This is a genomic window from Nocardiopsis nanhaiensis, assembly GCF_054778635.1.
The window spans coordinates 1-56,028 of record NZ_BAAGZJ010000048.1 but is presented as its reverse complement, the minus strand read 5'-3'; the positions used below and the strand labels follow the sequence as shown (position 1 = coordinate 56,028).

At 70.7% G+C, this 56,028-nt stretch carries 50 protein-coding genes and 1 pseudogene; 28 read left to right on the top strand and 23 right to left on the bottom strand.

The window, feature by feature from the left end; translation table 11 throughout:
• Nucleotides 1–325 precede the first annotated feature (325 nt).
• The 5 genes from ACYVD1_RS21650 to ACYVD1_RS21630 form a co-directional block, all read right to left on the bottom strand.
• The gene (locus ACYVD1_RS21650) at nt 326–643 is read right to left on the bottom strand and encodes an L-rhamnose mutarotase (RefSeq protein ID WP_460775833.1); all 318 of its coding nucleotides are present in this window, start codon (nt 641–643) and stop codon (nt 326–328) included.
• Between the two features lie 94 nt (nt 644–737).
• Complete coding sequence (rhaS, locus tag ACYVD1_RS21645) at nt 738–1,805, bottom strand: rhamnose ABC transporter substrate-binding protein (RefSeq protein ID WP_460775830.1); 1,068 nt, start codon at nt 1,803–1,805, stop codon at nt 738–740.
• Complete coding sequence (locus ACYVD1_RS21640) at nt 1,802–2,887, bottom strand: ABC transporter permease (protein WP_460775826.1); 1,086 nt, start codon at nt 2,885–2,887, stop codon at nt 1,802–1,804. The genes rhaS and ACYVD1_RS21640 overlap by 4 nt, the downstream gene beginning before the upstream one ends.
• Entirely contained in the window at nt 2,871–3,908 is a 1,038-nt protein-coding gene (locus ACYVD1_RS21635; protein WP_460775823.1) for an ABC transporter permease, read from the bottom strand. Before ACYVD1_RS21635 ends, ACYVD1_RS21640 begins: the two co-directional genes overlap by 17 nt.
• Before the next feature lie 37 nt (nt 3,909–3,945).
• Entirely contained in the window at nt 3,946–5,469 is a 1,524-nt protein-coding gene (locus ACYVD1_RS21630; RefSeq protein ID WP_460775820.1) for a sugar ABC transporter ATP-binding protein, read from the bottom strand.
• A 343-nt stretch (nt 5,470–5,812) separates the two neighbouring features.
• Between ACYVD1_RS21630 and ACYVD1_RS21625 the strand changes: the two genes are divergently transcribed.
• Nucleotides 5,813–6,865 carry a LacI family DNA-binding transcriptional regulator gene (locus tag ACYVD1_RS21625; RefSeq protein ID WP_460775818.1) on the top strand — a complete coding sequence of 351 codons (1,053 nt, stop codon included), beginning with the start codon at nt 5,813–5,815 and terminating at the stop codon, nt 6,863–6,865.
• Nucleotides 6,866–6,899: 34 nt separating this feature from the next.
• Here the strand turns inward: ACYVD1_RS21625 and ACYVD1_RS21620 are convergent, their stop codons facing one another.
• From ACYVD1_RS21620 to ACYVD1_RS21605, 4 genes are read right to left on the bottom strand one after another with little or no spacing between them, the layout of a single operon-like run.
• Entirely contained in the window at nt 6,900–8,399 is a 1,500-nt protein-coding gene (locus ACYVD1_RS21620; RefSeq protein ID WP_460775815.1) for a rhamnulokinase, read from the bottom strand.
• Nucleotides 8,396–10,447, bottom strand: coding sequence for a bifunctional aldolase/short-chain dehydrogenase (locus tag ACYVD1_RS21615; protein WP_460775812.1), 2,052 nt, complete (start codon nt 10,445–10,447; stop codon nt 8,396–8,398). The genes ACYVD1_RS21620 and ACYVD1_RS21615 overlap by 4 nt, the downstream gene beginning before the upstream one ends.
• Nucleotides 10,448–10,503: 56 nt before the next feature.
• The gene (gene rhaI, locus ACYVD1_RS21610) at nt 10,504–11,682 is read right to left on the bottom strand and encodes an L-rhamnose isomerase (protein ID WP_460775809.1); all 1,179 of its coding nucleotides are present in this window, start codon (nt 11,680–11,682) and stop codon (nt 10,504–10,506) included.
• A gap of 51 nt (nt 11,683–11,733) precedes the next feature.
• Nucleotides 11,734–12,336 carry a GNAT family N-acetyltransferase gene (locus tag ACYVD1_RS21605; protein ID WP_460775806.1) on the bottom strand — a complete coding sequence of 201 codons (603 nt, stop codon included), beginning with the start codon at nt 12,334–12,336 and terminating at the stop codon, nt 11,734–11,736.
• Nucleotides 12,337–12,557: 221 nt separating this feature from the next.
• Between ACYVD1_RS21605 and ACYVD1_RS21600 the strand changes: the two genes are divergently transcribed.
• The 3 genes from ACYVD1_RS21600 to ACYVD1_RS21590 are packed head-to-tail and all read left to right on the top strand — an operon-like array spanning nt 12,558 to nt 16,678.
• Nucleotides 12,558–16,010 carry a DNA polymerase III subunit alpha gene (locus ACYVD1_RS21600; RefSeq protein WP_460775804.1) on the top strand — a complete coding sequence of 1,151 codons (3,453 nt, stop codon included), beginning with the start codon at nt 12,558–12,560 and terminating at the stop codon, nt 16,008–16,010.
• Between the two features lie 57 nt (nt 16,011–16,067).
• Nucleotides 16,068–16,283 (top strand): type II toxin-antitoxin system HicA family toxin, encoded by a 216-nt coding sequence (locus ACYVD1_RS21595; protein WP_460775803.1) that lies wholly within the window; start codon nt 16,068–16,070, stop codon nt 16,281–16,283.
• Nucleotides 16,271–16,678: a helix-turn-helix domain-containing protein gene (locus ACYVD1_RS21590; RefSeq protein WP_460775802.1), complete on the top strand. Its 408-nt coding sequence runs from the start codon at nt 16,271–16,273 to the stop codon at nt 16,676–16,678. Before ACYVD1_RS21595 ends, ACYVD1_RS21590 begins: the two co-directional genes overlap by 13 nt.
• Nucleotides 16,679–16,804: 126 nt before the next feature.
• Here ACYVD1_RS21590 and ACYVD1_RS21585 read toward each other — a convergent pair whose 3' ends face one another.
• A complete protein-coding gene (locus ACYVD1_RS21585; protein ID WP_460775799.1) occupies nt 16,805–17,224 on the bottom strand; it encodes a CBS domain-containing protein in 420 nt (139 codons plus the stop codon).
• A gap of 245 nt (nt 17,225–17,469) precedes the next feature.
• On the opposite strand from ACYVD1_RS21585, the gene ACYVD1_RS21580 reads away from it, so the two are divergent.
• Together ACYVD1_RS21580 and ACYVD1_RS21575 are read left to right on the top strand one after the other, a co-directional pair.
• On the top strand, nt 17,470–17,907 hold the full coding sequence (locus tag ACYVD1_RS21580; protein WP_460775797.1) for a hypothetical protein: 438 nt from the start codon (nt 17,470–17,472) through the stop codon (nt 17,905–17,907).
• 212 nt (nt 17,908–18,119) lie between these two features.
• Nucleotides 18,120–19,151: an SDR family oxidoreductase gene (locus tag ACYVD1_RS21575; protein ID WP_460775794.1), complete on the top strand. Its 1,032-nt coding sequence runs from the start codon at nt 18,120–18,122 to the stop codon at nt 19,149–19,151.
• Nucleotides 19,152–19,281: 130 nt separating this feature from the next.
• Here the strand turns inward: ACYVD1_RS21575 and ACYVD1_RS21570 are convergent, their stop codons facing one another.
• From ACYVD1_RS21570 to ACYVD1_RS21555, 4 genes are all read right to left on the bottom strand, one after another.
• Nucleotides 19,282–19,734: a thioesterase family protein gene (locus tag ACYVD1_RS21570; protein WP_460775792.1), complete on the bottom strand. Its 453-nt coding sequence runs from the start codon at nt 19,732–19,734 to the stop codon at nt 19,282–19,284.
• Nucleotides 19,731–20,729, bottom strand: a complete 999-nt coding sequence (locus ACYVD1_RS21565; protein ID WP_460748781.1) for a 3-hydroxyacyl-CoA dehydrogenase NAD-binding domain-containing protein — start codon at nt 20,727–20,729, stop codon at nt 19,731–19,733. The genes ACYVD1_RS21570 and ACYVD1_RS21565 overlap by 4 nt, the downstream gene beginning before the upstream one ends.
• 77 nt (nt 20,730–20,806) lie before the next feature.
• Nucleotides 20,807–21,712, bottom strand: coding sequence for a beta-keto acid cleavage family enzyme (locus ACYVD1_RS21560; RefSeq protein ID WP_460775788.1), 906 nt, complete (start codon nt 21,710–21,712; stop codon nt 20,807–20,809).
• Between the two features lie 131 nt (nt 21,713–21,843).
• Nucleotides 21,844–22,725, bottom strand: a complete 882-nt coding sequence (locus tag ACYVD1_RS21555) for a TetR family transcriptional regulator C-terminal domain-containing protein (protein WP_460775785.1) — start codon at nt 22,723–22,725, stop codon at nt 21,844–21,846.
• A 211-nt stretch (nt 22,726–22,936) separates the two neighbouring features.
• On the opposite strand from ACYVD1_RS21555, the gene ACYVD1_RS21550 reads away from it, so the two are divergent.
• The 7 genes from ACYVD1_RS21550 to ACYVD1_RS21520 all read left to right on the top strand — a co-directional run bounded on the left by ACYVD1_RS21550 (nt 22,937) and on the right by ACYVD1_RS21520 (nt 32,362).
• Nucleotides 22,937–24,655 (top strand): BCCT family transporter, encoded by a 1,719-nt coding sequence (locus ACYVD1_RS21550; RefSeq protein ID WP_460775783.1) that lies wholly within the window; start codon nt 22,937–22,939, stop codon nt 24,653–24,655.
• Nucleotides 24,656–24,668: 13 nt separating this feature from the next.
• Nucleotides 24,669–24,779, top strand: a complete 111-nt coding sequence (locus ACYVD1_RS21545) for an NAD(P)-binding protein (RefSeq protein WP_460775779.1) — start codon at nt 24,669–24,671, stop codon at nt 24,777–24,779.
• Nucleotides 24,780–24,908: 129 nt separating this feature from the next.
• A complete protein-coding gene (locus ACYVD1_RS21540) occupies nt 24,909–25,655 on the top strand; it encodes an alpha/beta fold hydrolase (RefSeq protein WP_460775775.1) in 747 nt (248 codons plus the stop codon).
• Nucleotides 25,652–27,049: a hypothetical protein gene (locus ACYVD1_RS21535; RefSeq protein WP_460775772.1), complete on the top strand. Its 1,398-nt coding sequence runs from the start codon at nt 25,652–25,654 to the stop codon at nt 27,047–27,049. Before ACYVD1_RS21540 ends, ACYVD1_RS21535 begins: the two co-directional genes overlap by 4 nt.
• A gap of 22 nt (nt 27,050–27,071) precedes the next feature.
• Nucleotides 27,072–27,416 carry a DUF3140 domain-containing protein gene (locus tag ACYVD1_RS21530; protein ID WP_460775770.1) on the top strand — a complete coding sequence of 115 codons (345 nt, stop codon included), beginning with the start codon at nt 27,072–27,074 and terminating at the stop codon, nt 27,414–27,416.
• Nucleotides 27,417–28,002: 586 nt separating this feature from the next.
• The gene (locus tag ACYVD1_RS21525) at nt 28,003–31,377 is read left to right on the top strand and encodes a pyruvate carboxylase (RefSeq protein ID WP_460775768.1); all 3,375 of its coding nucleotides are present in this window, start codon (nt 28,003–28,005) and stop codon (nt 31,375–31,377) included.
• A gap of 181 nt (nt 31,378–31,558) precedes the next feature.
• On the top strand, nt 31,559–32,362 hold the full coding sequence (locus tag ACYVD1_RS21520) for an SAM-dependent methyltransferase (RefSeq protein ID WP_460775764.1): 804 nt from the start codon (nt 31,559–31,561) through the stop codon (nt 32,360–32,362).
• A gap of 73 nt (nt 32,363–32,435) precedes the next feature.
• On the opposite strand, the gene ACYVD1_RS21515 is transcribed toward ACYVD1_RS21520, so the two are convergent.
• The 6 genes from ACYVD1_RS21515 to ACYVD1_RS21490 form a co-directional block, all read right to left on the bottom strand.
• The gene (locus tag ACYVD1_RS21515; RefSeq protein ID WP_460775760.1) at nt 32,436–33,830 is read right to left on the bottom strand and encodes an amidohydrolase family protein; all 1,395 of its coding nucleotides are present in this window, start codon (nt 33,828–33,830) and stop codon (nt 32,436–32,438) included.
• Between the two features lie 103 nt (nt 33,831–33,933).
• Nucleotides 33,934–34,578: a GntR family transcriptional regulator gene (locus tag ACYVD1_RS21510; protein WP_460775756.1), complete on the bottom strand. Its 645-nt coding sequence runs from the start codon at nt 34,576–34,578 to the stop codon at nt 33,934–33,936.
• A 70-nt stretch (nt 34,579–34,648) separates the two neighbouring features.
• Nucleotides 34,649–35,680 (bottom strand): isopenicillin N synthase family dioxygenase, encoded by a 1,032-nt coding sequence (locus ACYVD1_RS21505; protein ID WP_460775752.1) that lies wholly within the window; start codon nt 35,678–35,680, stop codon nt 34,649–34,651.
• Nucleotides 35,681–35,754: 74 nt separating this feature from the next.
• Nucleotides 35,755–36,984 carry a nitrate ABC transporter substrate-binding protein gene (locus ACYVD1_RS21500; RefSeq protein ID WP_460775749.1) on the bottom strand — a complete coding sequence of 410 codons (1,230 nt, stop codon included), beginning with the start codon at nt 36,982–36,984 and terminating at the stop codon, nt 35,755–35,757.
• A 98-nt stretch (nt 36,985–37,082) separates the two neighbouring features.
• Nucleotides 37,083–37,979, bottom strand: a complete 897-nt coding sequence (locus ACYVD1_RS21495; protein ID WP_460775746.1) for an ABC transporter permease — start codon at nt 37,977–37,979, stop codon at nt 37,083–37,085.
• Complete coding sequence (locus ACYVD1_RS21490; RefSeq protein WP_460775743.1) at nt 37,979–38,758, bottom strand: ABC transporter ATP-binding protein; 780 nt, start codon at nt 38,756–38,758, stop codon at nt 37,979–37,981. The genes ACYVD1_RS21495 and ACYVD1_RS21490 overlap by 1 nt, the downstream gene beginning before the upstream one ends.
• 301 nt (nt 38,759–39,059) lie before the next feature.
• Between ACYVD1_RS21490 and ACYVD1_RS21485 the strand changes: the two genes are divergently transcribed.
• From ACYVD1_RS21485 to ACYVD1_RS21450, 8 genes and pseudogenes are all read left to right on the top strand, one after another.
• Entirely contained in the window at nt 39,060–39,773 is a 714-nt protein-coding gene (locus ACYVD1_RS21485) for a PIG-L deacetylase family protein (RefSeq protein ID WP_460775740.1), read from the top strand.
• Nucleotides 39,774–39,841: 68 nt separating this feature from the next.
• On the top strand, nt 39,842–40,693 hold the full coding sequence (locus tag ACYVD1_RS21480) for an NAD-dependent protein deacetylase (protein WP_460775737.1): 852 nt from the start codon (nt 39,842–39,844) through the stop codon (nt 40,691–40,693).
• A gap of 316 nt (nt 40,694–41,009) precedes the next feature.
• Entirely contained in the window at nt 41,010–42,230 is a 1,221-nt protein-coding gene (locus ACYVD1_RS21475) for an FAD-dependent monooxygenase (protein ID WP_460775734.1), read from the top strand.
• 219 nt (nt 42,231–42,449) lie between these two features.
• Nucleotides 42,450–43,565 (top strand): CobW family GTP-binding protein, encoded by a 1,116-nt coding sequence (locus ACYVD1_RS21470; RefSeq protein WP_460775731.1) that lies wholly within the window; start codon nt 42,450–42,452, stop codon nt 43,563–43,565.
• Nucleotides 43,566–43,617: 52 nt separating this feature from the next.
• Nucleotides 43,618–43,869 carry a 30S ribosomal protein S18 gene (rpsR, locus tag ACYVD1_RS21465; protein WP_460775728.1) on the top strand — a complete coding sequence of 84 codons (252 nt, stop codon included), beginning with the start codon at nt 43,618–43,620 and terminating at the stop codon, nt 43,867–43,869.
• 57 nt (nt 43,870–43,926) lie between these two features.
• Nucleotides 43,927–44,163 (top strand): 50S ribosomal protein L28, encoded by a 237-nt coding sequence (gene rpmB, locus ACYVD1_RS21460; protein WP_460775726.1) that lies wholly within the window; start codon nt 43,927–43,929, stop codon nt 44,161–44,163.
• Complete coding sequence (locus ACYVD1_RS21455; protein WP_460775835.1) at nt 44,163–44,384, top strand: hypothetical protein; 222 nt, start codon at nt 44,163–44,165, stop codon at nt 44,382–44,384. Before rpmB ends, ACYVD1_RS21455 begins: the two co-directional genes overlap by 1 nt.
• Nucleotides 44,357–44,467, top strand: a pseudogene (locus tag ACYVD1_RS21450) (30S ribosomal protein S14); the annotation flags it as partial. The gene ACYVD1_RS21455 and the pseudogene ACYVD1_RS21450, both read left to right, overlap by 28 nt.
• Before the next feature lie 63 nt (nt 44,468–44,530).
• On the opposite strand, the gene ACYVD1_RS21445 reads toward ACYVD1_RS21450, so the two are convergent.
• Nucleotides 44,531–45,088, bottom strand: coding sequence for a hypothetical protein (locus ACYVD1_RS21445; RefSeq protein WP_460775723.1), 558 nt, complete (start codon nt 45,086–45,088; stop codon nt 44,531–44,533).
• A gap of 96 nt (nt 45,089–45,184) precedes the next feature.
• Nucleotides 45,185–46,201 carry a LacI family DNA-binding transcriptional regulator gene (locus tag ACYVD1_RS21440; protein ID WP_460775721.1) on the bottom strand — a complete coding sequence of 339 codons (1,017 nt, stop codon included), beginning with the start codon at nt 46,199–46,201 and terminating at the stop codon, nt 45,185–45,187.
• Nucleotides 46,202–46,421: 220 nt separating this feature from the next.
• On the opposite strand from ACYVD1_RS21440, the gene ACYVD1_RS21435 reads away from it, so the two are divergent.
• The 6 genes from ACYVD1_RS21435 to ACYVD1_RS21410 all read left to right on the top strand — a co-directional run bounded on the left by ACYVD1_RS21435 (nt 46,422) and on the right by ACYVD1_RS21410 (nt 53,960).
• The gene (locus ACYVD1_RS21435) at nt 46,422–47,714 is read left to right on the top strand and encodes an ABC transporter substrate-binding protein (protein WP_460775718.1); all 1,293 of its coding nucleotides are present in this window, start codon (nt 46,422–46,424) and stop codon (nt 47,712–47,714) included.
• Entirely contained in the window at nt 47,711–48,598 is an 888-nt protein-coding gene (locus ACYVD1_RS21430; RefSeq protein ID WP_460775716.1) for a carbohydrate ABC transporter permease, read from the top strand. Before ACYVD1_RS21435 ends, ACYVD1_RS21430 begins: the two co-directional genes overlap by 4 nt.
• A 1-nt stretch (nt 48,599) precedes the next feature.
• A complete protein-coding gene (locus ACYVD1_RS21425; protein ID WP_460748845.1) occupies nt 48,600–49,532 on the top strand; it encodes a carbohydrate ABC transporter permease in 933 nt (310 codons plus the stop codon).
• Nucleotides 49,533–49,697: 165 nt separating this feature from the next.
• Nucleotides 49,698–51,341 (top strand): glycoside hydrolase family 43 protein, encoded by a 1,644-nt coding sequence (locus tag ACYVD1_RS21420; protein WP_460775714.1) that lies wholly within the window; start codon nt 49,698–49,700, stop codon nt 51,339–51,341.
• Nucleotides 51,342–51,499: 158 nt separating this feature from the next.
• Nucleotides 51,500–52,285 (top strand): cyclase family protein, encoded by a 786-nt coding sequence (locus ACYVD1_RS21415; RefSeq protein WP_460775711.1) that lies wholly within the window; start codon nt 51,500–51,502, stop codon nt 52,283–52,285.
• Nucleotides 52,278–53,960 (top strand): thiamine pyrophosphate-binding protein, encoded by a 1,683-nt coding sequence (locus ACYVD1_RS21410; protein ID WP_460775707.1) that lies wholly within the window; start codon nt 52,278–52,280, stop codon nt 53,958–53,960. The genes ACYVD1_RS21415 and ACYVD1_RS21410 overlap by 8 nt, the downstream gene beginning before the upstream one ends.
• Nucleotides 53,961–54,012: 52 nt before the next feature.
• Here ACYVD1_RS21410 and ACYVD1_RS21405 read toward each other — a convergent pair whose 3' ends face one another.
• Nucleotides 54,013–54,729, bottom strand: a complete 717-nt coding sequence (locus ACYVD1_RS21405; RefSeq protein ID WP_460775703.1) for a LysE/ArgO family amino acid transporter — start codon at nt 54,727–54,729, stop codon at nt 54,013–54,015.
• A gap of 94 nt (nt 54,730–54,823) precedes the next feature.
• On the opposite strand from ACYVD1_RS21405, the gene ACYVD1_RS21400 reads away from it, so the two are divergent.
• Nucleotides 54,824–55,750 (top strand): LysR family transcriptional regulator ArgP, encoded by a 927-nt coding sequence (locus tag ACYVD1_RS21400; protein ID WP_460775701.1) that lies wholly within the window; start codon nt 54,824–54,826, stop codon nt 55,748–55,750.
• The last annotated feature ends 278 nt before the right edge of the window (nt 55,751–56,028 follow it).

The following is a 56,028-nucleotide window of genomic DNA, read 5'->3' as shown; positions in this document are numbered from 1 at the left end:
ACCACGCGTCCCCCTTTCCCGATAGCCGCCAACCCGCCGTCGTAGCGGAGCGGGTCAAGGTGGAGCGCCGTTGACGCGCGAAGCGCTCGACGGCGACGACCTTGAGGCGCGCAGCGGAGACGGCCACCATCGGGCGGCGGGAAAGGAGGGAACCCCAGCCCGGAAGGCAACCCCCACCAGAGCAGGCACCCCCCCAAACCACCAGCGCAGGAATCCTCACACCTCACCCGGCAACCCCTGAACCACCCGGCAACCCCCAACCATCCGGGACCACCCCGCACAGGACCCCACAGCACAGGCGTCAATCCAACCAAAGCACGATCCGTCAAGGCAGGTGGAAGACCTCGGTCAGCGGCACCATTCCCTCATCGGGGCGGCCGGGCAGGTTCTCGAAGAACGGGGCCATCTCCGCCTGCCATCGCGCGTTGATCTCGGTCTGGGCCATGGCGGCACGGGCGGCCTCGAAGTCCTCCGTCTCCAGGTAGCCCACGACCATGCCCCGGTCGTCGCAGAACAGCGAGTAGTTGTGCCAGCCGGTGGCGGCCAGGGCCTCCCTCATCTCCGGCCAGACCTCGGCATGGCGCTCCTTGTATTCCTCGAGACGGTCTTGGCGCACCTTGAGCACGAAACACACGCGTTGCACGGGGTGCCTTTCTGATGGATGTGCCGGAGGCGGAGGGCCCGCCTCCGGCACGGGTGGGAACTTGCAGGTGGGAACTGGTCGGAAACCGCAGGGGTCAGAAGTCGAAGTCGTCGACGTTGTCGGCGTCGAAGACCTGCGGCGGGCCCAGGACGATCTCACCGTCGGTCTCGAACGTGAACTCGCCGAGCTCCCCCGCCGTGAAAGTCTCCCCCTCGGCCCCGGTGATCTGCCCGGCCTGGAGTGCGGCACCGGTGTACCCGGCAAGGTAGCCGAGCTCGTGCGGGTCCCACAGCGCGAACTCGTCGACCGTGCCGTCGTGCACGAACTCGCGCATCTGACCGGGTTCGCCCAGGCCGGTGACGGCCAGCTCGCCCTGGTACTCCGAGTCGCTGATGTAGCGGGCCGCCGCGGCCAGGCCCACGGTGGTCGGCGACACGACACCGTCCAGGTCCGGGTGGGCCTGCACCAGGCCCTGCATCTCCTGGAAGGACTCCAGGTCGTCGTCGTTTCCGTAGACGGTGTCGACCAACTCCAGGTCGGCGTACTCGTCCTCCTCGAGGATCTGCTCCATCTCCTCGATCCACGCGTTCTGGTTGGTGGCGTTCGGGGTGGCGGACAGGATGGCGAAGGTGCCCTCACCACCGAGGTCCGCACTGACCATGTCGATCAGGGTCTGGCCGATGAGCTCGTTGGAGGACTGGTTGACGAACACGTCCGTGCAGTTGGCGTCGGAGTCGTAGCTGACGACGGCGGCACCGTTGTCCCTGGCCTCGTCGAGCGCGGGGCACACCGCGTCCGGGTCGTTGGCCGCGATCACGATGACGTCGCTGCCGTCCTGACTGGCGGCATTGATGTACTCCACCTGGGAGTCGGCCGTGGGCTCGGTACCGCCCCGCTCGGTGGCCTCCCCGGCGATCTCCTCGACGGCTTCGACACCGCCCCCGTTGACCAACTCGAAGAAGGGGTTGTTGAGCTGCTTGGGCAGGAAGTCGACCTGCAGGCCCTCGGGGATCTCGGCGTCCGGGTCGGCGGTACCGGAGGGCCCGGAGCCCTCGTCGTCTTGGGCGTCGTCGATGGTGGTGCCGCCGCAGGCGGTGGCGAGCAGGACCGCGGACGCGGACGCCGCGAACAGCAGGGATGTTCGGCGCAGGGAATCGGTCATGGCTTCTCTCCGGTGGTGGCGGCGGCCGGACTCGTCCGGCCGGTTCGGGTGGGTTCGGGATTTCCGGCATCCGGTTTTCGACGGGCGCGGAACCGGGCCGCCAGGTTGGGTGCGACCACGGAGGCGATGAGGATCAGGCCCGTGACCACCTGCAGGACCTCACTGGAGATCCCTAGGAGCTGGAGCGCGTTGCGAATGGAGCCGAGCAGGAGCACCCCGGCCATCACCCCCAGGACGCTCCCCACGCCCCCGAAGATGGACACTCCGCCCAACAGGACCGCGGCCACGACCTGCAGTTCGAGGCCGAATGCGGTGTCGGCCCTGGAGGTCCCGTACTGCAGCGTCCAGAACACCCCGGCCCCGGCGGAGACGAGGCCGCTGGTGACGAACAACCAGAACTTGGTCCACTTGACCGAGACACCGGCGAAGCGGGCCGCCTCGGGGTTGTTGCCGATGTCGAACAGGGAGCGGCCCAGCGCGGAGGCGTGCAGCAGGACCGCGAACAGCAGGGCCAGGACGGCAATGAGCACCGCGATCCACGGCAGCCCCGAGATGCCCAGGAAGGTGGACCGGACACCGCTGACCCAGTCCTGCGGGTAGCTGGCCACGGCCCGGTCACCGAGCAGGACGTAGGCCAACCCCCGGTAGAGGGCCATGGTGCCGATGGTCACGGCCAGGGACGGCAGGCCGCACAGGGTGACCAGGACACCGTTGAGCGCCCCCAGGAGCAGCCCGACACCGAGGCAGACCCACAGGGCGGTCTCGATGGGTACCCCTGCCTCCCACAGCACGCCCATGGTGGCGCTGCTCAGGGCCAGGGTGCTGGCCACCGACAGGTCGATCTCCCCGGTGATGACGATGAGGGTCATGGGCAGGGCCATCAGGGCGATGGCGGCCACGCTCAGCAGCAGGAAACCGATATTGCGTTCGGTGGTGAAGCTGTCGACGAACAGGCTGGCGCAGAGCAGGCTGACCAGCAGCGCTCCGAGTACCGGTGACTCGCGCAGCGACAGCACCGAGTGCAGGCGGGCTCCGAACCCCGGCCTGGCGGGTGCGACGGTGTGTTCAGGCGCCACGGGCACCCTCTCCTCGAAGCTTGCGGGCGGTGCGCAGGGCCAGCATGCGGTCCAGGCCGATGGCGGCCAGGATCAAGGCCCCCACCACGGCCTGGTGCCAGAACTGGTTGATCTGCCAGATGGGCAGGGCGGCTGTGATGGTGGTCATCAGTACCGCGCCGATGGCGGCTCCGTAGACGGTGCCGACCCCGCCCGCGATGGCCACCCCTCCGACCACGGCGGCCGCGACCACCTGGAGTTCCATGCCGAACCCGACGGTGGAGTCGACCGTGCCGTAGCGGGCGGCGAACAGCACCCCTGCCAGCCCGGCCAGGGAGCCGTTGACGGCGAAGGCGACCAGGACGCGCCGCCCGGCGGGGATGCCGGACAGGCGGGCGGCTTCGGCGTTGGATCCGATCGCGTACAGTTCGCGGCCCGAGCGGTAGTGGGACAGGTACAGGCCGATCGCGACCACGGCGACGATGGCCACCGCCGCCGGGAGCGGAACCCCCAGGACGCTGATCCGGCCCAGCGCGAGGAAGGTGCCGGGCATGTCGTGGGCGTTGACCTGGCCGCCGTCGGCCCACCAGTGGTTGAGCCCCCGGTAGGCGTAGAGCGTTCCGAGGGTGACCACCAGCGAAGGCACCTGGACACTCGTGACCAGGACCCCGTTGAGCAGACCGCACACCGCTCCGATGGCGATGCCGCAGACCACGACCACCGGGGCGGGCAGCCCGGGGAAGGTGACGAAGAGGATCCCGGTACCGAAGGCGGCGAGGCCCATCACCGAGCCCACTGAGAGGTCGACGTTCTTGGTGATGAGCACCAGCGCCTGACCGACCGCGAGGACGGACAGCACCGTCGCCCCGAGGAAGAGGTCGCGCACGCCCTGCGCGGACAGGAAGCCGGGGTTGTACAGCCAGGTGGCGAAGATGAGGACCACGACCGCGAGCAGGACGCCGAGTTCGCGTACCTGTCGCGTGCGGCGGGCGGGCCGCCCGCTCGGGGGGCCCTTGTGGGGCGTGCTCTCCGGGCCGGGCTGGTTCACGGGTTCTTCCGACTGGGGGTAGGTGGAAAGGCGCGCATCAGGCCACCTCGCCCGGGTGCTGTCCGGTGGCCGCGTACATCACCGACTCCTCGTCGGCCTCGTCCCGGTCGAGTTCGGCCGTGACCCGGCCCTCGTGCATGACCAGGACCCGGTCGGCCATACCGAGGACCTCCGGGAGTTCGCTGGAGACCATGACGATGGCCAAGCCCTCCCCCGCCAGGCGGGAGAGCAGCCGGTGCACCTCGGCCTTGGTGCCGACGTCGATGCCGCGGGTGGGTTCGTCGATGAAGAGCACTTTGGGCTCCGTGGCGAGCCACTTGGCTAGGACGACCTTCTGCTGGTTGCCGCCGGAGAGTGTGGAGACCGGGTCGGCGAGGTCGCCGTACCTGAGGTGCAGGCGCGCTCCCCAGTCACCGGCGGCATCGCGTTCGGCACCCGGGCGCAGCAACCCGAGGCGGCTCAGGGGCACGCGCCGGGTGGCGGTGGCGTTGCGTTCGATGGAGGCCTCCATGACCAGCCCCTGGAGACGCCGGTCCTCGGGGACGAGCGCGGCCCCCGCCGCCATGGCGGCCTTCGGGCGGCCGTTGGGCAGGGTCCGGCCCAGTACACGGACCGTTCCGGAGTCGGGAAGGTCCACGCCGAAGGCGGCCCGGATGACCTCGCTGCGGCCAGCGCCCACGAGCCCGGCCAGGGCGACGATCTCACCGGCGCGCACGTGGAAGGACACGTCGGTGAAGACGCCCTCGCGGGTCAGGCCCTCGATCTCCAGGACGGTGTCGCCGACCGGGGCGTCCTCCTTCGGATACAGGGTCGTGACGTCGCGGCCGACCATCCGGCGGACCACGGTGTCCACGTCCAACTCGGCCGTGGGGTCGCAGGAGACGAACGCGCCGTCGCGTACGACGGTGACCCGGTCGGAGAGCGCGAAGACCTCGTCGAAGCGGTGGGAGATGAACAGCAGCGCGGCGCCGTCGTCGCGCAGGGAGCGGGCAACCCCGAAAAGGCGTTCGGCCTCCACCCCGGAGAGTGCGGCGGTGGGTTCGTCCATGACCAGGACCCGGGCCCGGCGGGTGAGGGCCTTGGCGATCTCGACCAGCTGTTGGTCGGCGATGGACAGGCCCCGCGCCGGGCGGTCGGGGTCGATCTCCACGCCCAGGCGGGTGAAGGCCTCTTGGGTCCGGCGGCGCATCAGGCCCCGGTCGATGGTGCGCAGCCGGGTCCGCGGCTGGCGGCCGACGAAGATGTTTTCCGCCACCGACAGGTCCGGGAAGAGCGTGGGCTCCTGGTAGATGACCGCCACGCCCGCGCGCTGGGCGTCGACGGGGGCGCCGAACACGGCCGGGTCCCCGTCGACCAGGACTTCCCCGGCATCCGGCCGGTGGACCCCGGCGATGGTCTTGACCAGGGTGGACTTACCCGCCCCGTTCTCCCCGACCAGGGCGTGGATCTCACCGGCGCGCAGTTCGAGGGAGAGCCCGCGCAGGGCGCGTACGCTCCCGAAGACCTTGCTGACATCGGCCAGGGCGAGGGGTGGAGGAACCGGCGACGGCTGTTCGGGCACGTGCGCCCTCCTTGGTGCTGGGTCGGTGTTTCTTGGCAGACAGCCTCAAAACGTTTTAATATGGTGGGGATGTTAGGCGCGCCACATCCGCACGTCAAGAGGCCGGAAGAGAATTCGCGGACACCGGTCCGCGCTTCGAGCCCGGGCACGTCAGCCGCCCCAGGACGGCCACGCGACGCACCGAACCACCGCACTGAGCGTTGTTGACACGTTTCAATCCTGGTGTGAGCATGAGGCACCGTCCACCGGAACGCGGATCCGCCCCAGCGCACAGCGCCGCTGACACCCGCACCGACCCGACCGACACAGAGCACCCGACCCACACTGAGCACCGGAGACCTCGTTGCCGACAGCCGAAACCTCCCCAGCGCGACGCCCCGCGGGGATCACCGAGGTCGCCAAGCACGCTGGGGTCTCCCCCGGGACCGTGTCGAACGTGCTCAACCGTCCGGAGCGGGTCGCCGAGGCGACCAGGGCCAAGGTCGAAGCCGCCATCGCCGAGCTCGACTACGTGCGCAACTCCTCCGGGAGCAACCTGCGCTCCGGCCGCAGCCAGGCCGTGGGGCTCCTGGTCCTGGACGTGACCAACCCCTTCTTCACCGAGGTGGCCCGCGGCGTGGAGGACGAGGCCGCCGAACTGGGCCTGGCGGTCATCCTGCTCAACTCCGCGGAGACGGCGGAGCGGCAGCACCGCAACCTCCGGCTGCTCGCCGAGCAGCGGGCCGCGGGCGCGGTGGTGATGCCGGTCGACGACGACCTGTCGGACCTGCTGTGGCTCAGCAAGCAGGGGGTCGCTTGGGTCGCCCTGGACCGCGGCGACGTCTCGGAGGAGGTGGGGTGCAGTGTCAGCGTGGACAACCACGCGGGAGGCCTGGCCGCCGGGCGCCACCTCATCGGTCTCGGCCACGAACGGGTCACCTTCGTGACCGGCCCCTTCGCCATCGAACAGGTCCGCCGACGCCACGAAGGCCTGCGCGACGCCTTCGTCGAGGCCGACATGGACCCGGACGCGTCGATCAGCGTCGTCGACCTGCCCCAGCTCAATCCCGACCAGGGCGAGCGCGCGGTGGACGCGGCCCTCGCGGGCGGCCCCCGCCAGCGGCCGAAGGCGGTCTTCTGCGCCAACGACCAGCTCGCCCTGGGGTTCATGAAAGGGCTGGGCCAGCGCGGGTTCCGCGTCCCCGACGACATCTCGGTGGTCGGCTACGACAACGTGGACGTCGCCGACCTGGTCCATCCCGGTCTGACGACCGTCGCCCAGCCCAAGTACGAACTGGGCCGGTCGGCGATGCGCCTGCTCCGTTCGCAGCTGGACGACCCGGACCACGCGCACGAGCGGCTGTTGTTCACCCCCGAGCTCGTCCTGCGCGGCTCCACCGCCGTCCACCGCCCCTGAGGCGGCACCCCAGGGGCGGTTTGAAACGTTTCACTTAGCCCGTCAGCCGACGCTGGGCCCGGTACCAGGGCTCTTCGGGCCCGGCTGGCTCGTACCTCCGGAGCTCGGTGGACTCGGCGACGACCCCGCGCAGCCGGGCCAGGTCACCTTCCACGGCTCCGACCGCCCTGGCCTGGACCAGTAGGTTGCCGACGGCGGCGCCCTCGGCCGGACCGGCGACCACGGGGAGACCCACCGCGTCCGCGGTGAGCTGGCACAGCAGGGTGTTGTGCACGCCCCCGCCCACCACGTGGACCACCTCCACGGAGGTCCCGCTCAGCTCCGCCGCCTCGTGGACCGCGCGCCGGTAGGCCAGTGCGAGGGAGTCCAGGACGCACCGCACGACCTCCGCCTCAGTTCCGGGTTCGGGCTGACCGGTCCCGGCCGCGAAGGCCCGGATCCGGGCGGGCATGTCGCCTGGGGGCAGGAAACGCGGGTCGTCCACGTCCACCACGGTCGTGCGCGCCGGGAGTGCAGCGGCCTGTTCCAACAGGGAGGCCAGATCGGCGTCCCGTCCGCGCTCCCGCCACACGCGCAGGGACTCCTGGAGGAGCCACAGGCCCGTGACGTTGCGCAGGTAGCGGACGGTGCCGTCCACCCCGAGCTCGTTGGTGAAGTTGGCGGCCCGTCCCGCCTCGGTGAGCACCGGGCCCTCCAGCTCGACCCCGACCAGCGACCAAGTCCCCGAGGACACGTAGGCGAAGTTCGGAGTGCGGGCGGGGACCGCCACCACCGCGGACGCGGTGTCGTGCGAGCCCACCGCCACCAGCGGCGCCCCGGCCGCGGCGCCGACGTCCCCGCGCAGCCGCCCCACCACGTGCCCGGGTTCGACGAGTTCGGGCAGCAGGCCCCGCGCGGGGACCCCGAAACCCTCTGACAGCAGGTCCAAACAGCGGTCGGCCCACTGCCGGAGGCGCACGTCCACCAGGCCGGTGGTGGAGGCGTTGGTCAGCTCGGCGACCCGCTCACCCGTCAGCCAGTGCCCGAGCAGGTCGGGGATGAGCAACAGGTCCCGAGCCGCGGCCAGTTGGGCGCTTCCCGAGGCGGCGGCGAGCTGGAAGAGGGTGTTGAAGGGTTGGACCTGGAGGCCGTTCGCGGCGTAGAGGTCGGCCGCTGGGCAGTGGGCGAAGACCTGTTCGGGGACACCGTCGGTGCGGCGGTCCCGGTAGTGCACCGGGTTGCCCGCCAGGGCACCGTCGGCGTCGAGCAAGCCGTGGTCCACCGCCCAGGAGTCGATGCCGATCGAGGCCAGGCCTTGGCTCTCGGCGGCCCGCCGCAGTCCGGAGGTGACCCCGGCGAAGAGCGCCAGAACGTCCCAGTGCAGGACCTCGCGTTCCCCCGCCGGGACGGTGACCGGTGTGTTGGGGAACCGGGCCACATCCTCGGTCCGCAGCCGGGTTCCGTCGAAGGACCCGGCGATCACCCTCCCGCTGGAGGCACCCAGGTCGACCGCCGCGTGCACGGGCACCGCCCCCGCTTCTCTCCGGGCGCTCATCGCAGGAAGGCCGCGGCCACGCCGCTGTCGACGGGAACGTGGAGCCCGGTGGTGTGCGACAGCTCCCCTGCGGTGAGCGCGAACACCGCGTTGGCCACGTGTTCGGGCAACACCTCCTTGCCGAGGATGGTCCGCTTGGCGTAGAAGGCGCCCAACTCCTCCTCTTCCACCCCGTAGACCTTGGCGCGCTGGGCGCCCCAGCCGCCCGCGAAGATCCCCGAGCCGCGCACCACCCCGTCGGGGTTGACGCCGTTGACCCGGATGCCCTCGCCGCCCAGCTCGGCGGCGAGCAACCGCACCTGGTGGGCCTGGTCGGCCTTGACCGCCGAGTAGGCGATGTTGTTGGGCCCGGCGAACACGGCGTTCTTCGAGGCGACGTAGACGATGTCGCCGCCCAGCCCCTGGGCGGTCATCAGCCGGGCGGCCTCCCGGGAGACCAGGAAGGACCCCTTCGCCATGACGTCGTGCTGCAGGTCCCAGTCGTGCTCGGTGGTCTCCAGCAGCGGCTTGGAGATGGACAGCCCGGCGTTGTTGACCACCAGGTCTATGCCGCCGAAGGCCAGGGCCGCCTCAGCGAAGGCCCGCTCCACGGCGTCGGCGTCGCTGACGTCGCAGGCCAGGCCGATCGCCGTGTCGGCGCTGCCCAGCTCCGCCGCGACCTTGGCGGCCTGTTCGCCGTCCAGGTCGGCCACCACCACGCAGGCCCCCTCGGCGGCCAGGTGGGCGGCGATCGCCCGGCCGATCCCGCTGGCGGCGCCGGTCACCAGGGCGACCCGCGTGGCCAGCGGCTTCGGTGCGGGCAGCCGCTTCAGCTTGGCTTCCTCCAGGGCCCAGTACTCGATGCGGAACTTCTCCGACTCCTCGATGGGCCGGTAGGTGGAGACCGTCTCGGCGCCGCGCATCACGTTGATCGCGTTGACGTAGAACTCCCCCGCCACGCGCGCGGTCTTGGCGTCCTTGCCGAAGGAGAACATGCCCACGCCCGGGACCAGGACGATCGCCGGGTCGGCGCCGCGAATGGCGGGGCTGTCGGGGCTGGCGTGGCGCTCGTAGTAGTCGCGGTACTCGGCGCGGTACTCCCGGTGCAGCTCGCCCAGCCGGGTGACCGCCTCGTCCACGGATGCGGTGGCGGGCAGGTCCAGCACCAGGGGGCGGACCTTGGTGCGCAGGAAGTGGTCCGGGCAGGAGGTGCCCAGGGCGGCCAGGCGGGGGTGCTCGGCGCCGGAGAGGAAGTCGAGGACGGGTCCGGTGTCGGTGAAGTGGCCGACCTGGGGGCGGTCGGTGGAGGCGAGGCCGCGGATCACCGGGGCCAGGGCCGCGGCGCGCGCACGGCGCTCGGCCTCGGGCAGGGCCCCGTAGCCTTCCAGGGCGGGGCCGAAGGGGTGCGCGCTGCCCTGCCCGTTCCGGCCGCGCTCGGCGATGAAGGCCTCCGCGGTGCGGATGATCTCCAGCGAGTTGGCCTGGCACTGTTCGCTGGTGTCTGCCCAGGCGGTGATGCCGTGGCCGCCCAGGACCGCGCCGATGGCGTTCGGGTTCTCCTCGGCGATGGCGGCGATGTCCAGGCCGAGCTGGAAACCGGGGCGGCGCCAAGGCACCCACACCACGCGGTCGCCGAAGCACTCCCGGGTGAGGCGCTCGCCGTCGGCCGCCGTGGCCAGGGCGATCCCGGAGTCGGGGTGCAGGTGGTCCACGTGGGCGGAGCGGACCAGGCCGTGCATGGCGGTGTCGATGGAGGGTGCGGCGCCGCCCTTGCCGAAGAGGCAGTGGTCGAAGGCGGCGACCATCTCGTCCTCGCGCTCCTCGCCCGGGTAGACGTCGACCAAGGCGCGCAGCCGGTCCAGCCGCAGGACCGAGAGTCCTTCTTCGGTGAGGGTGCCCAGGTCCCCGCCGGAGCCCTTGACCCACAGCAGGTCGACGTCCTGTCCGGTGACGGGGTCGGTGGCGGCGCCGGCGGCGGAGGTGTTGCCCCCGGCGAAGTTGGTGTTGCGCGGATCGGCGCCAAGGGTGTTGCTGCGCTCGATGAGCTCGGTGACGACGGGGTCGGGCACGGTGTCTCCCTGTGCGGTCCTGGAGTGGGGCGGGGTGGCTGGCGCGGGGTGGTCGTTCACGCACCCCACCCGGCCTGGGTTCCGCCCACGCGCTCGGCGCTGACCCGCTCCACGTAGCCGGAGGCGGCGTGCGCCGCCATGGGGTCGGGCTCCAGGCCCTGGTCCTCGCGGAGGCCGGCGAGGAGGGGGCGCACGTCGGTGTTGTAGGCGTCCATGAGCACGGCGTTGGCGCCGAGCACGTCACCCTCGTACTGGGCCGCGTCCAGGGCCTCACCGTCCACGAGCAGGGCCTTGGCCGTGGCCTCCTGGACGTTCATGACCGAGCGGATCTGCCCGGCGACCTTGGGCTCGATGTTGTGGCACTGGTCGAGCATGAAGGCGACCTCGGTATCGGCGGCCAGGCCACCGCCCCGCGCGACCTCGTACATGATGCGGAAGAGCTGGAAGGGGTCGGCCGCGCCCACCATGAGGTCGTCGTCGGCGTAGAAGCGGGAGTTGAAGTCGAAGGCGCCGAGCTTCCCGGCCCGCAGCAGGAAGGCGACGATGAACTCGATGTTGGTGTGCGCCGCGTGGTGCCCGGTGTCCACGCACACCACCGCCCGCTCGCCGAGTTCGAGGCAGTGCGCGTAGGCGGTGCCCCAGTCGGGCACGTCGGTGGCGTAGAAGGCGGGCTCGAAGAGCTTGTACTCCAACAGGATCCGCTGATGCGCGCCCAAGCGGGCGTACACCTCGGAGAGCGCTTCGGCCAGCCGGTCCTGGCGCGCGCGCAGGTCGTCCTGACCGGGGTAGTTGGTGCCGTCGGAGAACCAGAGCTTGAGGTCGCGCGAGCCTGTGGCGTCCATGACGTCCACGCAGTCCAGCAGGTGGTTCGTGGCCTTGCGGCGGACCTTGGGGTCGGGGTTGGTGACGCTGCCGAGCTTGTAGTCGTCGTCCTGGAAGACGTTGGAGTTGATCGTGCCGATACCGATCCCGGCCTCGCGCGCGTATGCGGCCAAGGCCCCGTAGTCGTCCACCTTGTCCCAGGGGATGTGGAGCGCGACCGTCGGGGCCACGCCCGTCAGGCGGTGGACCTCTGCGGCGTCGGCCATCTTCTCCCAGGGGTCGCGGGGCACCCCCGGTTGGCCGAAGACCTTGAACCGGGTGCCCGAGTTTCCGAAGGCCCAGGAGGGCAGCTCGATGTGTTGGCGCCGCAGGGTGTCCAGGGCCTCGGCGCGGCGGTCTGAGGAAGGTGCCACGGGGGTCTCCGTTCGGTTCGACGGCCGGGGATCCAAGTGAATTGAATCGTTTCAGTGAAGTTGGCCTGAACTTACTCGTGCGCCGCGGAGCATGTCAATATCTGCCCTGTGTTGTTGCAGGACATGGGGACAACACGTGCTTGAATCGTTTTTTCTCAGACCGGCTTCGGCGCCGACGCTAAGACACGGGGGCCGCACCCGGCTCGGCCTGCAGCAGGCGCGGGACACCGCGAACCCGTGGCGGGCGTAGGCGGAGACGGCCCGGTCGCTGGAGTGGACGGTCACCCGCCCCACCCCGGACTCGCGGGCCAGCTCCAGCACCGCCTCGACCATCAGGCCGCCCACGCCGCCGTCACGGTGCTCCGGCAGCACGTACACGCACTGCACGTCCCCCGAGGCCCGCTCGAACTCGCCGGGAAACGGAACGCGCCGGGTGACGGCCAACCACGCCATACCGATGACCGTGCCGCGCAGAACCGCGATGAAGCAGTGGTGGGAATCGGCGTTGCGCTTCCCCCAGTCGACGAACCGGGGCACGAAATCGTCGAGGGGGACATCGGGCTCTCCGTGGTTCTCCCGCATCCACCACCAGCGCAGTGCGGCGACGGCGTTCAGGTCCTGAGGGGTGGCCGGGCGCACGTGTACATCGCTCATGCCCGGGATTGTTCCGCAGCTGACCGAACCGGTCATCCCCCCACCCCGGAAACCGCCGCCACACGGGCCTTCCAACCCTCCCCCGACCGTGTTTACCCAGGCCAGAGGCGCGACCACCGCTCTTTCTGGGCTAGAATTCGCACACCAGTTCGACACGGCTGCCTCTTCCCCGCCGGCGCGACACCGGCCGCAGCGCACCGTCCCACGGGGAGGACCAGCAGATGCCGCTCGGCGGTGAGCACACGGACTTCGTCCACCTGAACTCCGTGTCCTCCTTCTCCACCAGGCACGGCACCCACCCGCCCGCCGCCCTGGTGGAACGCGCCGCCGAACTCGGCCAGGAGGTCCTCGCCCTCACCGACCGCGACGGCGTGTACGGGGTGGTCGACCACGTCCGCGCCTGCCAGCGCACCGGGGTCCGGCCCGTGCTCGGCTGCGACCTCGCGCTGGTCCCCGCCGAGCCCGCACCCGCGTCCGGGCCCTCCTCCCCCACAGGCCGGGTCACGGCCCTGGCCCGGGGCTCCCAGGGATGGGCCAGCCTGTGCCGACTCGTCACCCGGGCCCACACACCGCGCCCCGAGGCCCCCGAAACCCCCGCCCTGACCCTTGAGGACGTGGCCGCCGGGGCCGCTGGGGTCGTGGTCCTGCTGGGTCCCCGCTCCGACGTGGGGCGGGCCATCGCCGCCGAACGCCCCGGCCACGCCCGCCGCCTGCTCGACCGCTGGCGGGCCACCTGCGAGATCGCGGTGGAGGTGTTCGACCACGGCCTGCCCGAACAGCGGCGCACCGCCCGCGGCCTGCTCACCCTGGCCGCCGAGACCCACACCCTGGCCGTGCTCACCAACGCCGCCCGCTACCCGAAGGCGGAGGACGCCGAGGTCGCGCACATCCTGGACGAGGCCCGCCGCCGCACGCTCCGAGGTGCCCCGACCGGGCCCGCCGGCGACCGCGCCTACCTCACCGGTCTGGACGAGATGCTGGCCGTGGCCGAACGCCTGTGCGGCGGCGATACCGGCCGGGCCCGGCGCCTGATCGCCCACACCAACGCCCTGGCCGCCTCCTGCGCCCTGGACCCCGGGGCCGACCTCGGTATGGACCGCGTCCACCTCCCGGACGTGCCCAACGCCAGCGAGGGCCTCCTGCGCGCCTGCGAGGACGGCCTGCACCGGCTCGGGCTGGACCGCGACCCGCGCGCCCGGAGCCGCCTCGCGCACGAACTGGACATCATCGAACGCAAGCGCCTGTCCGCCTACTTCCTCACCGTCACCGACGTCGCCACCCGTATCCGGGACAAGGGCATCCGCTGCTCCATCCGCGGATCGGGCACCGGCAGCCTGGTCAACCACCTGGTGGGCATCTCCGAGGTCAACCCCCTCGACCACGGCCTGCTGATGGAGCGCTTCCTCAGCCAGAGCCGCACCGGACTTCCCGACATCGACCTGGACGTGGAGTCGGCACGCAGGCTGGAGGCCTACGAGGCGGTGTTCGGCGGCTACCCGGACGGCACCGCGTGCGTGTCGATGATGGAGACCTACCGCGCCCGCAGCGCGATCCGCGACGTCGGCTCGGCGCTGCGCATCCCCCCGGCGGAGATCGACCGGCTGGCCAAGGCCTTCCCGCACGTGCGGGCCGGGCGCATCCGCGACGCCGCGCGGGAACTGCCCGAGCTGCGCGGCTATGAGGGTTCGGGGCTGGACGGCCCCGCCACCCGGGAGCTGTTCCGCCTGGCCGAACGCCTGGACGGGCTGCCCCGGCACACCGCCATGCACCCCTGCGGCCTCGTGGTCTCCGACGCCACCCTGCGCGACCGGATCCCCCTCGAACCCACCCTGTCCGGCCACCCCATGGTCCAGCTCGACAAGGAGAGCGTGGAGCCCATGGGGTTCATCAAACTCGACGTGATCGGGGTGCGCATGCAGTCCGCCATGGCGCACACCCGTGACGAGATCGAGCGCACCGGTGACGAGTCCCTGGACCTGGCGGAGATCCCCGCCGACGACGCGGCCACCTACGCGATGATCGCCGCCTCCGACACCCTGGGCTGCTTCCAGATCGAGTCGCCCGGCCAGCGCGAGCTCGTCTCCCGGCTGCGCCCCCGCGACCTCGCCGACCTGACCGCCGACATCTCCCTGTTCCGGCCCGGACCGGTCGCCGGGGACATGATCACCCCCTACCTCGCCGCCCGCTCCGGGGAGCCGGTCGAGATACCCACCCCGGTGGTGTCCGACATCCTCACCGAGACCGGCGGGGTGGTGATCTGGCACGAGCAGGTCATCGCCCTGTTCCACGCCATGACCGCCTGCGGCCTGGACCGGGCCGAGGTGATGCGCCGCCAGCTCGCCACCGAAAGAGGGCTCGCCGAAGCACGGCAGGACTTCACCACCATGGCCCTGGACTGCGGGCACTCCCGGGAGACCGTGGACCTGGTCTGGGAGCTGGTGAGCTCGTTCGGGGCCTTCGGGTTCTGCCGCGCCCACGCGGTGGCCTTCGCCGTACCCGCCTACCAGTCGGCCTGGCTCAAGCGGCACCACCCGGCCGCCTTCTACGCGGGGATCCTCACCCACGACCCCGGCATGTACCCGCGCCGGGTCCTGGTCGCCGACGCCCGGCGCCACGGCGTTCCGCTCCTGGGCGTGGACGTCAACCGGTCCGGCTCCTCCTGGCGGGTCGAGCGCGTCGACGACGGCCACTGGGGCGTGCGCGCCTCGCTCTCCGACGTCCGCGGGATCACCTCGGCCGAGGTGGAGCGCCTCCTGACCGAACGGCCCTTCACCTCCCTCACCGATACCGCCCGCCGGGCCCGCCCCTCCCGGGACGTGCTGGACCACCTGGTGCGGGTGGGCGCCTTCGACGCCCTGCACGGGGTCGGCACCGGTCCCGGCGCACCCGACCGGCGCGACCTCCTCTTGCAGGCCAGCGCCTGGAACCGTGCGCACCGAGGCGGCCGCGGGGGCGGGGACGGCGACCGAACCGCCCCGGGCCAGCTGCCGCTGGCGGTGGAAGGGGCCACCCCCGCCCAGGGTTCGCTGCCGCCGACCACCGCCGCCGAACGGGTCGCCGACGAGCTGGAGGTGCTGGGTTACGAGACCAGCCGCCACCTGATCGACGGGCACGAGGAACTGCTCGCCGCCCTGGCCGCCGGGCACCGCCTGGTGCGCGCCCGCGACCTGAACCGGGTCGCCGAGGGCCGGGAGGTCCTGGTGGCGGGGGTGAAGGTGGCCACGCAGACCCCCGCCGTGCGTTCGGGCCAGCGGATCGTCTTCGCCACCCTGGACGACGGCACGGGCCTGGTGGACCTGGCCCTGTTCGAGTCCGCCCAGGGGCGGGCCGCAGCCCCGCTGTTCGGTTCCTGGCTGATGGCCGTGCGCGGCCGGGTGCGCCGGGCGAAGGGCTCGGGGCTGGCTACCCTCACCGTCGAGGACGTCCACGACCTGCACGTCCTCGACCGTGCCTGGTCGGAGGAGGGCAGGGAGGGGTTGGCCGCGGCGCTGCTCCCGACCCCCGAGGCGCCCCTTCGCGGCGGCGGGGACGGCTGGGGAGACGGCGGCCGGAGCGTGGGCGGGCGCCCGGTGCGCTACGCCAACGGGGCCCGGCTGTCCCCCTACGCCGACCTGCGCTCGGACCCCGCCCCACGCGCCCTGTGGCACGCCAGCCCCGGCAGCTCCGGAGGCTGATCAGCAATATCTAGAACCTCTTTATGCTTGACGACTAGGGGGGATAGATTTACCCTCATGGTGAAAGGGATGAAACGACGTCAGGTCGAACGGGCACTCGAGAAGAGCGGATGCACCAGGCACCCGAGCTCAGGCAGAGGAAACCACGAGAAGTGGAACTGCCCATGCGGGTCCCGCCAAGCCATCATCCCTCGACACGGTGAGATCTCCCCTGGAGTCATCGCCGACACGATCAAACGCATGGAGTGCCTGCCGAAGGGGTGGCTGCTGTGAGGACCTACCGGGTGCACGTCAAGCGCTGGGAACACGGCTGGGAACTCCACATCGACGGGGTGGGGGTAACCCAGACGCGCCGCCTCACAGAGGCCGAGGACATGTCGCGCGACTACATCGCCATGGCTCTCGACATCGGTGTCGACACGTTCGCCGTGAACATCCAGGACATCGAGGTCGACGCCGATGTAGACGCACTGGCTGACGAAGCAGAGCAGGCACAACGCGAGGCCGAGCAAGCGCAGCAGAAGGCGGTACGGAAGGCGGGGCGCACGGTCGCCAAGCTCCAGGAGCGAGGGTTGAGCAATCGGGAGATCGCTCGTTACCTGCGGATTTCCCCGCAGCGAGTTTCGCAGATCTCCAGACGGCAAGCTGCCATCGCCGCTCAGTCATGATCCAAGCGTGCATCTGCGCTCAGGCCGTTCCCGGCCTTCCCGGGAAGAGCCCCGCAAGAGAAGAACAGGGTGCCTCCGTCCAGCCCCCGTTTCCGGACGGAGGCACCCCTCCAGTGAGGTCTTCTGTCAGTGGTTGGGCTCGGCCACGGTGACATCGGCCAGTGCGGAACGGTCGTCGACCACCCGGGCCAGGTCGCCCATGGTCACGACACCCACCACTTCATCCCCCTCGACGACCGGCAGACGGCGAATGGTCCCCGCGCGCATGGCGTGCACGGCGTCCCCGACGCTGCCGTGGCGCGGCACGGTCACCACATCTGAGCTGCAGACCTCGCCCGCCCGGACACGCCCCGGATCGCCGCCCTCGGCGATACAGCGCACCACGATGTCGCGGTCGGTCAGGATGCCCCTGAGGTGCCCTCCCTCTGCCACGACGACGTCGCCGACGTCGGAGTACCGCATGATTTCGGCTGCTTCGCGCAGAGTGGTCTTGGGTGCGACCACCCTCACCGGCCCGGTCATCACTTCAGCAACGCTGTCCACCATGAGTGTCCCCCTCTCCGTGTCGCCCTCACGGCCCCACTAGCCGCTTCCGGGGTCGTCAAACAACAGACCGTGACCTCATGTCCTGCTCGTCGGACCGGATCACGGGTAGCCCTCATAAGAGAGCGGGGCGGAACCGCCCCGCGCACGGACGCAACACCGCGGGGGTGTCACGGATGGGCGGAAAGAACAGAGGTCAACGGGGTCGGCCATGGGTGCGGGGCGCCGCCAGAGGGGTGGTGGGTGCCATGGGGATGAGTGGCATGCGCCAGCTCGCCGTGGGGCTGGGGGCCATCGAAAGAACACCGCCCGACGCCATCCTGAAGGAGGGCGTGCCGACGCTCCTCCAGTCGGTGCCGGAGCACCGGCGGACGGCCGCCATCGAGCTCATGCACTGGGGATACGGTGCAACGGCGGGCGCGGTCTACGGTATGGTCCCCGCGAAGATCCGCCGGTGGCGCGTCTCGGGGCCCGTTTACGGCGTGCTCTCCTGGGGCTTGTTCGAGTTCGCCATAGCGCCGGCTCTGGGACTGGCGCACGCGCACCGCTCCCGGCCCTATGAGCGTGCAGCACTGCTGGTCGACCACGTCTTCTTCGGATTCGTGGTGGGCGAGCCCCCCGAAACCGTCGTGGTCGGCCCCGAGGACGGGCAGGCCCCGGACGGAGAGGCGTCCCGGGGCTCTTGAGCTCTTCGGCCGGATGGGTGAAGGCCTGGGGAAAGTTGCCGAACATCTCCCCTCCCGGTGCCATCTGAAAACGGAAGGCATTCCAGCGGAGCGCTTCCCCGGCACCCGTCTGAACGGGCCGGCTGCCGGGTAGCCGTAACGCACAGTCGGCAGTGTGCGGTGAGCGTTACGTCGAGGGCCGCACTGTCTCCAACGCAACGGTCGGGGGCCACATGCAGCGGCACGGTGTGATCGCGGTTTCGGGTGCGAGCGCGGGGGTGGGGCGCGCCGTCGCCCGGCAGTTCGCCGACCGGGCGGGGGCCGTGGCCCTGCTGGCCCGCGGGGAGGAGGGGTTGGCTGCCGCTGCCCGGGACGTCGAGCGCGCAGGGGCGAGGGCTCTGACAGTGCCGGTGGACGTCGCCGACGCCCAGGCGGTCGACAGGGCGGTGAAGACCGTCGAACGGGAGCTCGGCGCCGTCGACGTGTGGGTGAACGCGGCCTTCGCCTCCGTTCTGGGTCCGTTCATGGACATCGAACCCGAGGAGTTCACCAGGGTCACCGACGTCTGCTATCACGGCTACGTGCACTGCACCCGGTCGATCCTCCGGAGGATGCTCGACCGTGACCGGGGCACCGTCGTCCAGGTGGGCTCGGCCCTGGCCTTTCGCGGCATCCCCCTCCAGTCGGCCTACTGCGGGGCCAAGCACGCACTGCGGGGGTTCAACGACTCCCTGCGGGCCGAGCTGACCCATGCCGAGGCGAACGTGCACGTCACCGAGGTGCACCTGCCCGCCGTCAACACACCCCAGTTCAGCTGGGCCCGTTCCCGCACGGGCACGGGGACCCGTCCGGTACCGCCTGTCTACCAGCCGGAGGTCGCGGCCCGCGCGATCGTGTTCGCCGCCGACCACCCCCGGCGGCGCGAGTACTGGGTGGGCGTGTCCACGGTGATGACGATCCTCGGTCAGCGGACCGTCCCCGGGCTGTTGGACCGCTACCTCGCCTCCACCGGCTTCGGGGCCCAGAAGAGGCAAGGTGTGGCGCCTCCCCGCCGGGACAACCTGTTCCATCCGCTCGACGACGATCGGGACTACGGGTCCCACGGGGAGTTCGACGGCGAGTCGCGGTCGCGGAGCGCGCAGAGCTGGTTGAACGAACGGAGGAAGGCGCTGGCCCTGGGGATCGCCACGGCCGTAGCCGTGCCACTGGTCGCGGTCCTGGGCAACCGGCGCACCCGTGCCTCACGGTCCTGTCGGCGGCGCTGAGCGATATCCGCGCGCCACACGGAGCCCCGACGACACCCCTGCGTGCTCGCCGGGCGCCGGTCGGAACCGGCACCCGGTCGAGCGGTCGGTGATCGCCTGTGGTGGCCGCCAACCAGGGCACCGAACCCCGTCAGCGAGCGATGGAGCGGCCCGCGTAGTCGGGTGCGGGTTCGGCGAGAGCAGCGAGGGCCTCGGCGACCTCCTCGGGGAAGGGCACCGCCCGGCCCTGCTCCTGGTCGACGTGGAGCGCCATGAGCTCCTCGCTCGCGACCAGCTGCCCGTCGACGCGCATCTCGTGGCAGATCCGCGCCTTCTTGGCACCGGGCTTCTCGGGGCCCGGGCTGACCACGCGGGTGCGGACCTCGACCTCGGCGTCCGCGCCGACCTCGTTCAGGTACCGCACGTGCGCCTCGACCGTGTACAGCGAACAGCCGGTCCGCTCGCGGTAGGCGGTGTCCAGGCCGACCCGGTCCATGAGGGCGTCGGTCGCGAACCCGAAGATCAGGACGTAGTAGGCCTCGCTGAGGTGCCCGTTGTAGTCGATCCACTCGGGCCGCAGGGGCTGGGTGAACGTGGCGCTCACGCGGTCCCCCGCTCCCGCTCGGCGGCCTCGGCTGCCTCCTCGCGCTCGACTTCCTCGAGAGCCCGCGTCACCGCGATCAGGCGGCGGTCGCGCTGGGCGATCAGCTCGGCGGTGGAGCGCCCGGCCACGACCTCGTCGGTGCCCGCCACCATGCGGTCGCGCAGCTCGGTGGTGAGTTCGGGCGCCTCGAGACGGGTCCACGGGGCCTTCAGGGACGGACCGAAGTGGTCGAGCATGTGCGCCATGCCGCCCTCGCCACCGGCCAGGTGGAAGGTCAGGCAGGGCCCGTGGAAGGCCCAGCGCAGACCGGGGCCGCTGGTCATCGCCAGGTCGATCTGCTCGACCGTCGCCTCACCCTCGGCGACCATGTGCAGGGCCTCGCGCCAGGCGGCCTCCTGGATGCGGTTGCCGATGAACCCCGGGAGCTCCTGGTCCATGCTGATCACCGACTTGCCGGCGGCCCGGTAGAAGTCCGAGGCCCAGTCGACGGCCCACTGCTCGCTCTGCTCACCGCCGACGACCTCGACCAGGGGCACGAGGTAGGGCGGGTTGAACGGGTGGCCGACCACGAGCCGGCCCGGGTTGGCCGCCTTCACCTGCATCTCGCTCATGCTGTAACCGGAGGTGGACGAACCCACGACCACACCCTCGGGCGCGGCGGCGTCGATCTCGGCCAGCAGCTCGGTCTTCAGGTCGAGGCGCTCCGGAGCGCTCTCCTGCACGAAGTCGGCGTCGGCGACCGCCTCGGCCAGAGTGTCCGCGACCCGCAGGTTGGCCGTGTCCGCGCCCTCGGCCAGGCCCAGGCGCTCCAGGGCGGGCCAAGCGGAGGAGACCAGAGTGCGCAGCTTGCTCTCGGCGTTCGGGGCGGGGTCCCAGGCGACCACCTGGTAGCCGCGGGCCAGGAAGTGGGCGACCCAGCCGCCCCCGATGACACCCGCTCCGACGCAGGCGACCGTGCGCACGGCGTCGGGGGTGGTTCTCGCGTTCTCGGTCATCATGTTCCTCACGTGATGGGGCTGGCGGTAAATGTTGGGGTGCGCCAGGTGTGGAGCGCGCCCAGGGATGGAGTGCTCTAGGCGGCGTTGGCGCTGCGGAGCTTGAGCATGCTGCGGGCCTCGTCCGGGGTGGCCACCCGGGCGCCGAGCTGCTCGATGATGTTGACCGCTTTCTCGGTGAGCTGGCCGTTGGTGGCCTTCACACCGCGGCTGAGGTACAGGTTGTCCTCCAGGCCGACCCGGGCGTGCCCGCCGAGCAGCACCGACTGTGCCACCCACGGCATCTGCTTGCGGCCGATGGAGAAGCTCGCCCACTTAGCGCCGGCCGGGAGCATGTTCACCATCGACTGCAGGACACCCGGGTCCGACGGCGCGCCGTAGGGGATGCCCGAGCACAGCTGGAACATCGACGGGTCGTTGATGAGGCCTTCGGCGTGCATGGTCTTGGCGAACCACAGCTGGCCGGTGTCGAAGATCTCCAGCTCGGGGCGGACCCCGAGCTCCTGGATGCGCTCGGCGCCCGCGCGCAGCATGTCCGGGGTGGAGATGTAGACCTGGCTGCCGTCGCCGAAGTTCAGGCTGCCGCAGTCCAGGGTGCAGATGTCGGGCAGCAGCTCCTCCACGTGCGGCAGGCGGTCCAGCCCGTTGACCAGGTCGGTGCCCTCCCCGTAGGCGAGCGGGTCGTCCTGCCCGATCACCAGGTCTCCGCCCATGCCGGCGGTCAGGTTGATGACGATGTCGATGCCGGTCTGGCGGATGCGGTCGACGACCTCCCGGTAGAGCGCGTTGTCCCGCGAGGGGGCACCCGTCTCGGGGTCGCGGACGTGGATGTGCACCACGCTGGCACCGGCCTCGGCCGCCTCGACCGCGGCGGCGGCGATCTGCTGAGGGGTCACCGGAACGTGCTCGCTCCGGCCGACGGTGTCCCCCGCACCGGTGAGGGCGCAGGTCAGGATGGGCTTGTAGTTCATGGTGTCGCTCACGAAGAGGCTCCGTCTCTGTATGGCTTGCGGACCCGGCGCAGGCGGAATCGCCGCCGGGCCGGGTGGGTCCGGTCGGGCGGGTCCGTATGGGTTGGGAAGGTCCGGGCGGAACGGTGCGGTTCTGGTCGGGTTCAGTTCCGCAGGACGTCGCTGGCGATGACCGAGCGCAGCGTGTCCCGCATGTGGCCGACGGACCGTCCGGGCATCCCAGTCATGACCTGGATGCCCATGCCGTCGATGAGGGCGGTGAGGCGCTTGGTCATCTCCTCGGCGTCGAAGTCACCGAAGACCCCGCTCTCCTGCCCCTCCCGCAGGGTGCGGGCGATGGTCTCGTGCCAGCGGCGGTAGGAGTCGGCGTGCAGCTCCCGCATCTCGGGGTTGATCGCTGCCGCCGTCCATACCTGGAGCCAGATCGACCATTCCAGGCGCAGCCGCTCCGAACGGGGAAGCTGCAGTTCGATGAGTTCCAGCAGGCGCTCGTGTGCGTTCTCGATGGTGTACAGGCCCGCGACTTGGCGGTCGAAGGCCTGCTTCACCGAGTGGCGGAGCGCTTCCACCAGCAGGTGGTTCAGGGTCGGGAAGTGGTAGTGCACCGTAGCGCTGGACGTCCCGCACACCTGGGCCACCTGCGCGACGCGGACCGAGTGGTAGCCGTGCTCGGCGATGAGGGTCCACGCGGCCTCGATGATCTGGAGTCTTCTGTTGTGCTCCTTGGCCGCCCCCGGGTGGTCGGCCAGCTCGGCCGGGGGCGGTGCGACCGCCGACGAGTCGCGCGGTGCCGCCGAGACCGTGTCGGCGTCGTCCTGGCCGTTGAGCAGCCAGTTGACCGTCACCCCGGTCTCGTCGGCCATGCCGGACAGTTCCCGGGCGGTGAAACGCCGGGTACCCGTCAGGGACTTGGAGAGTTTGGTGGGGTCGATGCCGAGCCTGGCCGCGAACTCCCGTTGGGAGAGGCCGGATCGGCGGATCGCCTCACGCGCTCTGCTGCGCACATCGTCGGTCGTGTCGCTCACGGCTGAGAACCTAGCAGCGCCATAGCGATTATCGCAACGCGACCGTGGTTGCCATTTCGTTATGAGAGCGCTTTCTTGACACCCCCCAGGAGCGTCAAAGTCCTCATTTTAGCGGTAAGTCGAATATTTCGGGCGATCCTCAGAGGGCTCAAATCGCAATGATGCGATGTCTGACTGTTTGATTAGTCAACCGCAACGCAGTAGTAACTGAATGGTCCTGCCCGCTATCCCGGAGGTGACCCGAGTCATCCGCTGGAACATCGACAACAAAGTCTTCTGGCCCGCCCTGATCATGGTGATCGGCTTCACCGCGCCGTTCGTGGTCGCGCCGCAGACGGGTGAACGCCTCCTCGACGGCGTCCTGTCCTGGTTACAGTCCGGCTTCGGCTGGTCGTACATGTGGTTCGTCGCCGCCCTCGCCGTCCTGCTCGTCTGGCTGGCCTTCAGCAGGTACGGCAGCATCAGGATGGGCAGCCCCGACGACCGCCCCGAGTTCTCCACCCCCACCTGGCTCGCGATGATCTTCACCGCCGCGATCGGCGGCGGCCTCATGTACTGGGGGATCATCGAGTGGGCGCACTACCACGTGGATCCCCCCTACCAGCTCGAACCGCGTGGAACCGAGGCCGCCGAATGGTCGGCGACCTACCCCCTCTTCCACTGGGGCCCGACCGCCTGGGCCGTCTTCTGCGTCCCGACCCTCGCCCTCGCCTACGCGTACCACGTGCGCAAGATCCGCCGGCTACGGCTCAGCGAGGCCTGCCGCGGAGTGCTCGGCGACCGCGTCGACCGCTGGCCCGGACGGCTGATCGACGTCTTCTTCATCATCGGGATGATCGGTGCCGCGGGCACCTCCCTGGCCCTGGCCGTGCCCACCATCGCCGAAGGCGCGTCCCGCATGCTCGGGGTCGAACCGGGGGCCGTGCTCAACACCGTCGTCATCGGCCTGTGGACCCTGCTGTTCGCCGGAAGCGTCTTCCTCGGCCTGCACAAGGGGCTGAAGCGTCTCGCCAACCTCAACCTGTACCTGGCCGCCACCCTGGGTGTCCTGGTCGTCGCGGTGGGCCCGGCGGTCTTCGTCCTCGACACCTTCACCAACAGCGTCGGCATGCTCGCCCAGAACATCGTGCGGATGAGCACCTACACGGATCCAGTCGGAGGGTCGGGCTTCCAGGAGATCTGGACCATCTTCTACTGGGGCTGGTGGATCTCCTACGGACCGTTCGTCGGCATGTTCTGCGCGAAGATCTCCAAGGGCCGCACCGTCCGCCAGATCATCATCGGTATGTGCGGGTTCGGAAGCCTTGGCTGCTGGCTCTCGTTCGCGCTGCTCGGCAACTCCGGCATGGCCTTCGACCTGCGCGGCGACGCGGCCATCGTCGACACCCTGGAAGCCGAGGGAGCGGTACCGGCCATCTTCGCCACACTGGAGGCGTTCCCGCTCAGCTGGATCATCACCCCGCTGTTCCTGCTTCTGCTGCTGATCTTCCTGGCCACGACCCTGGACTCGGCCTCCTACATCATGGGCGCGGCCACCTCCCGCGACCTGCCCAACGAGGTCGAGCCCGCGCGGCCCACCCGTGTGCTGTGGGCCGTCGTCCTGGCAGCGGTGTCGGTCTCGGTGATGTCCGCCGGAGGTACGGACGCATTGCAGACCCTGTCGGTCGTGACCGCGTTCCCGCTGATCGCCATCCTGAGCCTGGTCGCGGTCTCCCTCGTGCGCTGGCTCCGCGAGCACGACCTCCGCCGCGCCCACGCGATCGGCCCGGACGCAAGCGGTCCCGTCCTGGACGGCCACGCGAGCGGCCCCGCCGAGCCTGCCGGGGATCCCCGCGGATACGGTGGCGCCGCACCACCGCACACCGCCTCCCCGGCGCGCCCGGAAGGGACCCCTGCCGTTGAGCACTCACCACACGCAAGCGAACAGTGACGGACCGGCCCCTGTGGACGCCGTCGTCATCGGAGCCGGTTTCGGCGGCATGTACGCGCTCCACCGCCTGCGCGACCGCCTCGGCCTGAACGCCCACGCGTTCGAGGCCGGGGCGGACGCCTGAACCCGACACAGTCCTGCCCGGGCCAGGCAGTTGGCCCGGTCCCCTCCCCCGTCCTTCCTGGTTGGGAGCTCCGCCGCGGGGGTAGTGGTGGCTACCACTACTCCGCGTACGCGATTCGGTGGGGGCCGTATGAGGTCAAGCGAGCAGACGGACACACTCACACACGGCGCTGTCACGAGCTGGCACGTACCGGGTCGGGCCCCGTCATTGGTCTGCGTACACGGCGCCGGTGTCTCGTCAAGACAGACACTCCCACTGCTCAAGGAGGCCGCTGGGAGGAGGGAGGCCTGGGCCCTGGACCTGCCCGGATTCGGCCGGAGCACCGCCGCTGACCGTCGGCCGACCGTCCCCAAGCTCGCGGACGCCCTCCTGGAGTGGTTGCGGCACCGCAGACTGGATCAGCCCTGCCTCCTGGGCGCGTCGCTGGGAACCCAGGTCGTCGCCGAAGTCGCGGTGCGTGCACCGGACGAAGTCGGATCGGTGGTCCTGGTGGGTCCCACGGTGGACCCCGCGGCACGCTCACTGGGCCGACTGGCGGCGCGCCTGCTGCGGAACAACCTCCACGAGGGGATGTCGGTGGTCACCTCCAGTTTCGCCGACTACCGCGACGCGGGACCCCGCCGAGTCCTGCGCAGCTGGGAGCAGAGCAGGCGCCACCGGATCGAACGCGTCCTGCCCGGGATCCGGCAGCCTGCCCTGGTCCTGCGCGGGCAGAAGGACGCCATCTGCCCGAAGGCCTGGGCGGAGGAGGCCGCACGCCTGCTTCCGCGGGGCCGTCTGGTGACCGTCCCGGGACAACCGCACGCGCTCACGTCCGCCGACCCGGCACAGGTCCTCAGGCTGGTCGACGGCTTCGCACGGGAGGTGGCACAGTGAAGCCCCAACGGATCGTGGCCGGGTTCGACTCCGCCACCGCCATGCTGCGCGCCCTCTCCTCCTACAACGCGGGAGGAGACGTCCCACTGGGCGGGGAGGCCCCCGGCTACCTGGAGAACGCCGTCGCCGCCGTCGCGGGTGCGGCCAACAGGACCCCCAGGAAGCTCAAGGAGAAGGTGTACGCCGCCTCCGGCTGGGCCGAGGCCGTCCCCCGGCACCGCGTCGGTGAGATCGACTCCGACGAACTCGCCTCCTGGGTTGTCGGCCACTACCCGAAGAAGCAGTCCGAGCTCGCCTTCATCGGTTCCTCGAACGGTGCCCTCACCCATCTGGCCGCCGGGGTGGAGGCCCCGTGGCTGCCGCAGACCCTGCTCATACCCGTCCGCCGGGGCGGGGTGCCGCCCGAGGACGCGTCGGAGGACCTGCGCAAGATGCGGCCCACCGGCGAGGCCCTGGTGGAGGCCAACCCGGACTGGCGCCTGCACCACATGCACGACCCCAACCAGGACCGGTTGATGATCGCGGGCATGTGCTACTTCAGGGTCAAGTGGCTCAGGCTGCCCGAGGCCTACCGCCGTTTCCTCCGGTCCCACGTCGCACCCGGCGGCACGCTCGTGGTCTCCGACTGCGGTATGCAGTGGCCCACCACGCGCGTATCCGACCGTTACGTCTTCCAGCACGGCGGTTTCGGAGGCGCCACCCTGGAAGAGCTCCGGTACGGAGGCGAGCGCGTCCGCCGGTACCTGCGGGCCTACGGCTCGGACTACGAGCGCTTCGTCGCACCGGAACCGGACGGGGAGAGCCCCGAGGCCGAATGGGGGTTCGCCCCCGAGATGATGGCGGACCTGCGCGAGCTCGCGGACGAGCAGGGATGGACCCTGCTGCGCCTCGGCTACGACGAGCCCGAGTCCCTCAGCCCGGCCGTGGCCGAGACCTACCGGGACTGGTACCGCAGACGCGGTGTGCCCGAGAACCGCCTGCTGGTGGAGTCCTTCATGCTTCTCGATCCCTATTGGACCCTGCGTACCGGGTCCGTCCCCTTCTGGACGGTCTTCAACAAGGAGCCGTCGCTGCGGGCGCTGCACGACTACCTGGACCGGGTGCCCGGCTACGAGGAGATCCGGATGATCCTGTTCTCGCACGGTGTGGAGTCCGTGGGGCTGGCCCGGGCCTCGGAGTGGGCCGAGGTGCTGGAACGGGCCACGAAGGTGGGTTCCTTCTTGGGCACGGACCCATCGGCCTTCCCCCGGGACTTCGCGGTGTTCGCCCGGGCACGCAGGGAGCTGGAACAGGTCCGGGGACGGCAACTCATGCCTCCGCCACTGCGCTGGTCGGAGGCCGAGGACTCCATCCGGGCGTTCGACGAGGTCGAACTCAGCAAGGAACTCAGCTAGAGGTACAGGGCGGTGACCACCGATGGCGACCAGCGACGAGAGAACCGATCAGGCATGGGAGGAGTTCCACTCCGCCGTGAACATGAGTGGGGAGGAGCTGAGGACCTGGCTGCTCACCGACGCTTCGGGGGAGGACGCCTTCCCCGCCGATGCCGGGGTCGACGGCCAGGGGGAGCGGATCGTCGAGATCCTGGACAAACGCCGGACCGATGTCACTACGGACGACGTCGACCTGATGGAGCGCGTGGCCGCGTTCGTCCGCGGGGAGCTGGGCCGGCCCCGCCCGGAGGACGACCGGTGGCGCAGGCGGCTCATGCGGGTGGGACACGACCCGCTCCAACCCGACTCGGGCCCCGACGACACCTGAGTGCGCGGCCGACCGGTCGGAGGTGCTCCGGCCGGTCGGCGTGTGTACGGCGACCGGCCGTAGGGCGTGTTCGGTGGATGCTGCCCGTCGAGAAGGTGCTGCGCCGTAGGCGTCCGTTGAGGGGTGGTGGCGGGCGACGAACGGGGGTGCTGCGCCGTAGGCGTCCGTTGAGGGTTGGTGGCGGGCGACGGGCGGGCGTATCCAGTGGTGCTGGCACAAGGCCGAAGAAGGAGTTCCCCTACTGTGCACTGCCTCGCAAGCTCGGCAGCATCGCACAGCGGGGGCCCGCCCGGGTTTGGCTGTCGACTGAGAGATGCGCAGTGACAGTGCCGCTGGGGCGACACGCAGCAGGGTACGTGCCCGCTGCACATGCCCTAGGCGCCCGACGGACACGCCGCCTCCGCCAACGATCAGCGGAACCGGAACCCCGCCCCAGGTGATACCCCTCCCAGTCCGGCTCGTTAGGGTTCCGGTGGTCCCAGTTAGGGCACCGGTTGCGTGAAACCGGTGCCGGACCCGGCACGGCCACCGGCAACGGCGCCGGTCCCTGCCCACACCGCACCACGGAGTCCAGGAGGCATCCGGCATGTTCGAGAAGATACTGGTGGCCAACCGCGGTGAGATCGCCATCCGCGCGTTGCGTGCCGGACACGAGCTCGGCGCACGGACCGTCGCGGTCTTCCCCCACGAGGACCGCAGCTCGCTGCACCGGCTCAAGGCCGACGAGGCTTACCAGATCGGCGAACCGGGGCACCCGGTCCGTGCCTACCTCTCGGTCGACGAGGTCGTCCGTGCCGCGCGGGAAGCGGGCGCGGACGCCGTCTACCCCGGTTACGGCTTCCTCTCCGAGAACCCCGACCTCGCCCGAGCCTGCGCTGAGGCGGGCATCACCTTCGTCGGTCCGCCCGCCGAGGTGCTGGAACTGACCGGTAACAAGGCGACCGCCATCGCCGCCGCCAAGCGCGCGGGCATCCCGGTCCTGGAGTCCTCCGAACCCTCCACCGACGTCGAGGGGCTGCTCGCCACGGCTGAGGAGATCGGTTTCCCGCTGTTCGTCAAGGCCGTGGCCGGTGGCGGCGGGCGGGGCATGCGCCGCGTGAATTCCGCGGGTGCGCTGCGGGAGTCGGTCGAGGCGGCCATGCGCGAGGCCGAGACCGCCTTCGGCGACCCCACGGTGTTCCTGGAGCGCGCCGTGGTCGACCCCCGCCACATCGAGGTACAGATCCTCGCCGACGGCCAGGGCGGCGTCATCCACCTGTACGAGCGCGACTGCTCGGTGCAGCGCCGCCACCAGAAGGTCGTGGAGCTCGCCCCGGCGCCCAACCTCGACCCGGAGCTGCGCGAACGCATCTGCCAGGACGCGGTGCGCCTGGCCCAGGAGCTCGGCTACCGCAACGCGGGCACGGTGGAGTTCCTCGTGGGCCGGGACGGGCAGCACGTGTTCATCGAGCTGAACCCGCGCATCCAGGTGGAGCACACGGTGACCGAGGAGGTCACCGACGTCGATCTGGTGCAGTCGCAGATCCGCATCGCCTCCGGTGAGACCCTCGCCGACCTGGGCCTGGGCCAGGACGACATCGTCGTGCACGGCGCCGCCCTGCAGTGCCGCATCACCACGGAGGACCCGGCCAACGGCTTCCGGCCCGATACCGGGACGATCAGCGCCTACCGCTCCCCCGGCGGCTCGGGTATCCGCCTGGACGGCGGCACCGCTGCCGCCGGTTCGGACGTCAGCGCCTACTTCGACTCCCTGCTGGTGAAGCTCACCTGCCGGGGCCGCGACTTCGCCACGGCGGTCAGCCGGGCCCAGCGCGCGGTGGCCGAGTTCCGCATCCGCGGTATCTCCACGAACATCCCCTTCCTACAGGCGGTCCTGGAGGACGAGGACTTCCGTGCCGGCCGGGTCACCACCTCGTTCATCGAGGAGCGCCCCCAGCTGCTGACCGCGCGCCCCTCCGCGGACCGGGGCACCCGCCTGCTCACCTACCTGGCCGACGTGACGGTGAACAAGCCGCACGGAGAGCGCCCGCACCTGGTGGAGCCGAGGTCGAAGCTTCCCGCGGTGGCCGAGGGCGCCCCTCCCGCCGGATCGAAGCAGCGCCTGACCGAACTGGGTCCCGAGGGGTTCGCGCGCTGGATGCGCGAGTCGGACACCCTGGGGGTCACCGACACCACCTTCCGGGACGCCCACCAGTCGCTGCTGGCCACCCGGGTGCGCACCCAGGACCTGCTGGCAGCCGCACCGGCCGTCGCCCACACCCTGCCCGAACTCCTCTCCCTCGAGTGCTGGGGAGGCGCGACCTACGACGTCGCCCTGCGGTTCCTCTCCGAGGACCCCTGGGAGCGGCTGGCGGCACTGCGCGAGGCCGTGCCCAACGTCGCCCTGCAGATGCTGCTACGCGGCCGCAACACGGTCGGATACACGCCCTACCCCACCGAGGTCACCAACGCGTTCGTGCGTGAGGCCGCCGAGACCGGGGTGGACATCTTCCGGATCTTCGACGCCCTCAACGACGTCGAGCAGATGCGCCCGGCGATCGAGGCGGTCCGCGAGACCGGCACCGGGGTCGCCGAGGTGGCTCTCTGCTACACCTCGGACCTGTCCGACCCGTCCGAGAAGCTCTACACGCTGGACTACTACCTGAAGCTGGCCGAGCGGATCGTGGAGTCCGGGGCGCACGTGCTCGCAATCAAGGACATGGCCGGCCTGCTGCGCGCCCCGGCCGCGGCCCGCTTGGTGACCGCCCTGCGGAGCGAGTTCGACCTGCCCGTCCACGTGCACACGCACGACACTCCCGGCGGCCAGCTGGCCACCTACCTCGCGGCGGTGAACGCGGGCGCGGACGCCGTGGACGGCGCCGTGGCCTCGCTGGCGGGCACCACCTCGCAGCCGTCGCTGTCGGCGATCGTGGCCGCCTTCGACTACTCCGCGACACCCACCGGGCTGTCGTTGGACGCCGTGAACGAGCTGGAGCCCTACTGGGAGGCGGTGCGCCGCGTCTACGCGCCGTTCGAGGCGGGCCTGGCCTCGCCCACCGGCCGCGTCTACCACCACGAGATCCCCGGCGGCCAGCTGTCCAACCTGCGCACGCAGGCCATCGCCCTGGGCCTGGGAGACCGCTTCGAGGACATCGAGGCGATGTACGCGGCGGCCGACCGCATGCTGGGCCGCCTGGTCAAGGTGACCCCGTCCTCCAAGGTGGTGGGCGACCTCGCCCTGCACCTGGTGGGCGCCGGAGTCTCCCCCGAGGAGTTCGAGCAGGACCCGGACCGGTTCGACGTACCCGACTCCGTGGTGGGCTTCCTGCGCGGCGAGCTGGGCGTGCCCCCGGGCGAGTGGCCCGAGCCGTTCCGCACCAAGGCGCTACGCGGGCGCGGCGAGGCGCGGACGACCACCCAGCTCACGTCGGTGGACCGCGCCGGGCTGAACGAGGAGCCGCGCGCCACCCTGAACCGGCTGCTCTTCGAGGGGCCCACGAAGGAGTTCGAGTCGCACCGCGCCGCCTACGGCGACACCAGCGTGCTGGACAGCAAGGACTTCTTCTACGGCCTGCGTGAGGGCGAGGAGCACGTCGTGGACCTGGAGCCCGGCGTGCGCCTGCTGATCAGCCTCCAGGCGGTGAGCGAGCCCGACGACCGCGGGATGCGCACCGTCATGACCACCCTCAACGACCAGCTCCGTCCGCTGCACATCCGGGACCGGGCCCTGACGTCCAACGTGCACGAGGCGGAGAAGGCCAACCGCGACGACCCCGCACAGGTCGCGGCGCCCTTCGCCGGGGTGGTCACCCTGACCGTCGGTGAGGGCGACGAGGTGAAGGCGGGCGACACCGTCGCCACCATCGAGGCGATGAAGATGGAGGCCTCGATCACCACCTCCCAGGGCGGTGTGGTCGGCCGCGTGGCCGTCGACGGCGTCCAGCGCGTGGAGGGCGGCGACCTGATCGTCCACCTTCGCTGACCTCCGCGTCCGCCCCGGGCGGCCGTCGGGGACGGCGGCGGCCCGGGGCCGCGCGGGTTCTGCACTCGAGAGACCGGAAGCCCGGTGGGGAAGGCGTTTCAGGACGGGCGCGGGCTTCCGAAGGCGGCGGGTTTGGGCCAGACTGGTCCCGCACTGCCCCCCACCGGATCGGACCTCCCCGATGACCGACACCCCCGCCCCCGCCGAAGGCGTGGACACCTCCGCCCCGCACTCCGCACGGGTGTGGAATTTCTGGCTGGGCGGCAAGGACAATTACCAGGTCGACCGCGAGCTCGGCGAGCAGATCCTGGGCATCCACCCGAAGATCGCCGTGGACGCCCGCGCGGGCAGGTCCTTCCTCGTGCGCACCATCACCCACCTGGCCGAGGAAGAGGGAGTGCGCCAGTTCCTCGACATCGGAACCGGGCTGCCCACCCACCAGAACACCCACGAGATCGCCCAAGCCGCCGCCCCCGAGTCCCGCGTCGTCTACGTCGACAACGACCCCATGGTGCTCGCCCACGCCCGTGCCCTGCTCACCGGCACCGATGAGGGCGCCACCGCGTTCGTCGACGCCGACCTGCGCGACACGGAGCAGGTCCTGGCCAGGGCCGGAGAACTCCTCGACCTCGACCGGCCCGTGGGCCTGTCGATCATCGGCACCCTCGGACACATCCCCACGCAGGGGGAGGCCCTGGACATCGTCCGCGCCTACCTGGCGGGGCTGCCCTCCGGCAGCTTCCTGGTGGTGGCCGACTCGATCCTGCCCGACGAGGGCAGCGCCCTGGACGCCCTGGACGAGTGGAACAGGGAGGCCGCCCTGGCCTACCGGGGCCACACCCTCGCCGAGTTCACGTCCTACTTCGACGGTCTGGAGCTGCTCGAGCCCGGGATCGGCCCCAGCCCCCTGTGGCGCCCGGACCCCGTGGATGTCGGCCAGGCCCCCGACACCGACATGTACGGCGGAGTCGCCCGCAAACCCTGACCGGTTCAGCGCCCGAGACGGACGGTCGACGGCGGGATCGGGTGAACACCGGGTGGGGACCGCGGTCGGCGGACTACTTCCGGCGGGTGAGGGCGGGGGCGAAGCCGCGGGCGGCGGCACTGCGGACCATCCGCTCGTAGGTCTCGGCGTCGGCGCGCGCGGAGAGTTCACTCCGGTCCGCCTCTGCGTCCCACACCCGGCGCCCGCCCACGAACACCTGGCGGATGTTGCGGGGCTGGCAGACCAGTACGTAGGTGGCGACCGGGTCCCACACCGGGCCCAGGTCCGGGCGGCGCGGGTCGACCACCACCAGGTCGGCCTCCTTGCCGACCTCCAGTGAACCCACCCGGTCGGCCACGCCGATCACGTCGGCGGCGCCCAGGGTGTGCGCCCGGAACACCTCGTGCGGGGACATCACGTCGGCGCGCAGCCCCCGGGCGCGTTGCTGGTAGAGGCCGAAGCGCATGTTCTGGAAGGGGTCGGAGACGTCCGTGCAGGACTGGTCGTCCAGGCCCAGACCGATCCGGATACCCGCGTCCCGCAGCCGCACGGCGTCCATGGTCCCCGAGCCCAGGCGACCGTTCGAAGCGGGCTGCCAGGACACCGGGCTGTCGGCGGCGGCCAGCGCCTCGACCATGTGGTCGGTGGGGTGCACGAAGTGGCCGAAGACCATGTCCGAGCCGAGCACACCCGCCTTCTCGTACCAGGAGAAGCGCGAGCGCTGGAGGTCGATCTGCTCCGCGGTCTCGACGAAGTGCGCCTGGTTGGCGACCCCGTGCTCGGTCATCATGGCGCGTTCGCGTTCGGCGGTGACCGGGGAGCTCGACCACTGGACCGCACCGTAGACCGCGCCGCCCAGGTCCAGCCGGGCGGCATCGGGTCCGGTGCCGGATCGGTGCGCCATCACGTGCGCGAAGGCGGCGAAGGACTCCTCCTCCGGGAGCTGCTCATCGTCCAGGCGCACGGCGGAGACGGTGCGCAGACCGGTGTCGCGGGCCGCGTCCACCTGCCGGGTCAGGAAGTCGGGCCCGTGCACGCGGGCCGCCTTCAGGGTGGAGCTCGACCAGTCGAAGGTGGCCACCACCCGGCTCTGGAGGAAGTTGAACACCGAGGTCACCCCGTGGGAGAGCACGTCCAGGGCGCCGTGGGCGGTCATCCAGTAGAGGTCGTCGGGTTCGGCGCCGACCAGCATCTCCGAGTTGCGGGAGACCCACTCGTAGAGGGTGGAGTCGGGGGCGACCCCGCGCATGCCGGAGGTGAACAGGTGGCTGTGCGCGGAGACGAACCCCGGTGCGACGAACGCCTGGCCGACGTCGAGCCGCTCCCCCGGTCCGGGCGGCGGGGAGCCCTCGCCAAGGGCGGCGATCCGGCCGTCCTCGCCGATCCGAAGCCAGCCCACCACCCAGACGGGGCGGCCCTCCTCGTTCACGGTGGCGGTCAGCAGGACGGCGTTGACGATCGTGAGCATCGGTTCCTCGGAAAGGTCAGGGGGTGAGATTCGGGTGCGGGGTTTCGGGGTCGGCTTCGGCCGCCCCGTGGCGAAGAAGCCACGGGGCGGGGACGTTCGGGGGTCAGTCGCGCCGCATCCGCACGAGCACGCCGCGGACGTGCTCCTCGGCTGCGGTGCGCGCCGCGTTCGGGTTGCCCGACTCCAGGGCCGCCACGATCGCGGTGTGCTCCCGGTGCGCGGCACGGCGGTTCGCGGTGAGGTTCCACATCGAACCCCGGTGCAGGTGGGCGCGGGCCTCCAGGCGATTGAGCTCCTCGATGAGCGTCGTGTTGCCCGAGCACTCCCGGATGTAGGAGTGGAAGGCCACGTCGCTCGCGGTGTCCCGAGCGGTGTCGGATTCCCGGGTCAGGTCGCTGCCCTGGTCCTCGACCATCTCCCACAGCTCGGCCACCTGCCCCGAACTCAGCCGGGTTGCGGCCTCCTCGGCCGCCAGCCCGTCGAGTACCGCACGTACCCGCAGGACGTCGCGCATCTGGTCGTCGTCCAGCCGGATCACCTTGGCCGCGGCGTTGGGGGTGCTCTCTGCGAGGCCGTCGTGGATGAGCCCCAGCACCGCTTCCCGGACCGGGCTGCGGCTGATGCCCAACCGTGTGGCCAGGGCCGCGACGCTCAGCGGTGTCCCCGGTTCCAGCTCCCCGGACAGCACGAGTCCGCGCAGGTGCTCACGGGCCGAGTCCGCCAGGGACATGCCTTCGGCTCTGCTCATCACCGGTGTTCTCCTCGCCGCCACCGCGGGCGGCTCCGGCGCCGCCCGCGTCCCCGTCGCCGCAGCCATCCTAGGACTCCGTGGCGCCCGCGCCCGGGACGGCGTCCGAGGAGGCGGCGGGGGCTGTGTAGTTGGCCCTGACCCGCTGGTCGAGGAAGTCCCGCGCGGAGATCGGCGGGTAGAGGCCCTCCGGCCCCTGGATGACGGCGTCCCGATCGGCCTGGGCGAAGAACGCCACGCTGTAGCGGTCGCCCTGGTACTCACCGGCGCCGGGGCTGCGCACCCGGTGGAAGTTGGAGGGCAGCCGGTCGTCGCTCCAGCGGGTGAGCATGTCCCCGATATTGCAGGTGATACGGCTGGACGACGGCTCGACCGAGGTCCACTCCTGCTCCTCGGCGTCCTTGCCCGGGCACACCTGGAGCCCGCCCTGGCCGTCTCGCTGGAAGAGCAGGGTCAGGCAGTCGAAGTCGGTGTGCGCGCCCGCGCGCCAGCGGCCCGGGACCCCGCGCAGCTCCTCGGGCACCGCGAAGTAGTGCAGCAGGCGCAGGGTGCTCTGGTAGTGCTCCGAGGAGGGGTTGTGGGCGCGGGTGAAGTGGTCGCGGTCCAGGCCGAGACGGTCGGCGAAGCAGGACAGCACACGCATGGCCACCCGGTGGCAGTGCTCCTCGAAGTCCAGGACGGCCTGCCGGAACCCGGCCAGTTCGGCCTCCGAGGGCCAGCGGCCCGCCATGTGCGGGCGGGTGACCTGGAAGGACTCCTTCTGGTCGGCGGTGCCAATGGACGGGCGGACCTGGGACAGGCTCTCCCAGCCGGCGTTGAGCTCCTTGACCAGCGGGTAGCGGGCCTTGGTCTCCTCCGGGAGCGCGAAGAGCCGCTCGGCCATCGCGAAGGCGCCGTCCATCTCGGCCTGGCTGATGCCGTGGCCCTCCAGTTGGAAGAACCCGATGTCGGTGGCGGCGGCCCAGAGCTGCTCGGTGATCTCCTCGCGGCGGTTGTCGAAGTCGCTGAGGTCGATGACCCGGATCTCCCGGGAGAACGTCTCGGTGCCGAGCCCGCCCATCCGGCGTTCGCGGTCCAGTTCGGTGAGGTGGTGGGTGGTCACGGGGGTCTCCTCCGTCGGTGGTGGATCGTGCGGTTGAGGGGTGGTGGTCGTGGAAGTGGCGGCCGCAGGGGCGGTCACTCGCCGACGCTGATGCCGGGATCGAGGAAGTCGGTGTTCACGAGGTCGTCGACGGCCAGGTCCTCGGGGACGTCCGAGCCGCCGTCCCGGAGCAGCGGGGCGAAGTCGTCGATGACGCGCTGGACACGTTCGAGGTCGAAGCTGCCGACGGTGCCGTCGGTCTCGTCCCCGATCAGCCCCTCGGCCAGGAGGGTCTCCGAGGAGTACGCGGCCAGCTCGGCGCTGTACGGGTTGAAGTTCGGGTTCTGGGCGACGACGTCCACGACGGTGTCGTTGACCGGCTCCGGTGCGCCGTGGAAGTCGGCGGTGGCCTGCTGGACCATCGGGACGAGGAGTTCCAGGCAGGGCGACAGCTCGTCCACCCGGTCCGAGCGCACGGTGACGGTTCGGGCGTAGCCCTCGTAGCCGAGGTCGCGGATGAGCTCGTAGGCGACCGGCCGGTTCCAGGCCGAGACCTCGTTCTCGTAGACGAACGGCTCGGAGTTGGCGAACCCCTGCTGCGCGAAGGTGGGGTCGGCGGTGAACCGGGCCGGGGAGTTGTCGTAGCTGGTGTCGATCTGGTCGGCGTCGAGCAGCCCCTCCGCCACCAGCCAGTCCGGGTACAGCTGGCCCTGGGAGACCACAACCGGGGCCCCGGAGTCCTGGATGTCCGCCACGCCCGCCCAGTCCGGGTGGGTCTGCGGATCCCACATCAGCATCTGGGCGCTGCCGCGCAACAGGGTGGAGACGGCGGTGACGGGCTGGCTTCCCGCGGCGGCGATCGCCTGTTCCGAGTGGGCCAGGCCGAGGGTGATGTCCTCGTCCACGTACATCTGGGAGGGCACGGTCTGGAAGCCGATCGCGGGTCCGCCCGCACGGATCTCCAGGTCGACGCCGGTGTCGAGGCCGTCGACGGCCAGCGGGCCGGACACGGATCCGGTCTCGGCATCGACCGTGTAGCCGGGGCCGAGGAGGCCGAAGAGCGGGCCGGAGTCCGTCTCGGGCTCCCACTGGAGCTGGACGACAACGGTGGCCGGGCAGACGTCGTCCAAACGCTGGTCCGCGGCGACGGGTTCGAGTTCGGCGCTCTCCTGCGAGTCCTCGGCGAAGATGCAGCCGGTCAGGAGCAGGCTGAGCGAGAGTGCGGAGGCGGCCAGCAGGGCCGGGCGGAGTGTACGGGGGCGGGAGGTCCCGGGCTGGGAGAGCTGGGGCCGAGGAGTCGGGGCACGGAAGGGGCGGGATGCCATGAGGGCTCCGGGAGGGTGAAGGGCTGGGCACCGGTGCGGGAAGCGGGGAGGGTTCGGGGCGGAGCGGGTTCAGGAGGAGGCGGCGCGGGAATCAGGGGTCAGGGCCAGCGGCGTGCGGTGAGGCGCTGCACCAGCGTGAACACGCTGAAGACGGCCACTCCCAACAGCGCCGCGAGGAGGATGGCGGCGATGAGGTCCTCGGACTGGAGGCGGGCCCGGTAGGTGTCCAGGAGGGTCCCGATCCCGGCCTGCCCCTGGGCGAAGAACATGTCGCCGATGATGGCGCCGGTGACGGAGAGCCCGGCCGCGGTGCGCAGGCTCGTGAGGATCGACGGCAGGGCAGCGGGCAGTTGCAGGGACACCAGGCGCCGCCAGCGCCCGGCCCGGCCGAGGGTGAACAGGTCGTGGAGGTCGCGGTCGACCGACTGGAGACCGAACAGGGTCATCGACACAACCGGGAAGAACGCGATGAGGACACAGACGATGGTCCGGGCCGGGAGGCCGTAGCCGAACCACAGGCCGATCAGCGGCACGATCGCGAGCACGGGGACGACCTGGAGCACGACCGCGTAGGGGTAGACAACGCGTTCGATCGCGCGGGACTGGCTCATCAGCACCGCCGTGGCCACGCCCAGGACCGCGGCGAGGAAGAGCCCGAGCAGGGCCACCTGGGCGGTGACCGCCAGCGCCCGGAGCATGGTCTCGAGGGTGACGGGGTCCAGCAGCGAGTGGGTGAGGACCCGGTGCGGCGGAGGCAGCAGGAAGCGGCGGTCCTCACTGAGCACGAGATAGGACACCGCGTACCAGGCGGTGAGCGCGAGCAGCACCGAGACCAGCGGCGGGAGTGCGGGGCGCCAACGCGAGCCGCGGGGAGCTGCCGGGACAGGGCAGGCTGAGCCGGTGGCCGCGGGGCCGCCCGGTCTCCTGCGGTCGGAACGGGTACGGCGGTCGGCGGTGTCCGGGGCGGCGGGGCCGGTGGGGAGTGTGTCGACCATCAGCTCACCCCGTTCAGGGCGGTGCTGACCTCGCGCACCCGCTCGTGGAAGTCGGGTTCGTGGCGGAAGTCGGGTGTGCGGGGGAAGGCGGCCGGGTTGTCGACGACCCGGTGGATCCGCCCGGGCCGGGGTGACATCACCACGATCCGAGAGGCCAGGAAGACCGCCTCGGAGACCGAGTGGGTGATGAACAGGGCGGTGAACCCGTGGGCGGCGTGCAGGCGCAGCAGTTCCTCCTGCATGCGCAGGCGGGTGAGGTCGTCCAGGGCGCCGAAGGGCTCGTCCAGGAGCATCAGTTCCGGGCGCAGGGCCAGCGCGCGGGCCAGGGACACCCGCATGCGCATGCCGCCGGACAGCTCGGCGGGCAGGCTGGCGGCGAACTCGGTGAGCCCGACCGCCTCGATCGCCGTCTCCGCGCGGGTGCGGCGCTCCTCCAGGGTCACACCGCGCAGTCGGGCGGACAGCTCCACGTTGGACCGCACGCTCCGCCAGGGCAGGAGGGTGGGCGACTGGAAGATCACCCCCGTGGAGTCGGGGCCCACCTCCACCGTCCCCGAGGTGGGGGCCTCCAGCCCGGCTGCCAGGCGCAGGAGCGTGGACTTCCCGCATCCCGAGGCGCCGAGCACGGCGACGAACTCGCCCCGGGACAGTTCGAGGTCGACCTCCGCCAGCGCCAGCGTGCCGGTCGGGTAGCGCAGGTCCACCCCGGCGAAGGTGACGTCCGCCGGTGTGTGATGTGTCGGTGCGTCAGCGTGCCTGACGGTGTCGTAGAGCTTCACGGCACCCCATCCCCTCGGGTGTAGGCCTTCGCATGATTGCATGCAATCTGTGGTGATAAAGACGATAAAAGAGCTCTATTGAATGCAGATTGCCGAATATTTCACCGATATTGCTTGAGACCACATGCGATACCGAAGAGCCTGGCATGTGGGCGATCCAGCGCGCGGGATCGGGGGCGGATTCTCCCGGCCCGAGCGCGGAGGCGGAGGACGAACGGAGCGGGTTCGGATACGGGCGACGGTTCGTACGATGGGTGGCGACCTCGTACCCGCGGGAGTGCCCGCGACGGAAGGAGCCCCTGTGGCTGACGTGCCCGAACGCGCCCTGGTCGTGATGGCCCACCCCGACGACGCCGACTTCTCCTGCGCGGGGACCGTGGCGCTGTGGACCGAGGCCGGGACCGAGGTGGTCTACCTGATGGTCACCGACGGCGAGGCGGGCGGGGACGAGCTCACCCTGGACAGCTCGGAGATCGCGGCGATGCGCCGGGAGGAGCAGCGGCGGGCGGCGGCCGAGGTCGGGGTCAAGGACGTGCGTTTCCTCGGCTACCCGGACGGCAGAGTGGTGGCCTCCCTCGACCTGCGCCGGGACATCGCCCGGGTGATCCGCCAGGTGCGGCCCGAGCGTGTGGTCATCCCCAGCCCCGAACGCGACTGGGACAGCATCGCCGCCAGCCACCCCGACCACATGGCCACGGGCGAGGCCACGCTCAACGCGGTCTTCCCCGACGCGCGCAACCCGCACGCCCACCGCGAACTCCTCGCCGACGAGGGCCTGAAGGCGTGGACCGTCCCCGAGGTGTGGGTCGTCGGCGGCCCCAAGCCCAACCACCACTCGGACATCACCGACGTCTTCGAGCGCAAGGTGGCGGCACTGGCCGCGCACGAGAGCCAGATCGGCGACATCGCCGAGCTCGAACCCATGCTGCGCCAGTGGATGGCCGCCAACGGCGCCGAAGCCGGGTTCCCCGCAGGGCACCTGGCCGAGGTCTTCCAGGTCGTCCAGACCGGCTGACTCAGGCCGGTCCCCAGGGGGCGGGTTCCGGGTGGGAGGGGCGGTCCGCGCCCGCATATCCTCCAGGTGTGAGGAACACGCTCGAAGCCCACAGGGTCGGCGAGGCCGCCGCCCGGGTCCGCGAGGTCCTCGGCACGGGTCCGGTGCTCGCGCTGACCGGGGCGGGTATCTCGACGGACTCGGGGATCCCCGACTACCGGGGCCCGGACTCGCCCCCGCGCAAACCCATGACCTACCAGGAGTTCGTCGGCGACCCCGCCTTCCGGCGCCACTACTGGGCCCGCAACCACGTCGGCTGGCGCCACATGGAGGGCACCCGGCCCAACGACGGCCACCGGGCGCTCGCCGACCTCGAGCGCGCCGGCATCCTCTCCGGCGTCATCACCCAGAACGTCGACACACTGCACGACGCCGCGGGCAGCCGCCGGGTCATCGACCTGCACGGCCGCTACGACCGGGTGATCTGCCTGGGCTGCCGTTCGGTGACCGGCCGCGAGGAGTTGGCGGTACGCCTCACCGAACTCAACCCCGGATTCGCCGCCCGCGTGGCCGACGTGGATGTCGCGCCGGACGCCGACGCCGTCCTGGCCTCGACCGCGGACTTCCGGGTGGCCGACTGCTCCTCCTGCGGCGGGGTCCTCAAGCCGGACATCGTCTACTTCGGCGAGAACGTGCCCAAACCCCGGGTGCTGGAGTGCTACGACATGGTCGACGCGGCGTCGGGCCTCCTGGTCGTGGGATCCTCCCTCACGGTCTTCTCCGGTCGGAGGTTCGTCAAGCACGCGGCCAACCAGGGCAAACCCGTGGTGATCCTCAACCGCGGCGCCACCCGGATGGATGAGACGGCGGCGCTGACGGTCGATCATGGCTGCTCCCAGGTCCTGCGCGCGTTCGCGGAGTCCTACCGAGCCGACCTCTGAGCCGGGCCCGGCATCGCACTCCCCCGCGCCCCTGCTCGGGTACGGCCGAGGGGCGGGTTCTGGGCGCCCGCTGCAGCGCTCAACCCCTGCTATGACGCCCTTCACCTCCACGGCCACAGCTTCTGTACCAACCGGACGGTACAGTTACCCGACAACGGATCACCAACGGCCCCTTCGACCCGCCCCCACGGCGCGTTGTCTCCGGGCAGCGGCCGGCAGGGGGGATGCTCGGAGGGACCCCCGGCCCGAACCGGCCCCGAGGCCCGCAGGGAGCCGACCGGGAGGTGCACGGCCCACAGCGCACACGGAGGCTCACGTGCCTATCAGCAACAGGAACGTCCTCGTCTCAGGTGGCGGCGTGGCCGGTGCCGCGCTCGCCGTCTGGCTGGGACGGCGGGGTTTCGCCCCCACCGTCGTCGACAGCGGCCCGGGCCCGCGGGCGGAGGGGAACCACGTCGAACTCTCCCGCAAGGGGATGGAGCTCCTGGACCGCACGGGCTTCGGGGACCGGATCCGCGCTCTCGGCGCCCCCGTCACCACGGTGTACTCCCACGTCAGCGGGCGGTCGGAGCCGCTGCGCTTCCCCGGCGGGCCCGGCACCCTCATCATCCGGCACGACCTGCTGGTGGAGGCCCTGCTCGATGAATCCGAGCAAGTGAGCGCGGGCCCGGTGAAGTTCCTGCGCGGGGACACCGTCACCGCCCTGGCACAGGACTCCAAGGGCGTGGACGTCGCCTTCGCGAACTCCCCCGCCCGCCGCTTCGACCTCGTCCTGGGCGCGGACGGGCTGTACTCACCCGTGCGGAGGCTGGCGTTCGACGGTCCGGACGAGTGCCGCATCCGCTACTTGAGAGCCAACGTGGCCACGTTCGAGACCGACAACCCCCTCGACGTGAGCGGGGCGCTGTCCTGGCACGTGTGGCCGCACCGGGGCTGCATCGTCACCGACCTGCCGGAGGACGACCGGGCCGAGGTGACGTTCCTGATGCGCGACAACTTCCCGGTCCGCCGGGGCGCCTTGGACCAAGGCGCCCGGTACCGCCTGGTGGAGGAGTTCTTCGACGGCGTCGGCTGGGAAGTACCGCGGCTGCTGCGCGCCATGCGCGGGACCGAGCTGGACGTCGCCCCGGCCGCTCAGGTCGGGATGGACGTGTGGGCGCACGGACGGGTGGCCCTGGTGGGTGACGCCGCCTACTGCCCGGGGCAGCTGAGCGGCCAGGGGCCAGCGATGGCACTGATGGGCGCGCTGGCTCTGGCCGGGGACCTCGCCTACGCGGAGGGCGACCACGAACGGGCGTTCTTCTCCTACGAGGCGGCGATGCGGCCAACGGTGCGCGAGGCCCAGTCCGTGGCCCCGTACGTGGTGGACAGCGGCGCTCCGGAGACTGGGCCGTACGAGACCTGGATCCGGGAGCGGGCCGAAGTGGCGATGGCGAAGGGCACCGAGTGGATGGGGCGCCTGGGCATCCGCCCGCACATGGACACCGTGGGCAACGGGTTCGCGCTGGAGCGCTACGTCGGCATCCTCGACGACTGACCCCGTCCGCCCCGTGGGCCTGATGCCGCTGATCACAAGCCCATTCCCTTCCGCCCCGTATTGAGACGGCCCGCCCGCGTGGCGGGCCGTTCGCGTTGGGGTCTTCGTTGGGGCGGTATTGGGGCGGGTCTCCGGCGGTACTGGGAGGCGATTTCCGGATGCGGCCCCCGTGCGCTACGATAATGGTTATCGTTTTCATCATCGGGAGGTTCTTCCCTCATGACTGAAGTGACCGCGCCCCTGCGCGTGGCGGTGGTCTCCGGACTGCACCGGTCCGCGCGGCGCCGCACCGTGGACGACCTGATCACTGCCCTGCCCGGGTCCATCGCCGTCCACCACGACCTCGACGGGATCGCCGAGGGGATCGTCCACCGTGTCGTGCGCGACCGGTGGGGACCCGTCGACCACGACCGCGTGTACCTGGACCACCTGTGCGCCACCTGCACACTGCGCGAGGACCTCGTGCCCGCCCTCCTGCGACTGGCGGAACGCGGCGAGCACACCCTGTGCGTGGTGGAGGCATGGGACGGTGTCGAGCCCCGGTCCGTCGCCGAGATAGTCGCCTCCCGCGAGGAATTCCGGCTGGCCACCGTCGTCAGCGCCGTGGATTCCGAACGCCTGCTACCGGACCTGTCCGGCCACGACGACCTCTCCGACCGGTCCCTGGACATCGCTGCGGAGGACGAGCGCACCGTCGCCGAGGTCCTCGCCCACCAGATCGAGTACCCGACCGTGCTCACGCTGCACGGCGCCGACCACCGCGACGAGGCACGCGCGCTGATCGAACAGCTCAACCCCGCCGCCGTCGTGATCCCGCCCGGTGGCGGCCTGGTGGCCCTCACCGAAGGCCGCTTCGACCCGGAGAGCGCCGCGAACCGGCTCAACCCTGCGTGGGCGCAGTACTGCGATCAGACCGACGACCGGGTCAGCACCGTCGTGTGGACCCGCAAGCGGCCCCTGCACCCGGTCCGCCTGCACGAGGCACTGGAGCGGATCGTCTCCGCCGGGCTGCGCGCCCGGGGCCGGATCTGGCTGGCCAGCAGGCCCGACACCCTGCTCGTCTGGGACGCCCACAACGACGCCCTGCTGTTGGAGAGCGCGGGACCGTGGCTGGGCGCCCTGCCCGAGGCAGCCATCGAGATGGTGTCCGAGACCCGCCGGACCTCCGCACTCCTGGACTGGGACCCGGTGATCGCCGACCGCCGCCAGCACCTGGCCTTCACCGGGGTCGACCTGGACGCCCAGCGGCTGGTCAAGCTGCTCGACTCCTGCCTGCTCACGGACGAGGAAGCCGGGCGCCCGCTGGTGGAGGACCCCTTCGCCGACGCGCTCTGAACCGCACGCGCCCCCGAACCGACCCGGACGTTCACTGAAAGGAATGACCACCATGCCGCCGAAGGCCCGCCGTCCCGGTGGACGCGGCGCCCCGCGCCGGTTCGCCAACCCGCTGGGCGATGCCGACAGCGTCGACTACAAGGACACCAACCTGCTCCGCAAGTTCATCTCGGAGAAGGGGAAGATCCGCAGCCGCCGGGTCACACGTGTCACCGCGCGCCAGCAGCGCCTGGTCGCGGCCGCCGTCAAGAACGCCCGCGAGATGGCCCTGCTGCCCTACCCGTCCTCGGCCAAGCAGGGCTGACCGCCCAGGACGGACAGCCGCAGGGAACGACCACCGAGAAAGTAGGAGGAACACACAGTGTCCCGTGTCTGCCAGGTGACCGGCAAAGCACCCGGTTTCGGCAACGCCGTCTCCCACTCGAACCGGCGCACCCGCCGCCGGTTCGACCCCAACATCCAGAACAAGCGCTACTGGCTGCCCAGTGAACAGCGCTTCGTGAAGCTCAAGCTGAGCACCAAGGGGATGAAGGTCATCGATGCCCGGGGCATCGAGCGCGTGGTCGCCGACATCCGTGCCCGAGGGGAGAGGGTCTGATGGCCAAGAAGAGCAAGATCGCCCGCAACGAGCAGCGCAAGAAGGTCGTCGCCCGCTACGCCGAGCGGCGCGCCGAACTGAAGCGGCTGGTCAAGAGCCCGCACACCGGAGAGGAGGAGCGGGCGGCCGCCTTCGCCGAACTGCGCCGTCAGCCCCGCGACGCCGACGCACCCGGGTCCGCAACCGCGACGCGGTCGACGGCCGCCCGCGCGCCCACCTGAGGAGGTTCGGCCTGTCGAGGATCCGCTTCCGGGAGATGGCCCACCGGGGCGAGCTGCCGGGGGTCACCAAGTCCAGCTGGTAGCCCTCGGGCGCCGGCGGGACCGACCGTTCCCTCAGCGCGGCCGGGCACGGCCCACCCGGGCTGTCAGCGGGGCGGGGACCCGCGCGACGCGATCCGGTTCCGCAGCGACGTCACCCTCCGGTAGACCCAGTCGATGAGGACCATGGCGGCGAACCCGGACAGCAGGAACTGGCCGAGTGTGGCCAGGAACGCCAGCCAGTTCTTGCCGCCCGTCCCACCTCCGGGGACATGGGCCTCGTCGGTGTCCGCGGGGTCCCACCGGCTCTCCGTGGCGGGCACCATGCGGGCGTCCTCGTACACGGCCCCTTCCTCGCACTCGCCCGGCAGGTAGAGGGTGACCGTCACCGCCTCGCCGCCGTCGTCGGGCGCGAAGTTGGCGCGGCACGTCTCCGCGGTCCCCGTGTACGGACGGGTGCGCCGCTCCTCTTCCCGAACGTGGGTGACCTCGGCCGCGCCTTCGATCCCGGCCCTCCCCTTGTCGGCCTGCCGGTGCTCCCAGTAGTGCTGTTGCGTGAAGGCCACAGCGCCGCCGTAGGCGTAGGTGGCGCTGAACAGGAGTGCCCAGGCCGCGAAGAAGGCGATCCAGTACCCGACCGTCGATTCCCCGTCCTTCTCGGCCACCGGGCTCGCTCCCTCCGCTCCGGGCGCGGTGTCCGCGCGCTCCGCCGGAGACCTTAGCGACCGCACGGACGTGGACCGAACCGGGGCCCTTCCGGTTCAGCCCTTGGGCGGGGCGGTGCTGTCCCGCTCGATCAGCCGGGTGGAGAGTTCCACGCGGGTGGTCTCGGGTTCGTTGCCGCCGATGAGGTCGAACAGCATGCGGGTGGCCATCTGCGCCATGTCGCGCAGCGGCTGGCGGACGGTGGTCAGCGGCGGGGTCGCCCAGCGGGCTTCGGGCAGGTCGTCGAAACCCACCACGGAGACGTCGTCTGGCACGCCCATCCCCCGCTTGTACAGGGCCTCATAGGCACCGCGGGCCATCTGGTCCGACCCCGCGAAGATCGCCGTGGGCGGTTCGGGCAGGCCCAGCAGATCCTCGGTGAGCTCCTTGCCGGTTCCGGACAGGAAGTCGCCGTGGCGGACGTAGCCCTCGGGGATGCTGAGCCCGGCGTCGCGCATGGCGCTGCCGTAGCCGTCCACCCTGGCCCGGCTGCACATGACGTCCGGAGGCCCGGTGAGCATGGCGATCCGCTGGTGGCCCATTCCGATGAGGTGCTCGGTGGCGGTGAGGCCGCCGTCCCAGTTCGCGGCGCCCACCGTGGGGATCCCTCGGGCGGGATCTCCGACGGGGTCGACGATCACCACGGGTATCCCCAAAGCGTCGAGCTGCGCCTGCTGCTGCGAGGAGAGGTCGGAGAGCACCAGGACCACCCCGTCGGAGTTCCTGGCTTGGATGTTGTCCAGCCACTTGCGGCCGGGCCTGCTGCGCTTGCGGTCGTGTACTGCGGAGACGACGATCCCGAAACCCGCGTCGTGCGTGACCTCCTCGACCCCCGTGAGGATCTCCATGGCCCACGGGCTCCCGAGGTCCAGGAAGACCAGGTCGATCAGGCCGACTGTGCGCCGCTCCCGGTGGCGGCGCGGCTGGTAACGGTGGTGTTCCAACAGCCGCTCCACCTGGCGGCGGGTCTCTACGGCAACATCGAGGTGGCCGTTGATCACCTTGGAGACGGTCGATACGGAGATACCCGCCTCGCCCGCGATCTCGGCCAAAGTGGGTCGTCGCTTCGCCATATGCCTCCTCTGCGTCCGGGACCGGGTTCCCCTGGGCCCGCTGCGAAGGATTCTATCCCGAAACTTTTCGAGCTCCCGCACCGCAACCTTCTCGCAACCTATCAGCCCCTTGACGTAGCTACACGGACAATTTAGCGTCAGCCTTCCCGAAAGCTATCGGAAACATTTCGGAAGTTTTCGGCTCCCCCCACAAGACCGACGGAAGAACGGTGTCCACGCCATGAGTCGCACCCACCGGATACGTGTGATCGGCAGTACCTCCCTGGCCCTCTCCCTAATCCTCGCCGGCTGCGGGACCTCCGGTCCCGGAGACTCGGACACCGTGGAGCTGTGGGCTGTGGAGGACGCGACAGCCAACGAGATCCTCGAGGAGCACCTCGACGGCCACAACGAGGGACAGGACGTCGACTCCGAACTCGTCACCTTCGTCAACGACGCCTACAAGCAGCGCCTGCAAGTAGCGCTCGGCTCCCCCAACGCCCCCGACGTGTTCTTCAACTGGGGCGGCGGCAACCTGGCCGAGTACACCGACCAGGGCCAGGTCCACGACATGACCCAGACCTTAGAGGACAACCCCGAGTTCCGGGACGCCTTCCTGCCCAGCGTGCTGGAGGTCGCCCAGCTCGAGGACTCCTACTACGGGGTCCCCATGCTCGGTGTCCAGCCCGTCGTCATGTTCTACAACAAGCCCGTCATGGAGGAGGCCGGGCTGGAGCCTCCGGAGACCTTCGAGGACCTCTACGAGGCGATCGACGTCCTCCAGGAGCAGGACGTCACCCCGATCACCCTCCCCGGTGCCCAGGGCTGGACCCAGCTGATGTGGTTCTCCTACCTCGTGGACCGGATCGGCGGCCCGGACGTGTTCCAGGCCATCGTCGACGGGGAGGAGGGCTCCTGGGAGGATCCGGCCGTCATCCAGGCCATGGAGATGTGCCAGGACCTCGTCGAGCGGGGCGCCTTCGGCCCCAACTTCTCCTCCATCGACTACGACAACGGCAGCGCCTCCGCGCTCCTGGCCACCGGCGAGTCCGCGATGTTCCTGATGGGCAGCTGGGACATCGGGGAGCACCAGGACAGCAACCCCGAGTTCCTCGAGAACGACGAGCTCGGCTACGCGTCCTTCCCCGTCTTGGAGGACGGCGAGGGTGAGCCGAACGCGATCGTCGGCAACCCCAGCAACTACTTCTCCATCAACAGCTCCAGCGCGCACATCGAGGAAGCGACCGACTTCCTGGTGGAGACCATGGCCTCCGACGAGTACGTGGAGGACCTGATCGGGGCCGGCCAGGTGCCGCCCGTCGAGGGCATCGAGGACCAGCTCGGGGACAGCGAGCACGGCGAGTTCGCCACCTTCACCCACGAGTTGGTCTCCGACGCGCCGACCTTCACGCAGTCCTGGGACCAGGCACTGCCCCCGGCGTCCGCCGAGTCGATGCTGACCAACCTCCAGCTCCTCTTCCTCGACGACATCACTCCGGAAGAGTTCGCACAGGACATGGAGCAGCTTAGGTGAAGTCGTCCGCAACGGAGCGGCCCGGGTTCCTCTGGGCCGCTCCGGCCCTACTCTTCTTCGGATTGTTCGGCCTGGGCCCCGTCGTCGTCGTGGTCTACCTGAGCTTCACCTCGTGGAGCGGTCTCGGCACCCCCGAGTGGGTGGGTCTGGCCAACTGGACCGCGCTGCCGGGTGACAGCGAGGTCCGCGGCGGCCTGATGATCACCCTGACCCTGACGGTCCTCTGCTGGGTCACCCAGACCCCGCTCGCGCTGGCCTTCGGTGTGTGGGCCGCGGGCCACCAGCGGTCACGGGCGGTGGTGAGCGCGATCTTCTTCCTGCCCCTGCTGCTGTCGACGGCGGCGATCGCCCTGGTGTGGCAGGCCCTGTTCGAACCGCACTTCGGCATACCCGCACAGCTCAACGAGTGGTTCGGCATCGCCGAGAGCAACGTCCTCGGACACCCGACGATGGCCCTGTACGCGATCGTGTTCGTCCTGCTGTGGCAGTTCCTGCCGTTCCACATGCTGCTGTACCAGGCGGCGGCCCGGCAGGTACCGCGCTCGCTCTACGAGGCCGCCGAGCTGGACGGGGCTTCGGGGATCCAGCGGTTCCTGCGCATCACCGTCCCGCAGCTGCGGCACACCATCATCGCGTCGTCGGTGCTGATGCTCGTGGGGTCCATGACCTACTTCGAGACGGTCATGCTGCTGACCGGGGGCGGCCCCGGCCACGCCACCCGGATCCTGCCGCTGCACATGTACAACCAGGGGTTCATCGCCTTCGAGATGGGCTACGCGAGCGCGATCGCGGTGCTGTTGGTGGTCCTGGGAACGGGACTGTCGCTGTTGGTGGTGCGGGCCACCGGCTACTCCCGCATGACCAGCCAGAGGGAGGGGATCTGACATGGCCGCCGGAACAAGGCAGCGAACCGGCCCACGCGCCGACGCACGGAGGCCCTCGGCCAGGAAACCGGAGAAGGGGCCGCTCGCACGCCTGGCGGCCCGCCTGCGGCCCCGGCCCGGTAAGCGCCCCGCGTACGCGTCCGGGATCGGTGCGGCCCTGTGGCTCGTGGCCGTGGTGGTGCCGCTGTACTACCTGGTGGCCACCAGCCTGCGCGCGCCGGGCGACTACATGTCGCAGGGACCGCTGTCCATCCCCGAGTCCCTCACCCTGGACAACTACCGCAACGTCTTCGAGGTCGGCTTCCTCGGATTCCTGGCCAACAGCCTGATCGTGGCGCTCGGCTCGATCACCCTCGTGCTGTTAGTGGCGGTACCCGCGGCCTTCGCCATCGTGCGCAGCCGCAGCCGGGCGGTACGGATCAGCTTCACTCTGTTCCTCCTGGGATTGGCGGTGCCAGCGCAGGCGGTGATCATCCCGATCTATCTGATCATCACGCGGATGAACCTGTACGACAGCCTTCCCGCGATCATCCTGCCGACCGCGGCGTTCACGCTGCCGATCTCCATCGTCGTGCTCACCAGTTCGCTGAGGGACGTTCCCGGGGAGCTGTACGAGGCGATGGCCCTCGACGGCGCCGCCACCTGGCAGGTGTTCCTCCGGTTGGTCCTGCCCCTGTCGCGGCCCGGTGTGATGACGGTGGCGATCTTCGTCGGCCTCAACGCCTGGAACAACTTCATCTTCCCGCTGGTGCTGACCCAGAGCGAGTCGACCAGGGTCCTACCGCTGGGGCTGTGGGCGTTCCAGACCCAGTACGGGACCGACGTTCCCGGGCTGATGGCCGCCGTCGTACTGTCCGCCATTCCGATCCTGGCCCTCTACCTGTTCGGCCGCAGGCAGCTGCTGAGCGGGCTGGCCGCCGGTTTCGGCAAATAGCCAGCGGCGCGGGCACAGGTTCCCCACCCGCCCGCCCGCGCCGCGCCGGGGTCCGGTCCCTCCCAACTCCCCTGACCGGGCCCCGGTTCCCCCTTGCCCTCACCTGTCCCCCACCTTCCCCCGCCTGTGCACTGGCTGCCCCGACCCGCCCGATGAAAGGCCGTGATGACCACCTCCCCCGCCACCGATGTCCGAGCCGGAACCATCACCAACCCGGTCTTGCCCGGCTTCCACCCCGACCCCTCGATCCTTCGGGTCGGCGAGGACTACTACATGGCGACCTCCACCTTCGAGTGGAGCCCGGGGGTGCTGCTGCACCACTCCCGGGACCTGGTCCACTGGCGCCCCCTGGGCGGAGTCCTGGACGAGGACCGCCTCCTCGACCTCACCGGGCACCGGGACGGTGCCGGGGTGTGGGCGCCCTGCCTGTCGTACAAGGACGGGGTGTTCCACCTGATCTTCACCGACGTGGAGAACTACGCGGAAGGGTTCTGGGACACGCCGAACTACGTGACCACCGCACCGTCCGTCCACGGCCCGTGGAGCGACCCGGTACCGGTCCACGCCATGGGGTTCGACCCGTCCCTGTTCCACGACGAGGACGGCCGGACCTGGGTGATGAGTAACAGGAGTGACTGGCGGCCAGGCCACCACGCGTTCGCGGGGATCGTGCTCCAAGAGCTGGACACGGAGTGGATGCGCCTCCTCGGCGAGCCGCGCGTGATCTTCGAGGGCACGTCCGCTCGGGTGACCGAGGCACCGCACCTGTACCGCGAGAACGGCTGGTACTACCTGGTGACCGCCGAAGGCGGGACGCAGTGGGACCACCAGGTGACGGTGGCCCGGTCCCGGCACATCGAAGGGCCCTACGAGGTGGACCCGGCCGGCCCCACGCTGTCCTCGCGGGAGTACCCGTCGCTGCCCCTGCAGAAGGCGGGGCACGGGAGCCTGGTCAGCACCCAGGGCGGCGAGTGGTTCCTGGCGCACCTGACCGCGCGCCCGCTCACCGAGCGCGGCAGGTGCGTGCTCGGGCGGGAGACCGCGCTCCAACGGGTGGACTGGGTGGACGGCTGGCCCAGAGTGGTGGGCGGTGTCCCGCACATGGAGGTCCCCGGCCCCGCGCTGGAACCCCACCCCTGGCCCGAAGTCCCGGCCAAGGACGACTTCGACTCCCCGATCCTGCGCCCGGAGTGGAGCACGCTGCGGCGCCACCTGGACGAGGAGTGGATCTCGTTGACGGAGCGGCCCGGGCATCTGCGTATCGAAGGCGGGCAGTCACCGTCCGGGACCCGTCGGCCGAGCCTGGTGGCCCGCCGGGTGCAGCACGACCGGTGCGTGATGGAGACCGTCATGGAGTTCTCCACCGACACCTTCCAGCGCATGGCCGGGCTCACCGCGTACTACAACATGCGGCAGTGGCACTACTTGCGCGTGGGATTCGACGAGCGGGACGGGATGTTCGCCGGGGTACTCAGCTCCGACCGCGGCCGGGTCCGCGAAGTGGGCCCCCGGGTGGACGTGCGCGGCTGGGAGCGGTTTCACCTGCGCGCCGAGATCGACCGGGCGGAGCTGCGGTTCGCCCTCTCCGAGGACGGCCGCGAGTGGATCGACATGGGTGTCGACGCTGGCGGGGCGCTGGACGCCAGCATCCTGTCCGACGACTACGCCGAAGAGCGCTCCCCCGACGGCGGGACGACGACTCTCTGGGGTTTCACCGGGGCTTTCCTGGGCCTGTGGGTACACGACCTGACCGGCACGGGCGGCCACGCCGACTTCGACCACGCCACCTACCGCGGGCTCGGTGGTTGAGGGCGGGAACCGGGGTGGGGAGCCCTCCGGCCGCGGGGGCTCCACCGGATCTTCGTCGTGCGGCCCGTTTGGGGCCGGCCTCCCTGTCCGATTCGGGCGGGTCGGAGTAGGGTTCTGGCCAGCCCGGCCGACAACCAAGCGCTTTCCGGAGATCCTCCATGCACTCCCCGGTCCTCGCCCAGCTCCTCGGCGGCCTCGCCAGCGGTGACGTCGAGATCCTCGACCTCACCACGCGACTGAGCCCCGATACGCCCACACTGCAGTTGCCCGAGCCCTTCGCGAACCTCATCGACTTCAGCCTCGAACAGGTCAGCGCCTACGACGAGCCCGGGCCGTTCTGGCGGCACCACAACATCCACACCGGTGAGCACGTCGGCACCCACTTGGACGCACCCGTCCACTGGAAGACCGGGCGCAACGGCCTGGACGTGTCCCAGATCCCGATGAGCCGACTCATCGGGCCAGCCGCCGTCATGGACCTCAGCGCCGAGGCGGCCAAGGACCCCGACTTCCTGTTGGAGGTCGACCACATCCGCGCCTGGGAGGCCGAGAACGGACCGTTGGAAAACGGATCCTGGCTGCTGTTGCGCACCGGTTGGGACCAGTACGGCCACGACCGGGAGCTCTTCCTCAACACGGACGAGGCCGGTTCACACACCCCCGGGGTCTCCGCTGAGTGCGCCCGCTGGCTCGCCGAGCACAGCCCGATCTCCGGTTTCGGGGTGGAGACCGTCGGTATCGACGCGGGTAACGCAATCAACCTGGACCCGCCGTTCCCCGTGCACCACCACCTGCTCGGCAACGACCGCTACGGCGTTACCTCACTGCGCAACCTCGCCCACCTGCCGCCGACCGGCGCGGTCGTCGTGGTCAGCCCCCTGCCCATCGTCCACGGCACCGGCAGTCCCGCCCAGGTCATCGCGTTCGTGGACCGGCGTGGATAGCGGCGCGACCGTCGCCGACCTGGTCGGACGGGTCCTGGCCCAGCTGGGGGCCGGTCACGCGTTCGGGGTGGTGGGCAGCGGGAACTTCCACGTCACGAACGCACTCCGTCGGCACGGTGTGCCCTTCACGAGCGCCAGGCACGAGGGCGGTGCCGCCGTCATGGCCGACGCCTACGCGCGCATGTCGGACCGGGTCGGCGTGGTCAGCGTCCACCAGGGCTGCGGGCTGACCAACGCGATCACCGGGATCGGTGAGGCCGCGAAGAGCCGTACCCCGCTGTTGGTCCTGGCCGCCGACACCGCACCGGCCGCGGTGCGCTCCAACTTCGCCGTCGACCAGGACTCCTTGGTCCGGTCCGTGGGCGCGGTGCCGGAACGGGTGCACTCGGCGGCCTCGGCGGTCGCCGATACCGTGCGGGCCTTCCGCACCGCCAGCAACGAACAGCGCACGGTGGTCGTCAACCTGCCCTTGGACGTGCAGGCCCAGGCCGCACCCGAGGACGCATCTGAGACGGTCGCCCCGGTCGTGCGGACCGCTCCCGTGCGGCCCGCCGGGGAGGCGGTGGCGTCTTTGGTGGAGCTCGTCCGCGCGGCCGACCGGCCGGTGTTCGTGGCTGGCCGGGGTGCGCGGGGTGCGGGCCCGCAGATCGCCGCTCTGGCCGAGCACGCGGGAGCGCTGGTGGCGACGTCGGCGGTCGCGGCGGGACTGTTCGAGGGGGAAGGGTTCTCGCTGGGGATCTCCGGTGGCTTCTCCTGCCCGCTGACCGCCGAGCTCATCACCGGCGCCGACCTGGTGGTCGGTTGGGGGTGCGCGCTCAACATGTGGACCATGCGCCACGGCAAGCTCATCTCCGCGGGAACCCGGGTGGCGCAGGTCGACCTGGAGGACTCCGCGTTGGGCGCCCACCGGCCGATCGACCTCGGGGTGCTCGGGGACACGGCCGCGACCGCCCGTGACGCCCTGGCCGCCCTACGGGAGATCCAACCCGAGCCCGCGACCAAGCTGCGCATGCCCGAGATCGCCGACCGTCTGGCGGACGAGGGCCGTTGGCAGGACGTCCCGATCGACGACAACTCCACCGCCGGGCGGATCAACCCGCGGCTGCTCACGGTGGAGCTGGACCGGATCCTGCCCGGCGAACGGATCGTTTCCGTGGACTCGGGCAACTTCATGGGCTACCCGTCCACGCACCTGTCGGTCCCGGACGAGTTCGGGTTCTGCTTCACGCAGGCCTTCCAGTCCATCGGTCTGGGGCTGGGCACCGCGATCGGGGCGGCCACCGCGCGCCCGGACCGGTTGCCCGTGCTGGGTACCGGGGACGGCGGGTTCCTGATGTCGGTGTCCGAGTTGGAGACCGCCGTGCGGCTCGGGATCCCGCTGGTGGTGGTCGTGTACAACGATGCCGCCTACGGTGCCGAGGTGCACCACTTCGCCCCTGGGGACCCGGAACCGGAGCGCAACCCGGACTTGGGCACGGTGGTCTTCCCCGACACCGATTTCGCCGCGATCGCCCGAGGGTACGGGGCTGCGGGGATCACGGTGCGGGGTGTCGAGGACTTGGACGGGGTGACCGACTGGCTGGCCGGGGAGCGGTCGGGGCCACTGGTGGTGGACGCCAAGATCGTCTCGGACGGGGGTTCCTGGTGGCTGGCGGAGGCCTTCGCAACCCATTGACGGGTTCGGTTCAGATTCCGAGTGTCGGGTACTGCGGGTCGGGTCCCGAGGGTCAGGTCCCGAGGGCGAGGTTGACGCCCAGGGTGAGCATCACCGCCGCGATGATCCCGTCGAGTACCCTCCAGGCGCCCGGCCGGGCGAAGAGGGGGCGGAGCAGGCGGGCCCCGTACCCGAGGGAGAAGAACCACAGGAAGCTCCCGGTCACGGCGCCGCCCGCCCACCAACAGCGGGCGTCACCGACCTGCTGGTTGGCGACCGACCCCAGGAAGAGGACGGTGTCCAGATAGACGTGCGGGTTGAGCCAGGTCAGGGCGAGGGCTGTGGCGATCGCGGCCTTGGTGCCGGTGCGGGCCGGGGTTGTTGGCACCGCCAGGGTGCGTGTGTCCGTTCGGGTGGCGGGAGCGCTCTCCGGAGCTGGGTTCGGGGTGTCTTCCGCTGACGCCTTCGCTGGCACCAGGGTGTCGGCCTTACCCGGCCGGAGTGCCCGGTAGGCGGCGAACAGGCCGTACACGACGAGGAAGCCCGCACCGAGGAGCCGGATGGCCACCATGGCAGTGGGGAGGGCCTCGATCAGGCTGCCGATGCCCACGACCCCTGCGGTAATGAGCAGGGCGTCGGAGACCGCGCAGATCAGTACCACCGACAGGACCGTGGTCGGCCCGCCGTCGATCCCGAGCCGGAGCAGGTAGGCGTTCTGGGCGCCGATGGCCACGATGAGCGCCAGGCCGGTACCCAGGCCCATGAGTGCGGGGAGAAGGGATTCGTTCACGTGGGGCAGCCTCTCCCACCGGGGTCATGCAGTAAAGCTAAACTTTCTCAGAACCCCTAAGGAATGCTTAGGATCGCACGTCAGGAGGTTGGGGATGCCCTTCCAGTTCGATCATCTGCGCACCCTGACCGCGCTCGTCGACGAAGGCACGTTCGAGGCGGCAGCACGGCGACTGCACGTGACATCGTCGGCGGTGTCGCAGCGGGTGCGGACGATGGAGCAGACCGCTGGGAAAGTGCTGGTCCAGCGCACCAACCCGGTCGTTCCGACGGAGGCCGGTGACGCGGTGCTGCGCTACGCACGCCAGGTCCTGGTGCTGGATCAGGACGTGCTCGCCGAGCTCAGGACCGCCGGCCACGAGAACGGCCGTGCGTTGGTGCCCCTGGCAGTGAACGCCGACAGCCTGTCCACCTGGTTTCTGGAAGCGATCGCTGAGCTACCGCCGGAGCTGGGTGCTGTCTTCGAGATCCATCGGGAAGATGAGGAGCACACCACGAGCCTCCTGCGCTCGGGGGCGGTGATGGCCGCGGTGACGTCGACACCGGAGGCCGTGCAGGGGTGTGCCGTGGAAGGACTGGGGGTCATGCGCTACCAAGCGGTGTGCAGCCCCGCGTTCGCCGAACGGCATGGCACGGGTGCGGTGGGGCGGCCCGTCGACCCGGAACGCCTCATCGATCCGGAACGCCTCGTCGAAGCCCCGGTGGTGAACTTCGACCGCAAGGATGATCTGCAGGACCGCTTCCTGCGGGACCTGGCCGGAAGCGACTCCCGGGGCCCGCGCCACTACATCCCCGCGTCCGAGGACTTCGCCCGAACTGTGTTGCTGGGTTTCGGGTGGGGAGCCGTTCCGGAGCACCAGTGCGCCGAGGACCTGGAGACGGGAAAATTGGTGTCCCTGGCGCCAGAGCACCCGGTGGAGGTGCGGTTGTACTGGCAACGTTGGAAACTCAAGTCACCTCTGTTGGATGAGGTCACCCGGTGTGTGAAGGCCGGGTCCGCACACCACCTGCACCCTCTCTGACAAAGCTCTTTGGCTGGGGCCTCCCAGGTGGGTTGGGGGTTGCCGGGTGGTTCAGGGGTTCCCGGGTGGTTCAGGGGTTCCCGGGTGAGGTGTGAGGATTCCTGCGCTGGTGGTTTGGGGGTTGCCTGCTCTGGTGGGGGTTGCCTTCCGGGCTGGGGTTCCCTCCTTTCCCGCCGCCCGATTGTGGCCGTCTCCGCTGCGCGCCTCAAGGTCGTCGCCATCGAGCGCTTCGCGCGTCAACGGCGCTCCACCTTGACCCGCTCCGCTACGACGGCGGG

Coding starts and splice junctions, on each gene's coding strand:
- rhaS (WP_460775830.1), bottom strand. CDS start 1,805: ATGACCGATTCCCTGCGCCGAACATCCCTGCTGTTCGCGGCGTCCGCG.
- ACYVD1_RS21620 (WP_460775815.1), bottom strand. CDS start 8,399: ATGAGCGCCCGGAGAGAAGCGGGGGCGGTGCCCGTGCACGCGGCGGTC.
- ACYVD1_RS21605 (WP_460775806.1), bottom strand. CDS start 12,336: ATGAGCGATGTACACGTGCGCCCGGCCACCCCTCAGGACCTGAACGCC.
- ACYVD1_RS21600 (WP_460775804.1), top strand. CDS start 12,558: ATGCCGCTCGGCGGTGAGCACACGGACTTCGTCCACCTGAACTCCGTG.
- ACYVD1_RS21595 (WP_460775803.1), top strand. CDS start 16,068: ATGGTGAAAGGGATGAAACGACGTCAGGTCGAACGGGCACTCGAGAAG.
- ACYVD1_RS21585 (WP_460775799.1), bottom strand. CDS start 17,224: ATGGTGGACAGCGTTGCTGAAGTGATGACCGGGCCGGTGAGGGTGGTC.
- ACYVD1_RS21580 (WP_460775797.1), top strand. CDS start 17,470: ATGGGGATGAGTGGCATGCGCCAGCTCGCCGTGGGGCTGGGGGCCATC.
- ACYVD1_RS21575 (WP_460775794.1), top strand. CDS start 18,120: ATGCAGCGGCACGGTGTGATCGCGGTTTCGGGTGCGAGCGCGGGGGTG.
- ACYVD1_RS21565 (WP_460748781.1), bottom strand. CDS start 20,729: ATGACCGAGAACGCGAGAACCACCCCCGACGCCGTGCGCACGGTCGCC.
- ACYVD1_RS21550 (WP_460775783.1), top strand. CDS start 22,937: ATGGTCCTGCCCGCTATCCCGGAGGTGACCCGAGTCATCCGCTGGAAC.
- ACYVD1_RS21540 (WP_460775775.1), top strand. CDS start 24,909: ATGAGGTCAAGCGAGCAGACGGACACACTCACACACGGCGCTGTCACG.
- ACYVD1_RS21530 (WP_460775770.1), top strand. CDS start 27,072: ATGGCGACCAGCGACGAGAGAACCGATCAGGCATGGGAGGAGTTCCAC.
- ACYVD1_RS21525 (WP_460775768.1), top strand. CDS start 28,003: ATGTTCGAGAAGATACTGGTGGCCAACCGCGGTGAGATCGCCATCCGC.
- ACYVD1_RS21520 (WP_460775764.1), top strand. CDS start 31,559: ATGACCGACACCCCCGCCCCCGCCGAAGGCGTGGACACCTCCGCCCCG.
- ACYVD1_RS21515 (WP_460775760.1), bottom strand. CDS start 33,830: ATGCTCACGATCGTCAACGCCGTCCTGCTGACCGCCACCGTGAACGAG.
- ACYVD1_RS21510 (WP_460775756.1), bottom strand. CDS start 34,578: ATGAGCAGAGCCGAAGGCATGTCCCTGGCGGACTCGGCCCGTGAGCAC.
- ACYVD1_RS21500 (WP_460775749.1), bottom strand. CDS start 36,984: ATGGCATCCCGCCCCTTCCGTGCCCCGACTCCTCGGCCCCAGCTCTCC.
- ACYVD1_RS21495 (WP_460775746.1), bottom strand. CDS start 37,979: ATGGTCGACACACTCCCCACCGGCCCCGCCGCCCCGGACACCGCCGAC.
- ACYVD1_RS21470 (WP_460775731.1), top strand. CDS start 42,450: ATGACTGAAGTGACCGCGCCCCTGCGCGTGGCGGTGGTCTCCGGACTG.
- rpsR (WP_460775728.1), top strand. CDS start 43,618: ATGCCGCCGAAGGCCCGCCGTCCCGGTGGACGCGGCGCCCCGCGCCGG.
- ACYVD1_RS21455 (WP_460775835.1), top strand. CDS start 44,163: ATGGCCAAGAAGAGCAAGATCGCCCGCAACGAGCAGCGCAAGAAGGTC.
- ACYVD1_RS21440 (WP_460775721.1), bottom strand. CDS start 46,201: ATGGCGAAGCGACGACCCACTTTGGCCGAGATCGCGGGCGAGGCGGGT.
- ACYVD1_RS21435 (WP_460775718.1), top strand. CDS start 46,422: ATGAGTCGCACCCACCGGATACGTGTGATCGGCAGTACCTCCCTGGCC.
- ACYVD1_RS21425 (WP_460748845.1), top strand. CDS start 48,600: ATGGCCGCCGGAACAAGGCAGCGAACCGGCCCACGCGCCGACGCACGG.
- ACYVD1_RS21420 (WP_460775714.1), top strand. CDS start 49,698: ATGACCACCTCCCCCGCCACCGATGTCCGAGCCGGAACCATCACCAAC.
- ACYVD1_RS21415 (WP_460775711.1), top strand. CDS start 51,500: ATGCACTCCCCGGTCCTCGCCCAGCTCCTCGGCGGCCTCGCCAGCGGT.
- ACYVD1_RS21400 (WP_460775701.1), top strand. CDS start 54,824: ATGCCCTTCCAGTTCGATCATCTGCGCACCCTGACCGCGCTCGTCGAC.